Source organism: Pseudomonas sp. GW821-FHT09A09 (assembly GCF_059418405.1).
The window spans coordinates 135,990-189,636 of sequence record NZ_JBWKPU010000003.1 but is presented as its reverse complement, the minus strand read 5'-3'; the positions used below and the strand labels follow the sequence as shown (position 1 = coordinate 189,636).

Below are 53,647 nucleotides of genomic sequence, written 5' to 3'. Positions count from 1 at the left end.
TTTTTGGCATCTGTTCTCATTTGGTGTACCAAAATATTAGGGTATATTGTGATGAACAAATGGTGGCATATGGCCAGGGAGTCGGTTTCGTGAGTGATGAAATGGTAGATTTGAATGCAGGTAGTTCGCGTTATGCCAATATAAAGGGTTTAAAAGGGGAGAGTCTGGCTAACTGGCTGCAGCAAGAAATTAAATATTGGTCCGACCTTCTCAGTATAAGTACTAGAAATAACAATAGGCTTTCCCCGTTTTTGCTGGATGCAATTAATACTTATATTAATGATCTCACGCAAATTATTCCCGACAAAGGAAAAACGTTATTTCCGAGTACGAAGGTTTATGATGAGGTTGTTTCTGCTAATAGTATTGCTAGGCTTCCGATGCATGACGATAAGCAGGCGGAAGAGTTTCGGCTTTCATTTCTTGCCGGAATGGCATTGCCTGTAGTGTTTGCATACCGTTCAGTTTCGGATCTTATGGATGACGGATTCTTACGAGGTTATAATAAAGGTGTGAGTGCCAATTTTGATAAATTCTCAAAGGAAATTGAAAGTTCCATTGAGGAAGTTAAAGATGCTGCGGAAGAATCTTCTGGTGAGATAAAAGTTCAAGTAGATGCGGCGTCCGGAAGAATTTCAAGTTTGGTTAAAGCTGCTACTTCTGCAATCGCGCTTTCAGAGCCGGTAAAGTTTTGGGAGCAAAGGCGGGACATACATAAGGAGAATGCGAAGAGGTACAGTAAATATGCTGCCATTTCCGCAGCTGTATTTGCTGTTGTATTGTTCCTTTCAGTGCTTTATGGTTATGCTGCAGGTATAACGCACACAGTTTTTGGTTATGAGTTTACGCTGCCGAAAACATTTGCTGGAGTTGCAGTTATATTATTGGTTTCTACCGGTGGTATTTGGGCTACACGTATTTTTGTAAAGCTGATGATGGTGAACTTGACTTCTGAAGCTGAGTCGCTTGAACGATCTACAATGATTAAAACTTTTGTTGCCATGCAAGCGGTAGACTCTTCGATTTCTCATGAGAGTCAAATGCTATTTTATACGACTTTATTTAGGCCTTCGAATAATACGATTAATGAAGAGTCGACCGCTCCTGAATATGGGAAGATATTAGATGCTGTCCTGAAAAGTAGAAGTGGTGATAAAACATCCGGCTAGTATTAGGCTTTCGCCAAACCAAAGAGGGAACGACATGCGGATTTTGATAGCGGCTGCAGCGGTGGCGATGCTGGCGGGGTGTGTATCCCCGGGGGATCTTGAGGCGAAGGACCCGAGCATCACCGCTAGTTCTGCCAAAGACCCGAAAAAGTATGCTCTCTGCGTATTTCCCAGATGGCAGGACGCGCGCAGCGACGTGACGATGTCAGAGACTGAGTACGGATATCGCCTTGTTGCAGCAAGCAACAACATGACAGATGAGCTGCTGAGTATCCGAAAGATTTCAAGCGGTAGTTCGGTGAAGCTGTTTCAGCGACTGGCCTGGGGTCCAGGATGGGGCAGAAGTGACATGGAGAAGGCAGTCCGGAACTGCCTATAAATAAACACAAGCCGCCTCCGGGCGGTTTTTTTACGCTTGGAGTAAATATGGCCGCGCTGACAATTGAATACCAACCGCTCACTACCGTCCTCCTCTACGGCCAGCTACGGCAGTTCGGAAGGTCATTCCGGCTGTCTGTGCGCTCACCAGCAGAAGCGATTAAGGCTCTCTGTGTTCAGCTTCCAGACTTTGAACGGTTTATCTCAAACGCCAAGTCTCGAGGGGTTGAGTTCGCTGTTTTCCGGGGAAAAAACGCCCTTGGTGAGAAGGAGGTAGGGTTTTCAGGTTCTGGAGACATTCGTATCGCTCCAATTATCACCGGCAGCAAGCGAGCCGGGCTTATTCAGACCATCATAGGTGCGGTTTTGATTGCCGTGTCCTTCATTCCTGGGTTTCAGGTGCTTGCCGCCCCCGGCATTGCTCTTGCGGCTGGTGGCGTAATACAGATGTTGAGTCCTCAAGCCACGGGCCTGAAGACCAGCGCGGCGCCCGAGAACACCCCCGGCTACGCCTTCGGCAGCGCCAAGAACACAACGGCCTCCGGCAATCCTGTTTCACTGTGTGCAGGTCGGCGACGCTGGGGTGGTGCGATCATCAGCGCCGCCATTTACGCCGAAGACCAGATGTAGCCAACACCCGAAAAACTGAAGCCGCCCAAGAGGCGGTTTTTTTATGCCTGGAGAAAAGCATGGGCGCAGCACGCAAGATCGATGTTTATGGTGCCAAGGGCGGTTCCGAGAAGCCTAAAACCCCAACCGAGGCACCAGACAGCCTGCGTTCCGTCGCCATTGCGAAAATGCTCATTGCGGTGGGTGAGGGTGAGTTTGACGGTGCCCCCACCGCCAAAGACATCTTTCTCGACAACACACCGCTGCAAGACCCGCAGGGAAACATGAACTTCCCGAACGTGAAATGGGAGTGGCGCAGCGGGGCTGTGGATCAGTCCTATATTCAGGGCATCCCATCGGTCGAGAACGAAACTACCATCAGCACCGAGCTCCGCAGCGGAACCCCGTGGGTTCGAGCAATCACCAATACCCAGCTCTCAGCTGTACGAGTGCGCTTTGCCTGGCCTGCGCTCCAATCGGTGGACGCCGGCGGCAACATCAACGGTTACTCGATCGGCTATAAGGTCGAGTTGGCAACGGATGGGGGAACTTACCAGGAGGTTTTGAACGAGGCAGTATCCGGCAAGACCACCAGCCTGTACGAGCGAACCCGCCGCATCAATCTGCCTCGCGCGACAACCGGGTGGCTGCTGCGCATCACTCGACTGACTGCAAACCAGAACAACAACAAAATCTCGGACATCATGCAGATTGCCGGCTTCACCGAGGTGATCGACGCGAAGATTCGATACCCGAACACCGCGCTGCTTTACATCGAGTTTTCCGCCGAGCAGTTCCGCAGCATCCCTGCAGTAACGATCGAATGTGATGGGCGGAAATGGCAGGTGCCGAGCAACTACGACACCAGGTCGCGAACCTATACGGGCGTCTGGGACGGAACATTCAAAGAGGCCTGGACTGACAACCCTGTTTGGCACACTTACGGCATCACCACCAACGACCGTTTCGGCCTTGGCCGTCGCATCAAGCCGTGGATGGTGGACAAGTGGGAGTTGTACCGCATCTCGCAGTACTGCGACCAACTGGTGCCGGACGGGAAGGGTGGCCAGGAGCCGCGATTCATTTGCAACCTGAACCTGCAGAGCAAGGCCGACGCCTGGTCGCTGCTGCGTGATATCTCGGCGATCTATCGGGGCATGACTTACTGGGCCCAGGGCCAGGTATTCACCCTGGCGGATATGCCGCGCGCTACCGACTTCGACTTTGCCTACACCCGGGCGAATGTCATCGATGGAAAGTTCACCTACTCGAGCGCATCGGAGCGCACCCGCTACACGCGGGCGCTGATCAGCTACGACAACCCGCTGAACAACTTCGACACAGACGTCACTGCTGTGACCGATGCAAAGCTCCAGCGGCGCTACGGCGATAACCCGCTGGAGATCAGTGCCATCGGCTGCACCCGTGAATCCGAGGCCCAGCGCCGCGGCAAATGGGCTTTGCTCACCAACTCCAAGGATCGGGCCGTCACCTTCAAGGTTGGCCTGGACGGGCGCATTCCGCTGCCAGGCTACGTGATCCCAATCGCGGATGAACTGCTGGCAGGCCGGCCGGTGGGCGGGCGTATCTCTGCGGTGAACGGCAAGGTTATCACGCTGGATCGCGACACCCAGGCCAAACCCGGCGACCGACTGATCCTCAACCTGCCAGACGGCAAGTGCGAGGGTCGCACCGTGCAGTTGGTGAGTGGGCGGCAGGTGACCGTGACTATTGCCTACTCCGTGACGCCAGAGCGCGAACTGGTGTGGGCGCTGGATGCCGATGACCTTGCTATCCCGTTGTACCGCGTGGTCAGCGTGGCCCGCCCGGAGCCCGGCGTGTTCGAGATATCGGCGGTTCAGTACGACCCAAGCAAGTTCGATCACATCGACACCGGCGCCCGGCTGGAGGAGCGGCCAATCAGTGTTGTGCCGATCACCGTAGTTCCCGCTCCGGCGAGCGTCGACATCACGTCGAACTACTCCGTGGCCCAGGGTCTGGCGATCAGTACCATGAACATCTCGTGGCCTGCTGTGGCTGGAGCTGTCGCATATGACGTGGAGTGGCGAAAGGACAGCGGCAACTGGATCAAGCTGCAACGCACCGGTTCGACGAGCGTGGACGTCACCGGCATCTACTCGGGAGCCTATTTGGCCCGGGTGCGTTCGGTAAGTGCCTTCGAGATTTCTTCGATCTGGAAGAGCTCCAACCTGACCAATCTGGAAGGGAAGGTCGGGTTGCCGCCGGCGGTGGCGTTCCTGTCCACCACCAGCGAACTGTTCGGTATCGGCGTTCGGTGGGGTTTCCCGGCCGGTGCCGAGGACACCCAGCGCACCGAGCTTTGGTATGGCCAGGCCAATGATCTGTCTGTGGCCACCAAGCTGGCGGATCTAGCGTACCCCCAGGCGAATTACAGCATGCAGGCACTCAAGGCTGGCGCGCAGTTCTTCTTCTGGGCTCGCCTCGTTGATCGCACCGGCAACGTGGGCCCGTTCTATCCTGTCGGCAACGGCGTGATGGGCATGGCCAGCGCAGATGCTGCTCCGGTGCTGGACCTGATTGCCGGGCAGATTGGGCGCACGGAGCTTGGCCAGGACATCAACGACGAGATCGACAAGATCCCAGGGCTGCAGGCGCAGATCGATGCACTTGATGGGCTGTCAGCGTACGACCCTGAATCGGTCTATCTCGAAGGTGACCTGGTGGTAGTCGGCAAGCGTATCTACCAGGCCACGCAGTTGGTGCCGGTGAACACCTCGCCGCCGAACGCCGATTACTGGGTGGACGTGGGTCAGGTACTGGTCACCGCGAACGGGTTGGCGCGCCAGGTCGAGATCAACACCACCAGCATCACCGAGCTGGATGGTGTGGTGACAGCCCAGGCGTCGAGCCTTCAGGCCCTGCAGTCGGCGTACCGAGACGACAACGGCGAGGGCGACTTGGCTGACGCACTCCAGGGCTACAACGCGTCGGCGAGTTTTGCGCAGGAAGTGAAGACGCGCGCCTCGCAGAACGCGGCCATGGTGCAGCGCCAGACCGAACTCACCGCCGAGGTTGGCGAAGTCAGCGGCTCGGTAAGTGATTTGGAAAGCGTTGTGGTCACCGATCGGGAAGCAACCGCTCAGGCCATTCAGCAGATCGGCGTGAAGATCGACGACAACTCGGCGGACATTCAAACCGTAAGTCGGGCGCAGGCGGACACTGACGGCAAGCTCTCCACGATGTACTCCGTGAAAATGCAGGTCAACAAGGACGGGCAGTTGGTCACCGCAGGCATAGGGCTCGGCATCGAAGAGAACGAGGAGGGGATCATTCAAAGCCAGTTCCTGGTGAGCGCTGATCGCTTCTCTGTGGTGAGCACGCTTGCCGGTGGCCAGGTGTTCACGCCATTCACGGTGGACAACGGGCAGGTCTTTATGCGCTCGGCATTCATCCAAGACGGCAGCATCACCATGCTGAAGATAGGGCAGGCCTTGCAGTCCGACGACTACGTCACCGGGGTGAAGGGATGGCGCCTGGATAAAGCTGGGAATCTGGAATTCAACGGACCCGCCCCGGGCGGCGGGCGCCTGACGATGACCAATCGTGCGATCAAGGTCTACGACGAAAACAACGTCAAGCGGGTTCAGCTCGGAGATCTGACAGCATGAGTTTCGGGATGAGGATTTGGGGGCCGACAGGGAAGTTGGAACTGGATGAAAACTCATTCACGGTCAGGATTGTTTACTCTGCTGTGGTGGCATTTATCACTGGCGGCAACCGGTACATCAACATTTCAATTCCTGGTATATCACCCGCAACCCACTCGGCAGTTTGTATTCCAATCGGTGTCTACCCTCAAGACCCCAATGCTCAAAACAACTATGCAATCCAGTATGAGCCCGATGTTTACGTCGGTGGTGTGACTGTTTGGTTTGGCAATCGGGCCGCGCCGTTCAATGCCATTAACGGACTTGGGCCGCAGCGTCTTTTAGTTATGAAGGATAGGTAGATGACATATGGTTTGGAATTTACCAATAACAACGATGTGGTAACTCTTGATTCAGAATTTTCCCGGCTTGTTGTTCTGCAGTCGGGTCGGTACTCGGGAGGAGCCGCTTTTTCTCCTCCTATCACTACCCAAGAGCCGCCTCTCGTTTTTGTTCGTCCTGACGGCACCACAACGCTCCAATACACCACTATCAGTGGTGGGCCAGGCAATTGGACAGGCTTCTCGTTTGTGTCGTCGGGTGCGGGAAACTATTTCTGCGCCGCTTTCAAATCGAGAGAGCTGGCAACTTACGGGTTGAGGCTGTGGAATGGTGCGGGTGGCCTTCTGTTTGATAGCGGCACGCCATGCGCACAATTCACTAGGACTGTCAGAAGCTGGACTTATCTAGGGTCTAGTAGTACTGGCCAGGGAACTGTTTTGTCGAGCTGGACCGCTTACTCACCGCTTGATACTGGCGACTACGTGATGATCAATAATATCGGAATGGACGTTGGTGGTAATTCAACTCGCGGCGCAAAGCTATATGTAGTTTGGAACTACGGCAATAATAGGCTGGAGCCTTATATTATCGGCGTGAACAACTCAACAAGCTTTTTTATTCCTATCGTATTTGCAAAGCCTATTTTTTAGGAGGGACTATGACTTGGTACAACACGGGAACGGTTACTGTCACTCCAGGCAGCAACGCTGTTATCGGCGTAGGGACCGCATTTATCCGAAACGCACGAGTGGGTGATGGTTTTCGTGGGCCTGACGGCGGTTGGTACGAGATCAGCAACATTGCGAGCGATACGGCGCTTTCCATCTTGCCGCCTTACGGTGCTCCTTCGGCGTATGCGGTTGCACCGCTTCAGGGGTACGTGAAAGATTCGGCCGACGCGTTGCGCGAGGCTACCAGGACTATTGCTGGCGGCATTGCCGATATGCAAGATCAGGTGGCTGCTGCCACTGAAGCAGCCGAGTCAGCCGGGCATTCGAAGGCGACGGCCACCGAGCAGGCGAGTATTGCAACTGACGCCGCCGCTCTCTCCACGGACAACAAGAACGCATCTCAGCAGGCCGCAGAGAAGAGCCTGAGCTCGGCCGGCGCTTCGGATGCTGCTGCAGTTCGATCAGAAACAGCTCGGGATTCGAGCATCCAATCCGAGCAGGCTGCCGCAGCTTCAGCAGCAGCAGCGGCTGAGTCTGCTGAGCAGGCGGAAGCAGTCACGGTGGGCAAAGCTGCCAGCGGTGATAACAACGACATCACTTCGCTGCGAGCGCTTACTGCTGATGGTTTTGACAGAGTCAGGCAAGGACTGACGCCGCTCGTAGGCGCAACGGCAAGCGCTGCCGGCGTGAAAGGTCTTGTTCCTGCCCCATCGATTGCTGACCGCCTGAAAGTTTTGAGTGGTGCAGGTACTTGGGTTGCACTGCCAACAGGGGCCGCTTGGGGTGCAATTACGGGTACGCTTTCTGCACAGACTGACTTGCAGGCAGCGCTGGATACGAAGCTAGACGCCACCCTCTTGGGTTTCGCGTACGTCTACCCAAACGGCGGTTCGGAAAGCGCTCCAGCTAATGTGTCTCTCGGTGTGCGATACACCAACCCCAATCCGTTTCCGGGGCACCCTGTTATTTGCGAAGCGCAAGTTCTTGTTGCTGGTAATTGGGAGCGTCCTGGGTGGGTTCATGCCGGAGGGACTGGGGCGGCACTTACTTACGGGGTGTCGTCTAATCATAGAGTTTTGGCCGCGTCAGAAGAAATCAGTACGCAGGTGGCTAACACTGCCGTCATGGTACACGCGGGGTACACGGGAGGTACTTACCCTACAGGTTCGGCAAACGTGACCACACCCACACCATGCAGGGTCCGAGTATGGAGGGTAAAGGGATGAATATTTATGGCCGTATAGGTACGTACGAGATGGTAGTAGATCAGGCGGACTCAGGCTGTCCCGATGGTTTTATTGAGATGGAGGGGTCGCGCCCCGAGGGCGAGGATACTCTCGACTATACTGCGCAACTGAACGGCACTTGGGCAATTACCCAGGACACTCTTGACGATAAGCAATCAGTGATCGAAAACGAATGGAGAGCTACTGAACTGGCTGTCATCTCTAGGCAACTTGAAGCAATCGAAGAAGACGAAGCAGGAGAAACCCCTGCTGACCTTCTGCCAGGTACGCGTAAACAGTGGCTAGGTCATCGTGGGCGAGTTACAGCTTGGGTGGCAACTAACCCAGACTTCCCCGACAGCAGCAAGCGTCCAATCAAACCCAGTTGACACATAGCCACACACAGACACCCGCGATGAGCGGGTATTTTTTTGCCTGGAGAAAAGAAATGGCACGAATTTCCGAATCGCTTGCGGGCGGCCGTAACGCGCTGGCGTTCCTCGACATGATCGCTTGGGGCGAGGGCACCAGCACCTCTCCGGCCACGGTCTTGGATGGTTACGATGTGATCGTGACCGGCATTGACCGAAAGCCAGAGGTGTTTAAGGATTTCACTGATCACCCTTTTGCTAAAGGTCGCGCGTCGAAGGTCATAAACAGCAAAGGGCTCACATCCAACGCTTCCGGCCGGTATCAGCAGATGCTGAAAGACTGGCCGCACTACAAGGCACTGCTCAAGCTGCCGGACTTCAGCCCGATCAGCCAGGACGTGCTGGCTCTGCAGCATATCCGTGAGTGCCGGGCTTTGCCTGATGTGCTCGCAGGGCGGATCGAAACGGCTATCGCGAAGTGCCGGAACATCTGGGCCAGTCTGCCGGGTGCGGGGTACGGCCAGCGCGAGCACCGCCTGGACGATCTTCTGCGGCAATACCGACTGGCGGGCGGGGTGATGTCGTGACGCCGGGCCAGATCCTGGCCGCCATCCTGCTGGCGATGGTGATCGCAGCAGGTGGCACCTGGCAGGTTCAGGATTGGCGGATGGGCAAGCAGCTCGCCGAGCAGGCCGGCCTGCGCAAAGATGACCTTGCAGCAATCAGCAGTGCCGCAGCAGCCCAAGCCCGCATTGAGCAGGACAAGCGCCTGGCCACAGAGCAGAAGCTTGCCGTCCAGGACCAACAACATACCAAGGAGTTATCCGATGCCCAACGCAGCCAGGCTCTTCTGCTCGATCGCCTTGCCACTGCTGATGTGCGCCTGTCAGTCCTCCTTGCCGAGGATCCAGCCAGTGGTTGCGACGTGCCTTCCGCCGCCGGCGCCGGCGGCTTGGTTCATGCAGCCCGTAGAGCCCAACTTGACCCCGCGCATGCTCAACGAATTATCGCCATCACCGATGCCGGCGACCAAGGATTGATCGCGCTTCGGGCGTGTCAGGCATACGTCAGGGCTATTGCGCGCTGATGGGCTGAATCAGCTCTGGGCCTTTGTTGCGCACGTTGCCCACGGCGGTGTCGACCTTGAACCATTCGAAGGCCTCAGCCGACTCGCCCTGGTGCAGCACCATCTGCTCGGCGCGCTCCTTGGTCGTGGCCGGGTCAAGCCATTCCCTGGACAGGTCCGGCGTAAGCACCACGGGGCGACGGTCGTGAATGTCCACCATCCCGCCGGCGCTATCTGCGGTGATAATCACGAACCCGTCATGCTCACCCGGGCCTTCATCACTGTCTGGCAGTTGGCCAATGGCAGCGCACAGTACGGGCGCGCCGTTCCGTCTGCGGATCAGGTAGGGCTGTTTCTTCGGGCCGCCTTCGTCGACCCACTCAAACCAGTTGTCCAGGGGCGTGATCGCTCGGTGCGGCCAGATCGCCCGGAAGAACGGGCCGTGGGCGACCTTCTCGACGCGTGCGTTGATCGGTGCTGCTCTGTCCTTGGCCCAATGTGGTCGCCATCCCCAGCGCACCAGATCGGCGTGCAGCAGATCGCCGTTTAGGTGGAGCAGGGCGACTTGGGTTGTCGGTGCCACGTTATAGCGCTCAAGGGGATGATCACCCACGGAGTTTTCCAAGGCATTTGGCATGCTCAGCGCCGCAACGAAATCATGGATGCCCCGATACTGTGAAAGTCTTCCGCACATAATCCTTCCCTCTAAGCGTCATTTGAGCCTAGCTGGCACTGGGGGGTTGAGCATTACGAATCTCGCTCAGGAGCCGCTGGTTCTCTCTGAACAGGTGGTCGCGCTGCTCGGCGACTAGTTGAAGGCTGTAGTTCTTGGCGCCCAAATCCGAAGTAGCCAGGTTGAGCCTGGTCACTTCGGACAGCGCTTTCTTGAGTTCAGCCTCCGCAGACGCTTTGCCGGTGGACAGTTCGTCGCTGAGCTGCACCAGGCCGGCAACGTTGGCGCGTGCTTTCTTGAGCATCGCCAGGGCCTGGGTTAGCTCATCCTCGAGCAGGGCGCACTGGTGCTTGTACATTTCTAAGGGCGTCGGGCATCCGAGCCACTCGCAGGTGTCTTGATCGATGGGCATGGTGTAGAAACTCGAATGCTGTATGTGCATACAGTAATCGAGGTTTGGGCGTGACGCGATTTGAGGCGACGAGCAGCACGCTTTCCGATGATTAGTCGGGCGACATCAGCACTGCGAGTGCGAGCTTTATGAACTCTTCATTTTCATCGATGGCGGACAGGGCACCCCGGACGTTTTCAGCTACATCAGCGGAGCCGCGCTGCTCAACCCAGTTGGAAATCTCCATGATGGATGCTTCCAGGGCCAATTGGTTTTCGTAGAGCTTGGAGAGTAGGGAGGGGAGCAGGTCTGAGTTGGGCATCGGCGTTCCTCTGGTTGAGTGAACAGCTTAGCAGTCGGCGAAACAGGGATATTTGAATTGAGTCGGCAGAACGCCTTAGACAGGAATTGCGGAACAGATCTAGAAATTGCGGAACACAAAAGATAAGGGCCTGCATGAAGTTCATCATGCAAGCCCTTGATATCTATGGTGCCCGAAGCCGGAATCGAACCGGCACGCCCTTACGAGCGGGGGATTTTAAGTCCCATGCGTCTACCAGTTTCGCCATTCGGGCGGTAGCGCGGTGAAGCAGGGTTGGGAATATATAGACCCAGACGCTTCGACGCAAGGTCGGAGGGCGCCTTTCTTGCACAAATGCCCGGCTGAAAAACCTCGATAGATCAGTGATCTACGGATAACTCTTGGCGCAATGCCGAGGATTCTTACAGCACGGGAACAAGATTCCAAAATTCCAGTCATAGCGATATGCCATCCCGGCAGTTTGGAAAGGAATCAGTTGATGCTCAGTGTTCGCAAGCCTTCTCGGATGATTGCTGCAAGCGTAATGGGGTTGTTGCTCACCAGTGGAATGGCCGTGGCGCAGGCAGGGAGCGCCGTGCAGTGGGGGGATTACAGTTCATCCCGTGGCGACAAGATCACGGCCAGTACTCTGGAGGCTGGAAACAAGTACGTGCTGAGTACGACTGGGTTCTCGGTCGGTGATATCGAGCAGCTGCAGGAAGGGCAAAAGCGTGACAGTGAGGAGCTTCAGCGCTTGAAGAGCAAGCTGGAAGAACAGGCTAAATATTTTGAGGAGTTCAAGCGCAAGGACGGCTCAAGTTCCAGTGCCAGCGACAGCCAATTGTCCGACTTGAAGCGCACCGTGGCCGACCAGAAAAGCACCATCGACAAGCTCAAAAGCGAAGTGGATGACCTCAAGCGCAATTCAAGTTCCAGCTCCAATTCCAGCAACAGCGAACTGTCCCGGATCAAGAGCGATGTCAGTGACCAAAAACGCAGCATCGACGATCAGAAACGCAGCCTGGACGACCTCAAGCGCAGCCTGGATACCTTGAGCAGCAAGGTGAAGTAACCCGCCTCACAGACTGGCGCCTGCAAACTGCAGGCGCCTTGTCTGAGCCCGTTATACGAACGGCTGGCCGCTGAAACCCCGTGGCAAACGCTGCAACCCGGGCAGGTCGGTCAGGCGTTGCGTCCAGGCACTGCGCCAGTCACTGGCGGTGTGGGTCTTGGCTTTGCGCGCGGCGCGGCGAGCGGCATTGCGCTGGGTGCGGCGCGCTTCTTTGTAGGCATCGGTGTTGCGGCAGGTACGGCATTTGACACGGTTCAGCTCGGTGCTGGACGTGAGGTTGGTGCCGTGATGGCCGCAGGCCAAATGCCCGGCGACCTTGAAGTGAGTGACCATGTAAGCGTCTCCTTCTTATGGGGGTACGCACAGCCCGACGAGGCGGGTGTACGTGAGCAGGGCGGGGGCAATCTCTCCCGGCACCTTACAGTTACGACCCTGCGCGGCGTGCAGCGTTCGGTTTTGTTATCACCGGGGTTCACGCTACCCTGTGTCGTCAATAATCATAAAAAGGAATGGATGATGAGCGTCGAACACCAGCCGTTGGAAGGCAGTTGCCGCTGCAACCGGGTGCGTTTCAGCGTGAGTTTGCCACCGGTGATCACCATGGCCTGCCACTGCACCGGCTGCCAGAAGATGACCTCCAGCGCGTTCTCCCTCAGTGCGCTGATTCCCGCCAGTGGTTTTACCGTGACCCAAGGCTGCCCGGTGATGGGCGGGCTGCACGGCGTGGACCGCCACTATTGCTGCCCGCACTGCATGAGCTGGCTGTTTACCCGCCCCCATGGCATCGATGAATTCGTCAATGTGCGCGCGACTCTGCTGGACAACGCCGGGGCCTACGTACCCTTCATGGAAACCTGGACCAGCGAAAAACTGCCCTGGGCCTCCACACCCGCCGTCGAAAGTTTTGCGCAATTGCCCCAGGCACACGACTTCCCGCGCTTGATGCAGGCCTACGCCGAATTCAAGGCGAGCTGATTTCAGTCGATCAGCGCCAGCAGGTCGGTATCGCCGACGTCCACGCCCGCCTGGGTCAGCAACGTGGTTGCCTGGCCCCGGTGGTGGGTCTGGTGATTGAAAAAATGCACCAGCAGGCTGAAGAACGGTTTGTCCGCCGCCACGCCACGCATGTTGTGGTAGTGCAGGCGGTGATCCAGGTCGGCTTCACGCAGCGTGCGAGCCCAGTCGATGATGAGTTCATCCAGCCAGGTTCGACGGGCGCGAAGTTCGCGGAGATTGGCGAAGGCGAGTTGCTTCAGGTTTGTCGGCATGGCCAGGTCGTTCAAGGGGGCCAGCGCGGTGAAGCCTGCCGGGTGTTGGGCAAAGCGCTTGAGCCATACGGTGTCGCCCAGGGTGAGGTGATTCAGCGTGCCGAGGATCGAGCCGAAAAATGCCTGCCGGTCCATCGCCAGCTCAGCGTCCGTCAACGTGGCGGCCGCGTCATAGACCTTGCGGTTCATCCACTGGTTGTAGCGGGCCATCAATGCGATGTGTTCGATACGGTTCACCTGCGTTCTCCCTCAGCGGCGCAATGGCGCCATCATAAGGCGTGCCCGCCCGGCGGTCATGGTATTCGCGCAACGGCGGGCTATGGTTGTTGGACGCCTACACTGCGCCCTGGGAGGGTGAAACCATGAACACCAGCGATCTTCTCGAACAACTGCTGCGCGCCGGGCAGCAAGGCGGCGGTGCCTCGGGCGGCGGCCTGGGCGGCTTGCTCGGCGGCTTGTTGAAGGGCGCTGGCACCGGCACTGCGTCAGCCGGTGGTGGTGGCCTGGGTGGATTACTCGGCGGCCTCGGCGGCTTGTTGGGCGGTGCACCTTCGGGCAACGCTGCGCCCAGTCGTTCCGGCGGGATGAATTATGCCGCACTGGCCTCCCTCGGCATGGCGGCTTTCCAGGCCTATCAAGCGTGGCAGCGCCAGCAGGCCACAGCACCACAGCAAGCCTTCCAGACCGTCGACCAGTTGGACGGGCCGCAGGCCGAAGCCCATAGCCATGCGGTATTGCGCGCATTAATCGCGGCGGCCAAGGCGGATGGCCGCATCGATGAGCAAGAACAGCAGATGATCGGCACAGAGATCGGTCGGCATACCGATGACCCGCAATTGCAACAATGGCTCGACGCCGAAGTCGCCAAGCCACTGGATGCTGCCGATTTTGCCGAATACGCCCATGACCCGGCGCTCGCCTCAGAGGTTTACCTGGCCAGCGTGATGCTGGTGGACGACCAGCAGGACGCCGAGCGCAATTACCTCGACGACCTGGCCGCGCAGTTGCAGATCGACCCTCAGCTGCAATTGCACCTGGAGCAACAAGCCAAGGCTTAGAAGCGCACTGTGGCGCCCGTTGTCAGCCACTGGGCCCTGTCAGCGATCAGGCTGCGCCCGACCACCACGTCCACGTCGACGAACTCACCCAAGTGAAAGCGTGGCCCGGCCTGCCAGGCCTGGTCACCGCCTTGCTGGCCGTAACGCTCGGCAATCAGGCTCAGCGCGGGCGCTACCTGGTATTCAAAACCGGTGCCCCAGGTCAGACGGTGTTTCTGATCGCCGTCGTTGTAGGCGTGGGTCCACCCGGCGTTGAGGTTCAGGCGCAAGGCTTCTGCGGGTTGCCACGTCAACGGAATGTTGAAGTCGGCTCCGTCGAAGCTGTGCTGGCGGTCCAGCGCAAAGTGCGCCCCGGCTGACAGGGCCAGCTCAAGCCCCAGGTCTTTCTGTGCGTATACCTGAGCTTTGACTTGCGGGTTCACCTGGGTCTCGCCGCTGCTCGCCGTGTCTGCCCGGGAGAGCGCTGCGGTCCATTGCACCGTGGGCATGCCCGTAAAGGTGCAGGCCGGTGACAGGGTTTGGCTGTGGGTGCTGCCGTCATGCCGGTTGGCGGTGAACCACGCGTCGACATTGCATTGTCCCGGGTCGTTGATGGCGCCGTCGTCGACCACGTAGGAACCGCCTGCTGCATAGGCTTTTGAAAACACCGCAATGAGCAGGATGAAGCCCAGGGTCACGCCGATAAAGATCAAGTTGCGTTGCAGCGCGCGCCGTTTGGCCGGTGGCAACAGCAACAGGGTGTGGCGAGCGCCGCGATAGTGACGCGCACGGTATTTGGCGAACCCGTCCTGACGGTTCGGTGTGTGTTTTTTGTGCATGATGCACCTCGCTTGAATTCAGCTTTCTACGGTCAGCACCGAAATGCCGCTGGCTTTGGCCTGGCAGACCAGTTCCGACGTGTCGTCACCACCGGGGAGGGCGATGATCACGTCGGGGCGGCTGTCGGTCAGCATGAAATGGTTGCGTTGGCGTTCTGCCTGTTTGCCGTGGCGTTGCCAATTGGGCGGGTAACGCACCACGTCGATGCCGATTTCCCGCGCCCATTCTTCAATGTCGCTGCCCAGGAATTGGTTGCCGCCGTGGATCAAAACCTGCACGGGGCGCAGGCGGTGGTAGGCGTCCAGCACTTGGCGGGACTTTTTGGTGTCGGCGTAATGACGACCTGCACAGATCAAGACGCGCATAAAAAATTTCCTTACATGGCATACGCTGCCTTTGTGTAGGAGCCGGCTTGCCGGCGATGGGGCCCTTGATGTCGCCGTTGTTCAACAGGACGCCATCGCCGGCAAGCCGGCTCCTACAAGGGATCGCAGCGCGAACTCAGTACCACTGCTTGAAGCGGCGGATGTAGATCGTCTTCATCAGTTGGGCCACGCAGCAGTAGCTGAGCAGGGTGCCCACCAACCATGGGAAGTACGCCAGCGGCAGCGGCTGCAGGCCTACCAGGGTGCCCAGCGGCGAGAACGGCACGTAGATCCCCAGTGCGATCACGATGCACGTCATCATCAACACCGGCCAGGCGGCTGTGCTCTGGAAGAACGGGATCTTGCGGGTACGCAACATGTGCACCACCAGGGTTTGCGAAAGCAGCCCTTCGATGAACCAGCCGGACTGGAACAGGGTCTGCATTTCCACGCTGTTGGCGGAGAACACGTACCACATCAGCGCAAAGGTGGTGATGTCGAAGATCGACGAGGTCGGCCCGATCCAGATCATGAAACGCCCGATGTTCTTGGCGTCCCACTTGCGTGGCTTGGCCAGGTATTCCTTGTCCATCTTGTCCCACGGCAGGGCCAGCTGGGAGATGTCATACATCAGGTTTTGCAGCAGCAGGTGGATCGACAGCATCGGCAAAAACGGAATGAACGCACTGGCCACCAGCACCGAAAACACGTTGCCGAAGTTGGAGCTGGCGGTCATGTTCAGGTACTTCATGATGTTGCCGAAGGTTTCGCGGCCCTTGAGCACGCCTTCTTCCAGCACCATCAGGCTCTTTTCCAGCAGGATGATGTCGGCCGACTCCTTGGCGATGTCCGTGCCGCTGTCCACCGAAATGCCCACGTCAGCATCCCGTAGCGCCGGCGCATCGTTGATCCCGTCACCGAGGAAGCCGACGGTGTGACCGTTGGCTTGCAGGGCCTTGAGCACGCGAGATTTTTGCAGCGGTGTCAGCTTGGCGAACACCGTGCGTTCTTCCACGCGACGCAACAGGGTGGCGTCGTCCATCGCTTCAATTTCCACGCCCAGCAGCGGCTGGCCTGGCTCGAGGCCGACCTGGCGGCAGATCTTGCTGGTGACCACGGCGTTGTCGCCGGTCAACACTTTTACGGCGACGCCGATTTGTTGCAGCGCGGCAATCGCCGGACCTGCGGTTTCCTTTGGCGGATCCAGGAAGGTCAGGAACCCCTGGATCACCAGGTTGCGCTCGTCGGCCGTGGTGTACTGCTGACGGGCCAGGGATTTAGGGATATTACGGGTGGCCACCACTAGCACGCGGAAACCGTCCTCGTTGTAGTCGTTGGCCAGAGCCAGCAACTCGTCACGACGGCGATCATCCAGCGGCACGGCTTCACCGGCTTCCATCATATGCGTGGAAATGCTCAGCATCTCTTCCACGGCACCCTTGCACACCAGCAATTGGTCGCCGGCGGCGTCCTTCACCACAATCGACAGGCGACGGCGCACGAAGTCGAACGGCAATTCATCGACCTTGCTGTAGGCAAACGGCACCTGGAACTTGGGGTTCTGTTCCGAGAACTGCACCACCGCCTGGTCCATCAGGTTTTTCATGCCGCTCTGGTGATAGCTGTTGAGCCACGCCAGGGACAGCACGCTGTCATCCCGTTGGCCATGGGCATTGACGTGGTGTTCCAGGATGATTTTGTCTTGGGTCAGGGTGCCGGTCTTGTCGGTGCACAGCACGTCCATGGAACCGAAGTTCTGGATCGCGTTGAGGCGCTTGACCACCACCTTGCGCTTGGCCATGGCCGTAGCGCCCTTGGCCAGGTTGGCGCTGACGATCATTGGTAGCATTTCCGGCGTGAGGCCGACGGCAACTGCCAGGGCAAACAGGAACGCATCGCCCCAGTCGCCTTTGGAGAAGCCGTTGAGCAGGAACACGATCGGCACCATCACCAGCATGAAGCGGATCAACAACCAGCTAACGCTGTTCACCCCGCGATCAAAGGCGGTTTGCACCCGTGAGCCCACAATCGCCTTGGCCAGGGAGCCGAAGTAAGTGCGCGGGCCGGTGGCCACGACCACGGCCTTGGCGCGGCCGCTGACCACGTTGGTGCCCATGAAGCAGATGTTTGGCAGGTCGAGCAGGTTGCCCTGGTCGGCCGCCATCGTTGAGGCAGATTTTTGCGTCACATCACCGAGGGTGTCGTACTTCTCCACCGGCAAGGCTTCACCGGTGAGCACCGCCTGGCTGATAAACAGGTCGCGGGATTCGATCAGGCGGATGTCGGCGGGGATCATGTCGCCGGCCGACAGCTGCACGATGTCACCGGCCACCAGGTCGCGCATCGGCACTTCCCGCAGGGTCGGTGCGGAGCCAACTTGTTCACGGCGCAGGACGGTGGCGGTGGTGCGCACCATGGCTTTGAGGGCTTCGGCGGATTTGGCCGAACGGTGTTCCTGCCAGAAGCGTAGCAGGCTGCTGAGCAGGACCATGGTCATGATGATCACGACTTTGGTAGGGTCAGCCTCTTCGCCGGCCTGCATCGGCAGCCAGCAATCGGTGACAAAGCTGATACCGCCCAGGGTCAGCAACACATAGATGAACGGGTTGTTCAGCGCCTGCAGGAACTGGACGATGGCGTGTGGCGGCTTGTCATGGGCCACCTCGTTGTAGCCTTCGCGTTGCAGGCGCGCAGCGGCGTCCAGTTCGGTCAGGCCATCCTGGGTGGCCCGCACGTTGGCGAGGGTGGCCGACAGGCCGTTCTGGGCTTCGCGGGCAGCACGCATCGACAGTTTGGTGCTGTCGTCGGTGCCATTTTTCTTGTGCAGAGGCGTGTTTTTTACGGCGCTCATTGTCTGTACTCCTGTCGCCAATTCTCGACAAAACATACCCGGTACTTACCTGAATACAGGCGAGCGAAAGCATGCCGAGCCGCGGACTTCGCGATCGGTTTAAATAAGAGTTTCGATAACTTCTACAGGGCCCGCTTAGTGCGCGTTAGTTATTGTCCGCGCAGCGGGCTACTACTGGATGTGTTCATAAAGAACTCCAGGTTATAGATAAGAAAGTTGCTGTTTCCAGCCGGTTTAAGCCGCGCGAGTGCTCAGGTACAGATCGAACATCAGGCGGGCGTAGGCCAGTCTGGAAACGGTCGGTCTCTGCGGGTCTTGAGGGTCGGCGTGATCCCAGTGCTGCAGCAGTTGGCCGCTCGCAGGGCAGACACGCCAGTGCGCCAGCGGGGGAGCCGGGCGCACTTGGGGGGAGGGTGCAGCAAAGGTCGAGCGGGTAGGGGAAAAGCCTACGGGCTCGCGGCACAGCTTGGCGCGCAGGGCAGCGGCCAGCGTACGAATATCAGGCAAAACAAGTAATTGAAAGGTCATAACACACCTCGGGACCGGACGAGCGACCGGCGAGGCAGTTACGGTGGAGCATCGAGCTCTAGCGCAGCTTACCGGACCTGGAAGGCGAGTCCTGTCATATTCTGGGTTTGGCGCCCGAAGCCCGCAGAGGCGGTGCTCGGACAGCGACTAGATACTGTGTCCATTGGCTTCTTTTGTGAGGTTTAAAAAAGGCCCCAGTTGCGGGCACGGGCAATCTACTCAGACCGTTACAAAATGTCAACGCATGATTAACTAAATTAACCCGTGTTCAGAGTTCATTCAGACAAAGCGCACGGATAAGTTGCATGCCCGATAGCGTTATATACCCAGCGCGGCCAATATCGCCAAGTACAGTAATACCAACCCGCAGGCGCCATAACTAATGCGTTGCCACAGCGGCGACGCCGTATTGCGCAATACATTCACCAATCCGGCAATCAAAAAACACGACAGCACCGACGCCAGCATGAAACCGGCAAAAAACATCAGCGTCTGCCCATGGCTGGGCGTGGCGCCGACAATGCCGGTCAACGCACTGCCAAGCGCGCCCCAGTACACAATGTTCTTAGGGTTGGCGAGGGAGATAGCGGCACCCACCGCCAGCGCATTCTGCCCTGAGCGGGCGGGTGCGCTGTCGGTGGCGGGCAGGTGCCAGGCGTCGATCAGGCTGCGCAACCCCAGCCAGGCCAGGTAAAGCGCGCACACCACGGTCAGTGGCACGCGCACCGCATCATGCTGGATCAGCAGCGCGATGCCGGTCAGGCCGATCACCGCCCACACGGCGTCGCCCACCAGCGAGCCGATCTGCACCAGCAATGCCGGGGTAAACCCGTGGAGCAAGCCACGGCGCAGCGTCTCTGCCAGCACCGCGCCGGGTGAGAGGCAAAACACAAAACCAAAGACCAACGCGTAGAAAAAGATCGTCAACATGCCTGCTTTCCTTCAAGAGATGGCGGGCAGTGTGAAGAGGGCGCGGGCGGCTGTATTGGACCAGATTGCACGGTTCAACGTTTGAGCACGGTTTGATAGCGCCCAGGCGTGATGCCGTAGGCGGCGCGAAAATGCCGGTTGAGGTGGCTCTGGTCGGCAAAGCCCAAATCATGGGCCACGTCGCTCGCGGCGGCGCCGTTGCGCAGCAGGCCTTTGGCGCGCCGGGTGCGCAGTTGCATGGCCCATTGCCGTGGGCTCAAGCCGGTTTCTTTCTGGAAGGCGCGCAGCAGATGGAATTTGGATAGCCCGAGTTCATCGCCCAAGTGGTCCAGGGGCAGCGATTGATGCAACTGCTCGGCGAGCAACTCCTGGGCGCGGCTGATCAGGTTCCTACCGGTCGCCGTGCTGCCAGGTACACGCACACCGCTGACCGCAACCACTTCACCCAACAGCAGCACCAAGGCTTCTTCATTCAGTTCACGAACCAGTGGGTCGTGGCTCAATGCGCCTTGCACCGCTGCCGCCAGGCGTTGCGCCAGTTGCGGTTGGAAGCACAGCGAGCGATCGAATTCCAGGTGGACCAGGCCAAGGTCTGTCGCCAGCTGATCCGCCATGGCGTACAGGCTGACAAATTGCCAAGGTGCGCCCTCAGCCGCGCCACCGCCTTGAATCTGCCCCGGGTTATACAAGGTGATGGTGCCCGGGCCGGCCTCAAACTCACGACGGTCGAGCCAGACTTTTTCCTCGCCGACCAGATTCACGCCGATCACGCACTCATCGTGGCTGTGCCGCGCAAAGGACAGGCCAGTGCAGGTGGTGCTGGTGACTTCGTAGTTGCCCAGCCAGGCGTGTTGCATGGCGCTCATCGTGTCGGCTCGAGGCAGAATGAGCGCCGAGCATAACTAAATACTCAGGCGCAACGCGAGCGCAGCGAGGGTGATCAGCAACACGGGCAACGTCAGCACAATCCCGACTTTAAAGTAGTAGCCCCAGGTAATGTTGATGCCTTTGCGCGCCAGGATATGCAGCCACAGCAGGGTGGCCAGGCTGCCGATCGGCGTGATCTTTGGGCCCAGGTCGCTGCCGATGACGTTGGCGTAGATCATGGCGTCCTTCACCACGCCTACCGCATGGCTGGCTTCGATGGACAGCGCGCCGATCAATACCGTCGGCAGGTTGTTCATCACCGAGGACAGCAACGCCGTCAGCACCCCGGTACCCAACGCGGCACCCCACACGCCATAACCGGCGAAGCTGTCGAGCCAGGTGGCCAGGTAAGTCGTCAGGCCGGCATTACGCAGGCCATAGACCACCAGGTACATGCCCAGGGAAAAGATCACGATCTGCCAAGGCGCTTCCTTGAGGACCTTGCGCGTGGAAATCTTATGGCCCTTGGCGGCGATCACCAACAGCAGCACCGCACAGGCGGCCGAAATGGCGCTGATGGGAATACCCAAGGGTTCCAACGCAAAACAGCCGACCAGCAGGATGCCCAGCACCCACCAGCCGGCGCGAAACGTGGCGCGGTCATGGATCGCATTGGCGGGATCGTCCAGGTCCGCCGGGTCGTAGGTGGCGGGGATATCACGGCGGAAGAACCACAGCAGCACTGCCAGGGTGGCGGCGACACTGACGACGTTCACCGGCACCATCACGGCGGCGTATTCGTTGAAACCGATCTTGAAGTAGTCGGCCGAGACGATATTCACCAGGTTCGACACCACCAAAGGCAGGCTGGCGGTGTCGGCGATAAACCCTGCGCCCATGACGAACGCCAGGGTGGCCGCTGGCGAAAAGCGCAAGGCCAACAGCATCGACATCACGATGGGCGTGAGGATCAGCGCCGCTCCGTCATTGGCAAACAGCGCCGACACCAGCGCACCCAGCAGCACCATGTAGGCAAACAGCTGCCGACCGCGCCCACGCCCCCAGCGCGCCACGTGCAGGGCGGCCCAGGCAAAAAAGCCGGCTTCGTCGAGCAAAAGGCTGATGACGATCAGCGCGACAAACGTACCGGTGGCATTCCAGATGATGTGCCACACCACCGGGATGTCTGCCAGGCTGATCACCCCACAGGCCAAGGCCAGGATGGCGCCCATCGTCGCGCTCCAGCCGACGCCCAACCCCTTGGGCTGCCAAATGACCAACACGATGGTGAGTAGAAAGATGCCAACGGCTACGAGCATTGAGTGTCCCCGGGAAGGATGAAATCGCGTAAGGATTGACCTATGGCATGGCTTTTTAATTCAGCGACAAGTGCCTGAAATTAAAATGAAACACTACTGTCCTAAAGTGCCCGACCATTGGTGATAAAGGAAGTAACCGCGTGACCCGTGCCACTCGCAACCTGCGCAAGACCCTCGATTCCGTCGCGGAAAATAACGAAACCGCGGCGTTTGACCTGATGCGCGCCGTTGAGAAACTCGGCGATGAAGTGCTGCGCCAGCGCCTGCTCAATACCATTCACCGTCTTAACCAGGACGCCTACGAACTGCGCGAAGCCCGCGATTCGGTGGAACAGGTGTCGGTCAAGCTCGCCTGAGCACGATCGTTCAAGACAAGCCTTTTTTCCACTGGCATGCTTGTCGACTGTTTGTCGATGAGCCGTTTCCATGCCTACTGCCGTCCCTTTCAACGCCTTCGCTCGCGGCGCCATCGCCGTCATTCCGTTATCCCTTGCCTGCGCACCGTGGGGGCTGCTGGCCGGCTCCATGGCGATCGATGCGCAATTCAGCCCGCTGGAAGCACAAGGGCTCTCCGCCATCGTGTTTGCCGGCGCCGCACAATTGGTGGCGATCGGCATGGTCAAGGGTGGCGCCAGCCTGATTTCCATCGTGCTGACCACATTGCTGCTGACCTCCCAGCATTTGCTCTACGGCATGCACATGCGCCCCACATTATCGGCACTCAACACCCGCTGGCGCATGAGCCTGGGCTTCTTGCTGACCGATGAATTCTTTGCACTGGTCAACCACTATGACCGCGAAACCTTTAACCGCTGGTATGCGCTGGGCGTGGGCCTGACCTTCTATATCGCCTGGAACCTCTTCACCCTGGCCGGCATTGTGCTCGGCAAAAGCATCCCAGGGCTTGATCAACTGGGGCTGGAGTTCTCGATTGCTGCGACGTTCATTGCCTTGATCACGCCGGTGGTGCGTGACGTGCCGACGGTGGTGTGCGTGGCCGTGTCCTTGCTGTTCTCGGTGTGGCTGAGTTACCTGCACTGGGAATCGGCGGTGGTGGTGTCCGGGGTATTGGGGATGAGCGCAGGGTATGCCTGCAAGCGGCTGGGAGTCGGGCAGCAATGATCTACGTCATGATCGTGGCCATGGGCCTGGTGGTATTTTTCAACCGTTACCTGTTTATCGAACCGCGCCTGCCGGTGCGCCTCAACCGTGGCGCGCGGGAGTTTCTCGGGTTCGCCGTGCCTGGCATGCTGACGGCGATTTGCGGGCCAATCATTTTCCTGGCTGACCACAAGCTCAATCTGAGCCCGGCCAATCCTTACCTGCTGGCAGGCATCAGTGCCGTCGCGCTGATGTTCTGGACGCGTAGCGTATTGATCACCGTGTTGCTGAGCATGGCGTTGTTCTATCTGTTTCGCTGGTGGCTCTGAACCGCCGGCGAAAAAAAGCCCGCGGGAGAGCGGGCAGAAGGGAGACTTCTTAAAAATGAGCCTGCCGACTATAGGCGGGCCCTTGTCCTTTCACAGTGAAACTAAATTCATCCAGCTGTCAGCGAAGCAGCCCCCACGGGAGCTTAATGGTAGAGTCGCGTTTTTTTTCCAAGGAAGCGATGGCATGCACAAGCTGGTGATTGGCGCGTTGGTGGTGGCAGCACTGTCCGGTTGCGCGGGCTCGAAGATGAAAGACGCGCGCGCTGGCACGCCCTACAAGACCCTGGCGTCGGACAAGGCTCCTCTGGTGGTTGCCCAATGTGTGCAGTTCGGTTGGCAGGATGAAACCGTATTCGGCGTCGACGCCGGCGGGTTCAAGGAGCCGATCGAGGCGGGTGGTTTTACCGTCTACACCACCGGTGGCGATTACTTCGTCGACGTGCGCAGCGCCGGTGCCGGCTCCACGGTCAATTACTTTGCAGCCGAGACCAGCATGGTCGCCCAACGGCGCTTGGCGGCCCTCGCGACCTGCCTGTAATCCTTTGCCTTAGTCATATTCGGAAAAACCCGGCGGGACAGCCGCCGGACATTGGCCTATCATTCTCCCGCTCGCTCGACGTGATGGCTCTTTACCAGTACACGGACGTCGAGGCCGAAACGTCGGGCGGGCCTCTTCCTCATTCCCTCTGTTCCAAGCACCAGCCTTCGGCGTGCCACCCCAACACGTGGGTCGGCTTGATCGCCTGCATGAACGCTTCATCGTGGGAAACCACCAGCATTGCCCCGCAAAATCCCTGCAACGCCTGTTCAAAAGCCCGCACCGATTCCAGGTCCAGGTGGTTGGTCGGCTCATCAAGCAACAACAACTGCGCAGGCACCTCGCGCCATAGGGCAATGGCCATTGCGGCCTTCAGGCGCTCGCCGCCGCTCAATTGGCCACACGGTTGGGTCACACGTGTGGCATCCAGTTGCAGCAAGGCCAGGCGCGTGCGCAATTGAGCTTCAGCCAACGGCGTGTCGAGCAGGTTGAGCTGCTCAAGGACACTGCGTTGATCGTCCAGTAGCGCCAGGTGCTGATCGATATACGCATTCGATACGTGCACCGCAAACTCGCCGCTGATGGCTTGCCAATGGCCTGCGAGCAGCTTGAGCAAGGTGGATTTGCCGCAGCCGTTCGGCCCCTGGATAGCCACGCGCACAGGCCCTGACAGGTTGAGCGTGACGTAGCTCGCGGGTGCCCGCGGATCGAGCCAGGGTAATTGGGCATTTTCCACGGTCAGCACGCTACGGCCGTTGGGCAGTGCCGAGCCGGGCAGGGCCAACAGCGTAGGCGTTTCATCGATCACCCGTTCATAGGCCTGGCGCACCTGGGCATCGAGCTGGTTTTTTTGGGCGTGATGGGCACTGCGCACGGTGCTGACAATTTCCGTGGCGGCACCTTTCCAGCGAGCCTTGGTAAACCGGTCGACGTTGGCGGTTTCTGCGTGTTTGCGCGAACGCGCGGCATTGCGTTGCAGGCTGTCGTGGTCTTTTTGCAGGCGCCGCCGTTCGCGACTTCGCTCCAGGCGGGCATGCTCGAGGGCCGCGACAGCCGCGTGTTGTTCGGTATCGCGCTGCAGGCGATAGGCATCGTAGTTGCCGCCAAACACCCGGGCGCCGAGGGGCGACAGTTCGATGATGCGCTGCATCGTGTTCAGCAATTGTCGGTCATGGCTGACCACCACCAGCCCACCACGCCAATCCTCCAGCACCTGGAGCAACCAGGCGCGGCCGGTGCTGTCGAGGTGGTTGGTGGGTTCATCGAGAATCAACAGTTCGGGTGCGGCCATTAGCGCACCGATCACCGCGACCCTGGCGAGTTGGCCGCCGCTGAGTTGGTCAGCCGGCGTATCCGCGCATAACTGAGACAAACCCGCCGCATCCAGCGCCGAGTGCAGGCGCTCGGCGAGATCCCAGCGCTCGTCGATCAGTTCCAGGTCGACAGCCTGCGCTTGACCCTGTGCCATGCGCTCAAGGGCCGCCAGTGTCGTGGCGGTCCCAGTGATGTCCGCGATGCTTTCCCCGGGTTGAACGGCCAGCGTCTGGGCCACGTAAGCCACCGTCGCCGCCCCCTCTACCGTGCCAGAAGAAGGGGCCAGCTGGCGGGCGAGCAACTGGGCCAGGATACTTTTACCCAGGCCATTACGGCCAACAATGCCGGTGGGTGTGCGATCAATGGACAGGTCAAGGTCTTCCAGCAAGGTCTCGCCATTGGCGAACTGGAAGCACACGTGGTGCAGGGAAACGAGAGCGGGCAGCCGTTTGACGTGAGTCATCAGCACCTCCAAAAAAATGTCTAACAGGCCAACAAGCGCGCCGTGCGGCTTGTTGCATATACATTTTGGAAGGCTTAGTTGTTCACGTTTGCGGTCGTCCCGTAAGTCAGAAGGGAGGCAAAGGCTAGCGCACCTGGGCAGCCTTCGGCAAGTCAGCGGCCAGTTGCTCGAGAAACATCGCCAAGGCGACTTCCTCGGCTTTCAGGCCCTTGCGCACCCGAGGCTTGGGCAGTTTGGACAGCTCGCCCAGACTGAAATGCTCCAGCACGGCCGGGTGGATATAGCACTTGCGGCACACCGCCGGCGTATTCCCCAGTTGCTTGGCAACCGCCTTGACCATGGCCACCACGTGCCGCTTGGCATCCGATTCTGGTTGCCACTCCAGCTCACGCAACACGGCCAGGGCGAGCGCCGTACCGGCCCAGGTGCGGTAGTCCTTGGCGGTAAAGTCTGCGCCGGTGAGCGTGTGAAGGTAGGCGTTGACGTCGTGGGAACTGACGGTATGGCGCTCGCCCTGTTCATCCAGGTATTGAAAGAGGTTCTGCCCCGGCAGCTCCAGACAGCGTTTGACCACGGTGGCCAAGCGGCGGTCTTTGACGCTGACCTGGTGTTCAACGCCGCTCTTGCCGCGAAACTGGAACAGGATCTCGCTGCCCTGGATGTCCACATGGCGGTTGCGCAGGGTGGTCAGCCCGTAGGATTTGTTGTCGCGGGCGTATTGGGTATTGCCGACGCGGATCAGCGTGGCGTCGAGCAGCATCACCACCGTGGCCAGGACTTTCTCACGGGTGAAACCAGGCTCGGCGATCTGTGCTTCCAATTGCTTGCGCAGCTTGGGCAGGGCTTCTCCGAACGCCTGCAAGCGCGAGTACTTGTCGGTGTCGCGTACTTCACGCCAGCGCGCGTGGTAGCGGTACTGTTTGCGGCCTCGGGCATCACGGCCGGTGGCTTGCAAGTGGCCGCGCGGGTCGGCGCAGATCCACACATCGGTATAGGCCGGCGGCACCGCCAGCGCATTGAGGCGCTGGATTTCGTCCGCGTCAGTAATACGCGTGCCTTTGGCATCGAAGTACTGGAACTTGCCGCGCAACGTTTTGCGATGGATACCCGGCTGGGTATCGTCAACGTAATGCAGGTCGCGGGGCAGGTCGGCAAGCAATGCAGAGTCGGGCATGGTGCAACTTCCTTGGCAACGAATCAGACCGGTATGTCTGATGGACCGCACGCGCGTGCGGTCGTGCCAAAAGCTTTGCTAGGCCAGTACCGCCACCGCCTTGATCTGTGCCCATAGCACCTGACCGGGGTGCAGCTGCAACTGGTCGCGGGAGAAGCGCGTGATGCGCGCCAGCAACGGCGTGCCACCAGCCTCCAGGCGCACCAGCACGTGGGCGTTGTTGTCGGCCGTGATGTCTTGAGTGACTGTCACTGGCAAGCGATTGAGGATGCTGCTGTGCTCTTCGGCCTGCAGGCTGAGGCTCACATCCCGCGCCTGGACCTTGACCCGCAGTTGCTTGCCCAACGCCAACGGCGCATGGGCCACGCGCATCTGCAAGGCGCTGTCGGGCAGTTGCAGGGTGAGCAGTTGATAGTCCGCGTCGTAGGCGCTGACGGTGCCGTTGACCACCACACCGGCGTCGTCGCCCAGGGCCATGGGCAGGTCGAGCCGCGCCAGGGTTTCGCCGATCGGCCCGCTGGCCAGGGCCTTGCCGTCGCTCAGCAACACGATGTGGTCGGCCAGCCGCGCCACTTCGTCCTGGGCATGGCTGACGTACAGCACCGGGATGTCCAGCTCATCGTGCAGGCGTTCAAGGTACGGCAGGATCTCGCCCTTGCGCTTGCTGTCCAGCGCCGCCAGTGGTTCATCCATCAACAGCAGTTTCGGACTGGTGAGCAAGGCGCGGGCAATGCCGATGCGCTGTCGCTCACCACCGGACAAGTGCTGCGGGTGACGATCCAGCAGGTGACCGATCCCCAGCAATTCGGTGGCCTGGGCCATGTCCACCCGGCGTTGCTCGGGTTTGATGCGCTTGAGGCCGAATTCCAGGTTGGCGCGCACCGATAAATGAGGAAACAGGCTTGCCTCCTGGAACACATAACCCAGGGCGCGCTTGTGCGGTGGCACGAACAGGCCGCTGCGGCTGTCTTGCCAGATTTCGTCATTGATCTGGATAAAGCCGTCTTCGGCGCGCTCCAGCCCGGCGATACAGCGCAGGCAAGTGGTCTTGCCGGAGCCTGAGTGCCCGTATAACGCGGTCACACCCCGGCCGGGCAGGTGCAGGTCCACGCTCAGGGCGAAGCCCGCGTAGTTTAAGTTGAGGCGTACATCGATCATCGCAGTCAGCTCCAGCCCATCTTGGATTTACGGCTGGAGTACAACGCCAGCAACACAAGGAACGCGAACACCACCATGGAGCCGGCGAGCCAGTGGGCCTGGGCATATTCCATGGCCTCGACATGGTCGTAGATCTGCACCGAGACCACGCGGGTCTTGTCGGGAATGTTGCCGCCGATCATCAACACCACGCCAAACTCACCGACGGTGTGGGCAAAGCCGAGAATCGACGCGGTGATGAACCCAGGGCGGGCCAGGGGCAAAATCACCGTGAAAAACGTGTCCCACGGGTTGGCACGCAACGTGGCGGCCACTTCCAGGGGGCGCGTGCCGATGGCGGAGAAGGCGTTTTGCAACGGCTGCACCACAAACGGCATGGAATAGATCACCGAGCCAATCACCAGCCCGGCGAAGCTGAAGGTCAGGGTGCCCAGGCCCAGCCATTGGGTGAACTGGCCGAAGTAGCCATTGGGGCCCATGGTCAACAGCAGGTAGAAGCCGATCACCGTGGGTGGCAGCACCAACGGCAAGGCCACGACCGCCCCGATGGGGCCGCGCCACCAGGAGCGGGTGCGCGACAGCCACAGGGCAATCGGAGTGCCGATGACCAGCAAGATCACGGTGGTCAGTGACGCCAGTTTGATGGTCAACCAGATAGCGGAAAAATCGGCACTCGACAGGGGCATTTACAGCTCGTAACCGTAGGATTTGATAACCGCGGCAGCTTTTGGCCCCTTGAGGTATTCAACCAGTGCCTTGGCAGCGGCGCTGTCTTTGCCTTTGTTGAGGATTACCGCGTCTTGTTTGATCGGGTCGTGCATCGAAGCCGGCACGATCCAGGCCGAGCCGCTGGTGACTTTGCCGTCTTTATAGATCTGCGACAAGGCCACGAAGCCCAACTCGGCATTGCCGGTGGAGACAAACTGATAGGCCTGGGTGATGTTCTGGCCCTCGACGATCTTGTCCTTGACCTTGTCGGTCAGGCCTTCTTTGGCCAGTACTTGGGTGGCGGCCAGGCCGTAAGGCGCGGCTTTCGGGTTGGCGATGGAGAGGTGCTTGAATTCGTTCTTCTTCAGCACGTCGCCTTTGGCATCCACGTAGCCTTCTTTGGCCGACCACAGCGCCAAGGTGCCCACGGCGTAGGTGAAGCGCGAGCCTTTGACGGTGTCGCCTTCGGTTTCGAGTTTTTGCGGGGTAGTGTCGTCGGCGCTCAGGAACACTTCGAACGGTGCGCCGTTCTTGATCTGGGTGTAGAACTGACCGGTGGCGCCGTAGGCGGCGACCAGCTTGTGGCCGGTGTCTTTCTCGAAGTCGGCGGCGATGGCCTGGATCGGTGCGGTGAAGTTGGCGGCCACGGCCACCTGTACTTCATCGGCCTGGGCCGAACCGAATGCGAAGGCGGCAATCAGGGTGGCCAGGGCCGTGGGGGCCAGGCGTGAGGCGCGGATCATCATGAAGCAGCTCCTTGGGGTTGTACGGCTTGTTATAGGTAGAAGGCTTAACCGCTATGTATGGGAATATATAGCGGTTGGCCATTGCCGGTACAGTGCAAAGTTGCCCCAAGTGTCAGATCTATTTGAGCTTGGCCAACGCCTGCTCGGCCAATTGACGTGTGAGGTCATACGTGGAGATATCCTTACCCAGGCGCAGCGCCTGGCCCGACCACAGGTTGCTGAAACCCGCTTCATCTTTGGCTTTGAGTGGAATCAGCGCACCACCGGACGTGGGGAAGGCCGGCGCTGCCGGGTTGATCGCGCCCAGCTCACGCATCACCCGGTTGACGATGCCCCGTGCCGGGCGGCCGGTGAACAGGTTGGTCAGCGCGGTTTCGCTGGCCTGGGCATGGCGCAGCGCGTAGTGATGAGACGCGGTGACATTGGCCTCCGGGGTAAACAGGTACGCGGTGCCGATCTGCACCGCCGAGGCGCCCAGGGCGAAGGCCGCGACGATACCGCGGGCGTCACCGATACCGCCTGCGGCAATCACCGGTACGGCGACGGCGTCGACAATTTGCGGTAACAGGGCGAACAGACCGATCTGGGTATTGAGGTCGTCACTCAGGAACAGGCCGCGATGGCCGCCAGCTTCAATGCCCATGGCGATGATTGCATCGCAGCCATGTTGCTCCAGCCAGATCGCTTCTTCCACCGTGGTCGCTGACGACAGCACCTTGGCGCCGGTGGCTTTTACCCGGTCCAGCAAGGCTTTTTCCGGCAGGCCGAAGTGAAAGCTGACGACCTCGGGGCGGAATTCTTCCACTACCTGGCAAGCAGCCTCGTTGAATGGCGCGCGGTTGGACACCGGGGTTGGCGCTTCAAAATCGGCGCCCAATTCGCGGTAGTAGGGTTCCAGCAATGCCTTCCAGCGACGGTCACGGGCCTCGTCGGGCGCCGGTGGCTGGTGACAGAAGAAATTCACGTTGATGGGCCGCGTGCTGGCCTGGCGGATGGTAGTTAACCCCTCGCGCAGCTGCTCGATGCTCAAGGCTGCGGCGGGCAGTGAACCCAGTGCGCCGGCGTTGTTCGCAGCGATCACCATGGCGGTGGTCGTGCCCACGGCCATGGGGGCCTGGATGATGGGCAGGTCGATGCCCAGCAGGTCAAGAATGCGCGTGTCTGGCCAGGTGCTCATGGGGTGCGTCTCCAGCGTGAGTAAGACTTTTCGCTGTTTTAACAGGGCCCCTGGCACCCGGCCAGTCTGTTTTATTCACTGGACGAAGGCGGTGTTTCGTGCCGTGCCATCAGTCGATGGCCTGCCCCAGTACGGCGTGAATGCGCTGGGCAATGTGGGCCGCATGGGTTTCCAGGGCGAAGTGGCCAGTGTCCAGTAACTCGACCACGGCGTTGGCGTTGTCACCCGCGTAGGCGTGGGCGCCCGGTGGAATGAAGAAGGGGTCGTTCTGGCCCCAGATCACCAGCGTTGGCACCTGGGTGGCCTTGAAGAACGCCTGGAACGCCGGGTACAGCGTGAGGTTGTTGCGATAGTCGAGGAACAGGTCGAGCTGGATCTCATCGTTGCCCGGGCGCTGCATCAACAGCACGTCCAGCATGTACGACTCCGGCGCGACCAGCTCAGGCTGGGTGACACCGTGCAGGTACTGATAGCGCGTGCCTTCCAGGCTGATCACCGCATGGCGGATCACTTCGCGATTGGCCTGGGTCGGCTCGGCCCAGTATTGGCGGATCGGTGCCCAGGCATCCCCCAGGCCTTCGAGGTAGGCGTTGCCGTTTTGCGAGACCAGCGCACTGACCCGCTGCGGGTGCGCCACGGCCAATCGCAGCCCGACCGGAGCACCGTAGTCAAAGACGTACAGGGCGTAGCGGCTCAATTCAAGCGCATCGACAAAATGCCCGACGGTCACGGCCAGGTTGTCGAAGCTGTAGTGGTAGTCACGCTCGGCAGGCACCTCGGTGAAGCCAAAGCCTGGCAAATCCGGCGCGATCACCCGGTAGCGGTTGGCGAGCAGGGGGATCAGGTCGCGGTACATGTGGGACGAACTGGGAAAACCGTGCAGCAGCAACATGACCGGGGCCGCTGGGTCACCGGCTTCACGGTAGAACATGCGCACGCCATCGACATCGACGTGTTGGTAGCGAATCACAGGGGCTTGGATAGACATGATGAGGGCACCTTTGTAACTTGATAAAGTGTGTTTACGGGTTAGCTATTTTTAAAGCTGCGCTCAAACGTGTAACCTGTCAACGTAATTATTCAGGTTAGCTTTTCGTCACTTGTAACTACCCATCCTGCTGGTTAGCGGTTACTATCGCGTGATGTTCAAGAGGATCCCCCATGGCAATCACCGTCCCCCCAGCCGTCCCTGACGAGCCCTATGTCCTGGCCGATGACCCGGTGCTGGACATGCTCAACACCCTGGCCAACATCGACGGCGTGCCGTGGGATTTCTGGCAAACCGATGCCGATGTGGAGCGTTGGCTGGTGCGCTTGCGATGGGTCGAGGAGGGCAGTGTTCCCGAGTTTGAAGCCGGCACCTTGCTGAACGCGGCGCGGCAACTGCGTGAAGTGATTCGTGAGTTGGTAAAGCTGCGCAAGGACGACCAGCCCGGCAACCCGGCCGCCCTCAACAGTTTTCTGCGCAAGGCGGTCAGCCATCCGCAACTGGTGTGGCCGGCGTCGGGGGCACCTCAGTTGGAACGCCAGCGCAAACAGCAGACGGCCGAACAATTTCTGTCGCCGATCGCCGAGGCAGCCGCTAATTTATTGGTGGCGGGCGATTTCACCCTGATTCGCCGCTGTGAACACCCGGAATGCATCCTGTGGTTTTATGACCGGACCAAGGCCCACAAACGCCGCTGGTGCAGCATGGCGTTGTGTGGCAATCGGCATAAGGTCGCCGAATTCCGCAAACGAAAACTCAAGCTTTAAAAGGAGAAGGCTTTGCACGTCACCAAGGAACAACTGAAGGCAGCATTCACCGTGTCGGGTCTGAAGGTTCGCACACGTAACGCCGATGAATCGCAGCCAGCGAGCGCAAAAATCGGCCCGATGTGGCAGCGGTTTTACAGTGAAGGGTTGTACGAGGCGATCCCCGGCAAACAACCGGGCTCACCGGTCTACGGGGTTTATAGCGGCTATGAATCCGATGCCAGTGGCTTGTTTGATGTGACCGCAGGTGTTGCGACGGGCGCGCCCTCCCTGGGTTTTGAAAGCCTCGTTATTGAGCCGGGGAACTACCTGGTATTTGAAGCACGCGGGCCGATGCCTCAGGCGATCATCAACGCCTGGCAGCAGATCTGGACGTACTTCGAGCAACCTGACGTGCCGGCTCGTGCGTTTGTCACGGACTTTGAGGCTTATCAGGGCCCGGACCTGGCGTTCATCCATATCGGCATTCGCTAGGCTTCGGACGGGCTTTCCCGTTCCAGCAGCTGCCGCTTGCGCTCCACGCCCCAGCGGTAGCCAGACAGGTCACCATTACTGCGCACCACGCGGTGGCACGGAATGGCGACCGCCAGGCTGTTCGCGCCACAGGCCTGGGCCACGGCTCGAAAGGACTTGGGCGCGCCGATTTGCTGGGCGATTTGCGCGTAACTGGCGGTGCTGCCCACCGGAATGGTGCGCAGCGCTTGCCATACCCGTTCTTGAAAGGCTGTACCGCGCAGGTCCAGGGGCAAGTCCAGCCCCAGCGCGGGCGCTTCGATAAAGCCAACGACCTGGGCGATCACTTGTTCAAAGTGTGGGTCAGCCCCCACCAGCTCGGCCTTGGGGAATTGGTCCTGCAGGTCGCGCACCAGTTTGTCGGGGTCGTCCCCCAGCAGGATCGCGCACACGCCGCGCATGCTCTGAGCTACCAGAATCGCGCCCAGTGAGCATTGGCCTACGGCAAACAGGATTTGATTGTTGGTGCCGCCAGCCCGGTAATCGCTGGGTTTCATGCCGAGCAGTTGGTCGGCAGACTCATAAAAACGGCTATTGGAATTGAAACCTGCGTCATACAAGGCGTCGGTGACCGAATGCGGGCCCTTGAGGCTGTTGCGCACTTTGCGCGAGCGATGAGCGCTGGCGTAGCCCTTGGGCGTCAGGCCGGTCACGGCCTTGAATACGCGGTGGAAGTGAAAGGGGCTCAGGCCGGCCTGTTTGGACAGGGTTTCCAAGTCAGGGGGCGTTTCGGCTTGCTCGATCAGCCGGCAAGCGTCAGCGACCAGCCGGGCATGGTGCAGGGCAACTTGAGTCTGGTCGCCGGCGGCCCGTTTACTCGGGCGATAACCTGCTGCTTCGGCTTGTTCGCCGGTGTCGAAGAACTCAATGTTTTCCGGGCGTGGCAGGCGGGAAGAGCTGCTGGGGCGGCAATACACACCGGTGGTTTTTACGCCGTAGACAAACTGCGTATCGGCCTTGGGGTCGCGGGCCACGATGGCGGCCCAGCGGGGATCTTGTTCGTTGCTCATGGCCAGCACTCTTGACGGTTCATGGGCAGGTTAGCGGGGCTGACCGTTCCTGGCACTCTGAACCTTGCGGTCAAATCAGCCCGCGGTGCGAAATGTCAGGTTGATGCGCTGGGGGCCCATGACGGGATGCGTGCCGTCCTTGATCGGCATCACGCCGTGGAAACGCAGGCGGTCGACGCCACCCCAAACCACCACATCGCCATGGAACAGCGAGATTTTCTGCGTCTTATCGCTGCGTTCATGACCACCGAACAGGAAGATCGCCGGCAAGCCAAGGGACACGGACACCACCGGGGCATCGTAGCGGCGCTCGTTCTTGTCTTGATGCAACGACATCTTGGCGCCCGGCACATACCGGTTGATCAGGCAGGCATCAGGGGAGAAATCGTTGAACCCGGCCTCGGCGGCCGCCTGCACGGCCAGTTGGCGCAACGCTTCCGGCAAGGCGGGCCAGGGTTGCTGGTTGCGTGGGTCAAGCGGGCTGTAACGGTAGCCGCTGGCGTCCGTCGTCCAGCCCAGTTCGCCGCAACTGCTTAGCGCCGCCGACATGGTAAAGCCACCGGGTGTGGTCATTTTACGAAAGGGTGACTGGGCCAGGATGCGACGAAGTTCAGGCAGAAGGCGATCGATCCAGGGCAGGGCGTGGCCTCTGAGCACGTAGGACTCTGCGCCAATCTGTTCGCGCCCTGCGGGTTGTTGCAGGGCTTCTTCAGCAAACAGATCGGCTGTAGGGCCGGGCATGGCTTACAGCGCCTTGCTCACGTTGATGTCGGTAATTTCATCGGTGGTGTCGTGAATTTTAGCCAGGGCTTGCTTGGCTTCTTCTACGCTGTTGCTCTGCAGTTGCGCGAATTCGAAGCGACGTTCGCCGTTGAGTTTGTATTTGATGACGTATTTGGTCGTGGTGTTCACAGCGGTTTCCTGTCGAATATGCGGATCAGCTCAGCTTGGAGCTAGTGCGACGAACGATGCGGATCTTGTGGGACAACGCAGGTTTGCGGGTGACACTGATGGCGCGGCGTGTGACCACGTCCAGGGTAATGTTCCAAAAACCGGTGCTGGGTGCGGTGATCTTGGCCGGGAACTTGTCGAAGGCGCCGCCGTGGTAGGTGTGACGACCACCGTTTTTGAAGCTGCGAAAATTCGCATCGCTCATCAGACGGATATTACAGGTCTGCGAGCATTCGATGACGACAATGTCTCCCTCGTTGAGGTGCTCACGCTGGTGGATGAATTTCATGAGGGTGTCTCCAGAAGGGCTTTTTCTGAAAAATCAGAATGATACGTAGGTTAAGATAGAGTTTATCAGCCCCAGCGCGTTTATTATCGGGCCGTCGTCGACGACTTCGACAATTTAAAACAGTTATTTACCGAGTTATCAGGGATAAATCCTACTTTGGCGGGAGAAAATTACCATCCCCGCTGTCGTAGGGTCTTTATCGGAGGTTTTTGTATGAAGTGGAGTGTGTTGGTTCTGGCCTTGGCAATAGGTGGGTGTGCTTCGGTTGCAGATATCAAGCAGACCCCGCCGACGTTGTCGGTCATTTCCGGGAAGAAACCACAGGAATATGCCGCCTGTGTCGTGCGTAAGTTGTCGACGACTCGCCGGCCTCCACAGATCGAGCCCCACAAGGATGGTGTGCAGGTAATTGTGCCGCAGAAGTATTCGGCTGACCCTTCGGCGATCTTCGAGATTGAAGAACGCTCCAGCGGCAGTAGCATCAAGCTCTATGAGAGCATGGCCAACGTGCCTATCCGCCCAGGTGACGTGAAAAAAGCCGGTGAGGATTGCATTTCCGGCTGATTCCCCGCGTTTCACCCATGCGCCAACATCCGATAAAGAAGCCCGGCCCCGCTGTTGTGGGGCCGGGCTTTTTAATGCATGAGGTTTGACGGTTATCGTCAGCGGATCATTACCCTACCACTTGTAGGCGTATGCGCTTAAGGCCTAAGCATATAACTATAAGAATGGAGTCGTGATGATTCGTTTGAGCGAGTTCTGCTGGGAGGTGCGCTGCTGTTGCTTGGCCGAGTATGTGCGCAAGCAGTTGGCAGATTTCAGCAGCGGGGAGCGCATCAATCCGGTGATGCAGCCGCTGGCCAAAGTCCTGACCGAGGCGGAAATTTCTGCACTCAGCCTAACATTGGCGGCGATGCCTGCGCCCGTATCCGCAACCGTGCACCGTAGCGAAATGCCGAGTACTGCTGCGCAAAAGCTTGCTTTGCAAGGGGCGTGGGAGCGGCAAGTTCCTGCGTGTGTCAGTTGTCACGGGCCTGCAGGTGCCGGTGTGGGAAGTGCATTCCCGCCGCTGGCAGGTCAGCCGGCCGCCTATCTGAGCGCACAATTGGTCGCCGGGCAGGCAGGCACGCGGCGCAATGACCCCAATGACCTGATGGGGCACATCGCCAAGGCGCTGACCCCGGAAGAAGTGCAGGGGGGCGCGCAGTATTTCGCGTCGCTGCACCAGGAGGTCAAGCCATGAAGGCCTTCAGGTTTGCACCCGTATTCGCCTTGCTGATTTCACTGCCGACGCATGCGGCAACGGTCGCCATGGAAGACCAGTCGCAGTCGCAGTTGCACCCAACCGCATCGCCTGTCTCTGCTACGTTCCAGCCGCCCCAAGAAAGTGAATTGCCTGACAACGCCTACGGCAAGCTCGTTAGGCAGGGTTACGCCTTGTTTGTGGACACCAAGCGGTTGGCACCGCAATTTGTCGGCAACGGCCTCAACTGCAGCAACTGCCACCTGGACCAGGGCCGGCTGGCCAATTCGGCACCGCTGTGGGGCGCTTATCCGATGTACCCGGCCTATCGAAAAAAGAACGACAAGGTCAATACCTTTGCCGATCGTCTGCAAGGCTGTTTCCAGTTCAGCATGAACGGTGGCACACCGCCTGCGGCAGATAGCCCCGAAATTACCGCGCTGTCGGTATACGCCTATTGGTTGGCCAGCAAGGCGCCCTTGGGTGTCGAGCTGCCGGGACGAGGTTACCCGGACGTGGCGCCGCCCGCCAAAGGCTAAAGCCTGGCCCGGGGCGCCGAGGTGTACAAAGACCAGTGTGCGGTGTGCCATGGCGGCGAAGGGCAGGGACAAAAGGGTGGCGACAGCTACGTCATGCCACCGTTGTGGGGTAAAGACTCCTACAATTGGGGCGCAGGCATGCACCGTTTCAATACGGAGGCGTCCTTCATCAAGCACAACATGCCGCTGGGCAAGGGTGGCAGCCTGAGTGATGAGCAGGCCTGGGACGTGGCGGCCTACCTCAACAGCCACGAGCGGCCGCAAGACCCACGGTTGATAGAGGGCTCGGTCGAGAAAACCCGTGTGAAGTTTCACGCCAATGACGGCGTCAATCTGTACGGGCAAACCGTTGAAGGCGTGCTGATCGGGCAGGGCATCCGTTAAACTGTCGGGTAATGCATACAAAAATGCCGCGCAACCTTAAGGTTTGCGCGGCATTTGTCTTTAAATCGGGAAAACCTAATGAAACGTGAACACGTCAGGGCGCGCCATGCCGACGGCCAGATCTCAGCCACCCATGTCATCCAGAACCCGGCTGACCTGGGTGAATGGATCGTGTTTTTCAAGAAGAGCGGCGGGCGTAGTTACTTCTTGGTGGACGAGCAGGACGAGGTAGAATCATTTGCGCGCCTGGATGAGCTGATCGAAACCCTGCGCGGGCTCGGCATCAAGTTCGCCGAAATCCACCTGTAGCCTATGGCTTACTTGCAAACCACCACCACGCTGCGGCTTTTGTAGTTGCCCACGTCCTTGCCCAGGGTCTTGTCGTCCTCTTTGAGCGATGGCGTGCCTTCAGTGCCGACGATGCGGTAACCGGTGCCGGCGCAGGAAGCATCTGCCTTTTCATAGCAACTGGCCCAGGAATTGGCTTCGCCGGAACAGTCGATGGTCAGGCCTTGTTCGCCGTTCTTCAGGTACGTATCGGAGGTGGTGGTGCAGCCGGTCATCAGGACCAGTGCTGCAGTCAGCGTCAGTATCTTGTTCATGGTGGGGTCGTCGTCGAGGTATTGGAGGGGCGCTGACACTGTCGTGGGGCGGTCGTGCGAGATTATAGCCATCTGCCACATACGCAGTCTCCAGAATAAACGCCTTCGACTGCGTAGCTTCGGCCGTTGATGGGCGTTACGGCACGCCCATCACCAGTACACCACTGCCGCTGACGGCGCCGGCAGCGGGTAGCGACCCATTGCGTCGAACCAGGGTGAACATCACATCATCCCCACCCACGCTGTTGGTGATCTGTGTCCGGAATGAGCCGTTGACCTGAACCGCAGCCCCCGAACGGACCATAGCGGTACCCACGTTCGGGTTCGTCATACTCAGCAGACGTGTGTCGAATGACGAAGGTGTTCCTTTGTAGGTGATGGTGATCGGTGTCGTGATTCCCCCATCGGGGCACGAGTAAGTGAGCCTGCGGTTGCTGCGGATGGGGCTCGTCAGCGGGTCGGTGCCTATCTGTCGCTGCTGGACGGTGCCGAAGTCCACCGTGATCGGGTTGTTGTTATTGATCGTGCAGGTTGACGGCGAAACAGTAAAGTTGTTAGCCGACGTGTAAGTGACAGTGAGTTGCGGTCTCGAAGCGTCCCAGTTGTTCGAGCTGGTGAGACGTAACAGGCCGAGATTATCCCCGACACGGACATTGATAGGGTTCGACGGACTGTTACGCATCAGAATATAGGGGGTGATATTGATAGGATAAACGCCACCGTTGTTGGGCATGGTTGCGACCAGGATGCCGCTCAGGACCGGGGTGTTGTAGAAGGTCCCATTGATTCGCAGCCCGGTCCTTTCAAAGGAAAACTTGGGGCCGGGAGTCCACGGAGTGCCTGAACTATTGCCTGTTGCCCAATAGTCCTGACCCCACGCCGGACCCTGGCCAGGTGAGTATCGACATTCCAGCCTTGCGCCTTCGAGCATGATCCTGGTTTTGTCTGGGGTCAGCGTGACCGTAACGGGAACTTGCAGGTTGGGATTTCCCGTCTGCCATGCGCCACCATTCACCCTGCAGTCAACGGCCTGTGCAGTCGGAGCCAAACCAAGCAGCGTAAGAAGCATGCTTTTTTTATATAGTCGTTTCATTTTATTTCTCGTTGCTCCTCTCCCCGGAAGGCTAAATCCGCCCGGCGAGAGGTGAGGTTTGTCTGGGGCTGTTACGGATAGTCCAGCGTAAACGTTGACGTCACCGTATATCTGCCGTGCCCGATGGTTTGGTCCCGGATCGCATCCGGTTCGCCCTGCACATAGGCTTTGAGCTCAATCACATTGCTGCCGGTACTCAACACCTGTTTGTCGCTGACGGTGTTGACGGGTAAAGGTTTATTGCCCGGGGTTTCTATACCAAGGCCAATCCCCGTGGCGCCGCTGCCACCATCGAGTGCGAACAAGCCTGGCAACTTAGTGTTTTCCGTACCGCTGAGCAGGAGGGTGACCGAGTCGCCAATCGTGGTGTCGCAGTTCTCCAGATGCACCCTGAACCCCTTACCCTGGGTGCGCGTATTGAGGTAGAGGTGCTTGCTGGTGACGTCCCAGAGTTCCAGCGTGATCGCATCGTCACCCGGGCGAATCGTGCAAGCCTCTTCCACCAGGTTGCCCTTGAAGCTCAGGTTGTCTGCCGCAGACCCCTTGTCCGGCAAGCCGAAGGTCATCAATAACGCGAGCCAGGCACACGACCACTTTTTATGATCCATTTCAAATCGCATAGACGTGGTTCCTACTGGTATTCAGCCAACAGCGTGGCCACCGCTGCAAACCGCGCAGGGGGCAGCGTTGCACCGGGTTGTTTGACGGGCACGACTTCCAGTGTCGGCGGTGTCGAGAGGACGATGTTCATGGGCGTATTGAGTGAAAACGGCAGGTTGTTCTGAAAGACCCGGATACCCAGCGCCGGCACATTGGTCTGTGCCGCGGCGCCATCAAATGCCGTGGGTGTGCCGTTGACGCTCAACTTAAGGGCCCAAGGCAGGGTGGCCGGCCCACAGCTGATAGTGTAGGGGACCGATTTGCGGTACTTCACACCGTCGACGCGCTTTACGGCCACATCGCCAAAGTCCACTTCAATCGTGTTGCCTGCATCAATGGTGCAAGGCGGCGGCTCGTTCAAGGTTCCGCTGAACGTCAGGTTGGCCGATGCACCACTGCACAGGCCGATGGAGCACAAGGCGAGCAATGCTCGCTGTTGCCAGCATCTCATTGATCAATCCTCTTCATTGATAATCGACCAGCAGAGTGGCGGTCGCATCAAATGCCCCCCCGGTCAGTTTGCTGCCCGCACGTTTGACCGGCACCGCCTGCACGACTGGGATGTTTGGGTAGGTAAAGTTAACCACCCTGTTCAGCGGCCAGGCAGCACCATTGACGAACAGCTTTACGCCAAGATCGGCTTTGCGAGTCATGAGCACGGCACTGTCAAACGCCGCTCCCGTTCCCTTGAGCTCCAGAGTCAATGCATTGCTGAAGGGGGAATTGCAGGTGACGGTGTAAGGCACATCTCGACGGTAATTGACGCCGTCCACTCGCGACGTCAGCAGGTCATTGCCAAACGGCACATTGAGCGTGGTGCCGCTGTTGATGACACAGGGCGGAGGCGCAATGATGACCGCGCGAATGGTCAGGCTGGTCTCGGCCTGCACACCCTGGCAAACAGCCCAAAGCAGGCTGCCTCCTATCAGAACGGCCCGGGGGCCAGTTGAGTTCGCCATCGTTGTGCCCTTACTCATAGTTGAGCCTGAAATCCACCACGGCCCGAAATGCCCCACTGGTCAGCTGGGCGGAGGTGCGTGTGGGCTGGACCTTCCACGTCTGGGTATTACTGCCCAGAGGAAGGAACAGAGGTTCGCCCCTTGAGCCCAGCTGTACATCGCGCCCCAAGGCATCGGTCAATTGCAGGCCCATTCCGCTGATGCCTTGTACTTTGACTAACCGGGGGTCATCGGCATCAGCCGGCGCATAAAACGCTACCGACACCACCGGCTGGAATGCGCTCCACACCAGGTTTCCCATGCGTTCACTGCGGATGCCGCCGGCTTTGCGTTGGCAATCGGCAAAACGTAACTGGAACGCGATCGGGTTGGCCTGGTCGCCAGGGCGCTGCAATTGGCTGGTCGAAAAGGCCCCCAGATCGATGGCTTGATGCAGTGATGTCATTTCCAGGCTGCAAGGGGTTTCGTGCATGGACCCACTGATGTTCAGCATCCCGCTCATACCCTCGACATCATCCTCCTGAGCCTGTGCTCCCCCCATAGAGGTCAGCAGCAGAGCGCCCAGGACCTTCATGCTATGCAACTTCATGACGTTCTCCGGTGCCAGGCACTACTCATTAAGTGATGGTGCTTGCGCGTTGACCTTGCAGGTGTTGCCACTGCAGGTGAAAGCCATCAGTGGGCGTCCGCCGTAATCGTTCACATAGGCCAAATGCGGGGTTGCACCGAGCGCTTTGGCGCTGGGCCCCAGGGCCAGCGAGCCTTTCGGGGGGATCATCAGCGGTTCAAAATCGGGCAAGGTTTTGCCGTCCTTGGCGCTGCGCGCATCGACCAGGGTGACGTAGTAGGGCGTCGGGTTGTTCACCTGGTAGCGCTCGCCTTCGCGAGTGAGGGTCAGCTTTTCCTGCCACGGGTTGGACAAGTCTTGCTGGGTCGGCGCAATGGCTTGCGGCCGATAGAACAACTTGATTCGGGTCTGCAGCGCGATTTGCAGGGTGTTGGGTTTGTCACTGCGTGGAGGGATTTCCCGCAAATTGAAGTAGTAGACCGTCTCTCGATCCTGCGGCAATGTCTTGGCGGCCGGTAAGGCTTGTACTTTCAGCTGGCTTTGTTTTCCCGGCTCCAACCGTTGGACCGGTGGCAACACGATCAAGGGGGACGTGATTTTTTTACCCGCTTCATCCTCAATCCACCCCTGGGCCAAATACGGCAATTGGGTGTTGTTGTTGGTGATATTCACGCTGGTAGCGTCTTTGCCACCATCAAAGATCACGCGGGTTCGGTCCAGGCCCACCGCAGCGTTGGCGTTGTGGCTCAAACCCAGCGCCAATAAGGTGAGGGCCTGACAGGTGAAACGTGTGTTGAGGTTCATGAGGATGTGTTCTCCGTTTTGGCACGCTTGCCGGTCAACGTCGCGGGCTCAGGTAAGGATTGATCAGCGGCCACCATCCGGCAGCCCAGTTGCAGGGCATCGCTCAAACCGTCAGCGGGCAACACGTCGGGGAGGTTGAGGATGCAGCGTTCGGTGCCCCCCCAACTGACGACCATTTGTCCGCCGGCCTGAATGCCACTCAGGTACACGCTGCCGCCATCGTTCACGATGCCGGTGTCCTGTTGTTTTACGTTTTTCACGGTGGCGCCAAAGGGCGGTGAACTGCCATCGGGCAGGCGAAGAACGGCCATGGCTTTTTCACCGGCGATCACCGGCAGGGACCGGTAACCGATAGCACCTTCGGTGAGCGTCAGCTGTGTGACGGATTGAGTGGCTTCGACATTGCTCGGCAAGTTCTCCAGGTCGACGCTGGCGGCCGTGCGCAAATAGCTGGCTACGTCGACGATCACGGCTTTGCCGAAGGCGTTACTGCGGGTCGGCGTGCCGTAACCGCGCACGGGCACACCGGGTACACCGCCGGTGTCAACCATCAGGCGGGTTCCGCCAGTACTGTTGGTGCGATGCAGTGCTGCGCCATGCGGCGTGAGCGTGCCACCGCCGCGAGCCGATACGCTGAGTGTTGAGTAACCGCCTTCCTGCTTGCTTGCGGCCAGGTCAACGTCAGCCAAATTGCCGATATGATTCAAGTAACCACTGGCGGACTTGTCGCTGGCGCTGATCTGGTAACTGTTGCGTTCATCCAGGCGATCGTTGTAGCGCGTGCCGAGGCTGTTCTTGCCTGAAACGCGGTTGGCGTCCATCGACAGTGTGCCGGTGGGCCCAAACGGCAGGCTGACCGTCAACGAGACACCGTTGTCCTTGTAGTTGTAGTCCTGGGTGCGATGAAGATTCAGGGACACGTTCAGGTTTTTGACGGTACCTACATCGAAGTAGCGAGATGCCGACAGGTTCCAACGCTGGGTGGCCGAGCGCCCCCAGTAGGTTTGTTTGTTGTAGCTGGCGTACACCGTGGCCCCTAAGTCACGAAACTGCTTGTTCACCGTCGCGGTATACAACGCCTTGCTATCACCGATTGGTCTCCAGCTTTTCAGAAGGTCGCCGTTGGCGTCGCGCCCGGCGAGTTCGCCATTCATGCCGTAATGACGAGCGTCCAGGTATTCGCTCATGCTCAGGTAGTTCTTCTCGGAAAACCGATACCCGGCAAAGGTGACTTGGCTGTCGTACTCTTCGAAATGCTTGGAATATTGAAGGCGGTACGATTTGCCCGAGAGCGACTCACCCCATACTTGTGCACGAGATTGAGTGACATCCAGCGAGAGCGCACCGAAGGCCAACAAGTCGCGGCCAACCCCGGCAGACAGCGCGCCGTAGTTGTTATCCGTGATACCGCCGCCATACAGCGACCAGCCGTTACTGACACCCCACGAAAATTCACCCGTGCCGAAAAAGTCACCCTCGGCGCCGTACTGCAGATTGGACGGACGCCCCGTCGCGACTTTGTAGCGAATATGCCCTGGACGCGTGAGGTATGGCACCCCAGCCGTATCGAACTGGAACGTCTGTACTGAACCATCCTGCTCTTCCACCCGCACATCCAGGCGGCCGGTCACGGCATCATTGAGGTCTTGAATGCGAAAAGGACCTGCTGCGACCAACGTTTCATACAGCACGCGGCCTTGTTGGCTGACGATGACCTTGGCATTGGTCTTGGCCACGCCCACTACCTCAGGGGCATAGCCACGCAAGTTGGGCGGCAACTGGCTTTCATCCGAATTGAGCGCGGCACCGGTGAAGCGGAAGCTGTCGAACAGATCCGAATACAGGTAGTTTTCACCCACGATCAGCCGGGCCTGCAATTGCGGGATGGCTCGATAAGCGTAGTAACGGCTCCACTCCAGCCGCTGACGGCGCTGGGCCGAGTCGGCTCGGTCAGGGTCGACACGGCCTTGCCAGTCAGCCCGCAAACGCCACGCACCGGCATTGGCCCCCACCGTTCCGTTACCACTGAAGTTGGTACGGGTCCCATCATTCTTCTGGTAGCCGGTTTGCGCCGTCATGTTGTAGTCAATCAGCAGGCCAGACACCCCTTCGTCCCAGCGAGAAGGGGGGTCCCAATTAATGGCGCTGTATTCAAGATAAGCGTGGGGCAAATTAATATTGAGTGTGGAAGTTGCCAGATCACCACTGACTTCCGCTCCGGTCAGCTCCTGAATATCCAGGCACTCACCCTGTTTCCACCAGTTGAGTTTTTTAATGCTTGAAGATTTCAAACCTAATTGCTCAACTATGTTTTGCGATAAGCAAGCCTGGCTCCCTTTAGGATCATCGTCGGGTGGGTAAAACGCGACGGACTGTTCTGTTATAGGTTGGTTGTTAATCTGTACGGTCATTGAATACGTGCCCGGCAGAATGAACCCGCTGCGTGCAAATTGGGACAAGTCAATGTTGGAACGATCACTGAGATCAAGAACGTCAGTATTAAATTCGATATCCCCAGCGCCCAGTGCAGTCCCTGTCATGGTTATCAAGCCGCCAAATACTAAACTTGGGCGTAATGTATTTTTTATCTTCGATGCATTCAGCATAAAAGCAACCCATCAATGTTCAAAAGTATTCCAACCTGAATCGCACCGCGGCACTGTGCGCACCGGGCAATAACTGCAACCCATTGCCGACCAGGCGAAGCGTGTAGTTCAGTGTCATGTCACCCTCATTCAAGGGGTGTGGGGCCATGCGCTCGCCCGGGACACTTTCCTGGCCTGTGGAATCCCAAATATGAAACGCCACGCCTTGGGACAAACCTGTGGCAGCGAAGGAACGACCGCCCCGGTCGGGGGTGCCATCAAACGTCACCCGCAGATGTTCCCAGTCGGGCAGCGTTGCGCCCGGGCGATTCGGGTCGGGGCGTGTCAATGAACAATTGACCAGGCGCAGTTGAAAGGGGTGTGGCGCGCCCAGCGTATTTCGCAACAGCCGGCCGATGGGTTCGGGAGGCATTTCGATTGTCTGATCGACGCTGGACAGCTCCAGCCCGCAGGCGGAATCAATGATCTCTCCGCCCAACGTCACAATCCCGTCGCCTTGACCCTGGGCAAGTACGTGACCGATGGACATCATCAGTGAGCTGGTAATAGCGAGGTTTTTGAATGTTTTCACCGTTATCTCCCGCCAGTTCCCCCCGCCACTGTGGTGGCGGGGGGGATACTCACTGATAAGCCAGGGTGAAATTGGTGACTGCGGTGAAATCCCCGGGGACGACGTCGCCCGTGGCCGCACCCTGCACATAGGCACCGAACTCCAAGGTGTTTTCACCGGCGACAATGGCCTGCGGGCGAGTCGGTGTACCCAGGTCGATAGGCGCGCCACCATGGGTCATCATGATGCCAATGTTGCCTGCGCCCCCGACGGTGCCGATCGCACCAGGAACCACGGTCGATGGGGCTGCCGTGAAGGTGGTCGTTACCGTGTTGTCGGTAAGGCCAGTCAGGTCGCAACCTTCAAGTTCAATGCGTACAGGCCGGGCGCTGGATTTGCCTCCGGCTTGCAGTTGATGCTTTGCGATGGCCCCCAAGTTAACTGATTGATCTACGGATTCAGGCTTGATAGAACAGGCGCCAGAGTGAACCGAGCCGTAAAACGTAACGGTTCCATCCGCTGCTTGAACGGCAGGCATCGATCCCATCAACAGCCCGAGAGACAACAGCGCAGTTTTCATTTCAGTTTTCATTTGCAAAGACCCATCTATAAGTGAAAGTCATCAGTCAATCCCGTCACAGTTGCGTGCAGGACTTTCCAGGCATACTGCAAGGGTCGATACCCTTGCGACGCTGGTGTTAATGCTTCGGGCCAGTCCTCGACTTGAACGTGGGAATGGTTGAGTTTTCCAACTAGTTGTATTGCCTGATCGGAATTTTTCCGAAGCCAGGCAATTGTCTGGGCTGCACTTTAAAAAGTAAGTCGCCGGATTCTCTTAGTTGCGTAGCCTGGATGTATCGGAATGTGTAGGTGGATTATGGCAGTTTGCCAAAACTCGAGGTTTGACTGTAGGATATTAACTACGCGGCGATTGTGGGGTGCGGTTTATATGTTTTGTTAGTTGTAAGAATGGGATGACAGTTTTGTGAATGCAATAGTGGCTTATGCATTCATACCAACTAACGTGCGGTGCTGGGGGGGGAGGTTGAACGCAGCGATAAACGAATGCGCACAAAAAAGCCCCGATCAACGGGGCTTTCTATGCGCGACCTTTAAGCTTACTTACCCTTGGGCCGTTTGCTCGACGCGTGGCCTGCTTCATCCACGAACACTTCAGCGACCGCAATCGCCTGGCTTTCGGTCGCGAAAGCACCGGCAACGCTGTCGCCGTGGAAGTTGATCAGGTGCCAGCCGTCTGCTCGCTTCGTGATCAAGTAGCCGTTTACGCCTTTTGGTTCGGACATCTATCAATCTCGTGGTCTGGTTCAAGCGGGCCATGATAGCGCCAAATGCCATGGGAAAGCGTAAGTTGTTGCAGGTCAGTGCTGCGCACCCAAAAGCATGCTAAAACGGTTGCAGCCCTTTAGATACAGGGGTAAAGGATGATTTTGCCGTGGTGCAAGTGAAGCTCTTCGTAGGATCTGCGGAACTTACGCCGACATTTTTTCTCTATGATGACATCGCAACGCCAGCAGGACCCATTGTAAGGTGACTGCGGCCTGATTAGACTGCGCCGAATTCCGTACGCACAGCCCTTTAGTAAGGACTTATATGATCAAGAAATGCTTGTTCCCAGCAGCCGGTTACGGCACTCGCTTCTTGCCAGCGACCAAAGCCATGCCCAAAGAGATGCTGCCGGTGGTGAACAAGCCACTGATTCAGTACGGCGTCGAAGAGGCACTGGATGCCGGCCTGAACGAAATCTCCATCGTGACCGGCCGTGGTAAGCGCGCGCTGGAAGACCACTTCGACATCAGCTACGAGCTGGAAAACCAGATCAAGGGCACCGACAAGGAAAAATACCTGGTCGGCATCCGTCGTCTGCTGGACGAGTGTTCGTTCTCCTACACCCGCCAGACCCAGATGAAAGGCCTGGGCCACGCAATCCTGACTGGCCGTCCGCTGATCGGTGACGAACCATTCGCCGTGGTATTGGCGGATGACCTGTGCGTCAACCTGGACGGTAAAGGCGTGCTGGAGCAGATGGTTGATCTGTACAAGAAGTACCGCTGCACCATCGTTGCGGTCCAGGAAGTAGACCCTTCGGAAACCAATAAATACGGTGTGATCGCGGGCGACGAAATCGGCGATGGCCTGATCCGCGTACGTGACATGGTTGAGAAACCAGCCCCGGAAGATGCCCCGTCGAACCTGGCGATCATTGGTCGCTACATCCTGACCCCGGACATCTTCAAGCTGATCGAAGAAACCGAGCCAGGCAAGGGTGGTGAAATCCAGATCACCGACGCCCTGTTGAAGCAAGCCAAAGACGGTTGCGTGATTGCCTACAAGTTCAAAGGCAAGCGTTTCGACTGCGGTGGCGCTGAAGGCTACATCGAAGCGACCAACTTCTGCTTCGAGCATTTCTACAAGACCGGCAAGGCCTACTGAGTTCAGTCAGCCCCGCCAAGTAAAAAGCCACCTTCGGGTGGCTTTTTCGTTTTTCAGCCCCACGTAAGTCGGTATGCTGATGTCCTGCCGAGGAGAGTGAAATGGCCTACGATTTTGACCTGTATGTAATTGGCGCCGGTTCCGGCGGTGTTCGTGCTGCACGCTTTGCTGCGGGCTTTGGTGCCAAGGTGGCGGTAGCCGAAAGCCGCTATCTGGGCGGCACGTGTGTAAACGTCGGTTGCGTACCGAAAAAACTGTTGGTGTACGGCGCACATTTCGCCGAAGACTTCGAGCAGGCCAGCGGGTTTGGCTGGTCGCTGGGGGAGGCAAACTTTGATTGGGCGACCCTGATCGCCAACAAGGATCGCGAAATCAACCGCCTCAATGGCATCTACCGCAACCTGCTGGTCAATAGCGGCGTGACCTTGCATGAAGGCCATGCGCGCCTGGTCGACCCGCACCAGGTGGAAATCAATGGCGAGCGTTTCACCGCCAGGCACATCTTGATTGCCACTGGTGGCTGGCCACAGATCCCGGAGATCCCGGGGCGCGAGCACGCCATCGGCTCCAACGAAGCGTTCTTCCTGAAAGAGCTGCCAAAGCGCGTGTTGGTGGTGGGTGGCGGCTACATCGCCGTCGAGTTCGCCGGCATTTTCCACGGGCTGGGCGCGCAGACCTCGCTGCTGTATCGCGGCGATCTGTTCCTGCGTGGCTTTGATGGCTCGGTGCGCACGCACCTGAAGGAAGAGTTGACCAAGCGTGGCCTGGACCTGCAATTCAACGCAGACATCGAGCGCATCGACAAACAAGCGGACGGCAGCCTCAAGGCCACCCTCAAGGACGGTCGTGTACTGGAAGCCGATTGCGTGTTCTATGCCACCGGCCGCCGCCCGATGCTGGATAACCTGGGGCTGGAAAACACTGGCGTCAAATTGGACAAGCGCGGCTTCGTTGAAGTGGATGACCTGTACCAGACCGCCGAGTCGTCGATCCTGGCCATCGGTGATGTGATCGGTCGCGTACAGTTGACGCCGGTTGCCCTGGCCGAAGGCATGGCCGTGGCGCGTCGCCTGTTCAAGCCTGAGCAGTACCGCCCGGTGGATTACGCCATGATCCCGACGGCGGTGTTCAGCTTGCCGAACATCGGCACGGTGGGCTTGACCGAAGAAGAGGCGAAGAAGAACGGCCATAACGTGCAGGTCTTCGAAAGTCGCTTCCGGCCAATGAAGCTGACCCTGACCGACTGCCAGGAAAAAACCTTGATGAAGCTGGTGGTAGACGCTGACACCGACAAGGTGCTGGGTTGCCACATGGTCGGCCCCGACGCCGGCGAGATAGTGCAGGGCCTGGCGATCGCGCTCAAGGCGGGCGCGACCAAGCGGCATTTCGATGAAACCATCGGCGTGCACCCGACGGCGGCGGAAGAGTTCGTCACTATGCGCACGCCTGTGGCCGGCTGATCAGGCTGGCGGTGTCTGCTCTGGCACCGTTGCAACGACGGCCGCCAGACGCAGCGCCTCGATACTGGCCTGGGCCTTGATCAGGTCCAGTTCCAGCGTTTTATTGGCCTGCTGGTGAGTTGCCAGCGCCTCTTGGCGCGACTGACTTTCCAGCACGGCAACGCGTAAGCGCTCCTGGAGCAGGGTGCGTTCGCTGTCGATCTGGCTGACCTGTTCGCTCAATTTGAGCTGCTGGGCCTGGTCTTTTCGGGTTTGCTCTTGCAGCGCAGCCAATTCTTTCGCGGTGACCCGGTGCTCGATCAGCAGTCGCTCGTTGTCGCGGTGCAACTGTGTGATTTCGTCCTGGCGCACCAACGCGCTCTGCTGGGTCTGGCGCAGTTCTGCCTGGACCTGCTGCAACTGCCCCTCATGGCGGCGCTGCTCCTGCTCACGTTGATCCTTGATGGCGTTGCGGTAGTGCTCGAGCGCGTCCCGGGCGTGCAGGTGCTTTTCTTCCAGTGAGCGAATCTGCTCGTCCTTGTCGTTGATCCGCAACTCATAGTCGCTGCAGGCCTGGCTCAGCCCGGCATTGCGAGTCTGTTCGGTTTGCAGGCTGGTGCTGGTGGTTTGCAGGGCGGCGCTTTCTTCGGCCAGGGCGGCGGCTTGAATATCAAATTGCTGCTTGAGCTGGCCGTGGGCTGCTTCCAGCGTTTCCAGCTGGGCGAGCAGGGCGGCTTTGTGTTGCTCGAATTGTGCGAGGGCCAGGTCGATAGGCTCCTGGGCCTTTTCTTTCAGGCGTTGGGCCAGCCGCGCCACCAGTTCGCCAAGCTCGTCGTCGATGGGCGCCTCGGTGATGGTCAGGCGGGTTTCGCTCTCGTCCAGTTCCTTCAGGTACCGATGAATCGTGGTTTTCGAGCCCGTGTTACCCATCTCGATGCGTACCGCGTCGATGCTGGGGTTCTCGCCACGGGCCAGGATGGCCAGGCGTGCCGTTTGAACTACTGCTTTGTTTATGCCGCCGCGCGCCATGGGGTCTCCGTCGATTTGATATTGTGGTACGTGGTATGTATTTACGTACTATATCATCAATAAAAATCTATTAAAAATCATGATTTAACAGATGGGATATTGGCGTATTATCCCGTGTCAGGCGTGCTTTTGCGCGCGCAGTGCCCAATGGCAGTACGAATAGGCCCTTCATGAGCGATCTGGATCGTTACCTAAGCGCGGCCACCCGCGACAACACCCGCCGCAGCTATCGCGCCGCCATCGAACATTTCGAAGTGAGCTGGGGCGGGTTCCTGCCGGCCACCAGCGACAGCGTGGCGCGTTACCTGGTGGCGCATGCTGGGGTGTTGGCGGTCAACACCTTGAAGTTGCGGCTGTCAGCACTGGCGCAGTGGCACACCAGCCAGGGTTTCCCGGACCCGACCAAGGCCCCGGTGGTGCGCAAGGTGCTCAAGGGGATTCGCGCGGTGCACCCGGCGCGGGAAAAACAGGCCGAGCCTTTGCAGCTCAGGCATCTGGAGCAGGTGGTTGCATCTTTAGAGGCTGAAGCGAAGGTGGCGAGTGATGCCCAGGACATGCCTGGCTTGCTTCGCGCCAAGCGCGACATGGCGCTGATTTTGCTGGGGTTCTGGCGCGGCTTTCGCAGCGACGAGCTCTGTCGCCTGGAAATCCAACACGTTCAAGCAGTGCCGGGAGCTGGCATCAGCCTGTACCTGCCGCGCAGCAAGAGCGACCGTGAGAACCTTGGCAAGACTTATCAAACGCCGGCCCTGTTGCGGCTTTGCCCGGTGCAGGCCTACAGCGAGTGGCTCAGCGCCTCGGCACTGGTGCGCGGCCCGGTGTTCCGGGCGATTGATCGCTGGGGCAACCTGGGCGAGGAGGGGTTGCATCCCAACAGTGTCATCCCACTGTTACGCCAGGCCCTGGAGCGAGCGGGTATTGCTGCGGATCAATACACCAGCCACTCACTGCGTCGGGGCTTCGCCACCTGGGCCCATCGCAGCGGCTGGGATCTGAAGTCGCTGATGAGTTACGTCGGCTGGAACGACATGAAATCCGCCATGCGCTATGTTGAAGCGACGCCCTTTCTTGGCATGACGCTGGCTACCCAGCCGTTGATTTGAGATTTCTTCTATTAATACAGTTACCTGATAGGGAAAACCAATCGTCAGCATCAGGTTTGCCAATGAGCCATCGGTCGAGAGAGTGGGTAGGATTCACTTCATCAACTTCTTAACCCCTGACGGAGAGTCAACGATGCCTATCATCAACAGCCAAGTAAAACCGTTCAAAGCGACTGCATACAAAAACGGCAACTTCGTAGATGTGTCCGACGCTGACCTGAAAGGCAAGTGGTCCGTTGTGTTCTTCTACCCAGCCGACTTCACCTTCGTTTGCCCAACCGAGCTGGAAGACCTGGCTGACAACTACGCCGAATTCCAGAAACTGGGCGTCGAAATCTACAGCGTTTCCACCGACACCCACTTCGCTCACGCTGCCTGGCACAACACTTCGCCAGCCATCGGCAAAATCCAGTACACCATGATCGGCGACCCAACCCTGACCATCTCTCGCAACTTCGACGTGCTGATCGAAGAAGCTGGCCTGGCAGACCGCGGTACTTTCGTGATCAACCCAGAAGGTCAGATCAAGATCGTTGAGCTGAACGACGGTGGTGTTGGCCGTGACGCTTCCGAACTGCTGCGCAAAATCAAAGCGGCCCAGTACGTCGCTGCCCACCCAGGCGAAGTGTGCCCAGCCAAGTGGAAAGAAGGCGAGGCCACTCTGGCTCCGTCCCTGGACCTGGTCGGCAAGATCTAAGTCTGTGAAGTCGCAAGGGCGGTACGCCGCACTTAAGTAAGCTGCATCCGCCCCCAAAACGCCCGGGCGAGATTCGCTCGGGCGTTTTTTTGTCTGCAATAAACCGAATTAATAGGAAATCGCCCGTATGTTGGACGCCAATCTTAAAGCTCAGTTGAAGTCATACCTGGAACGGGTCACCCAGCCGATCGAGATCGTCGCCTCCCTTGATGACGGCGCGAAATCCCAGGAAATGCTTGCCCTTTTGCAGGACGTTGTCAGCCTCACCACGCTGATTACCCTGAAAACCGATGGCAATGATGCGCGCAAGCCGTCGTTCTCCATCAACCGCCCGGGTGCCGAGATCAGCCTGCGTTTTGCCGGCATCCCTATGGGCCATGAATTCACTTCGTTGGTGCTGGCCCTGCTGCAAGTCGGTGGCCACCCGTCGAAGGCCAGTGTTGAAGTGATTGAACAGATCCGTGCCCTCAAGGGTGAGTTCAACTTCGAGACTTACTTCTCGCTGTCCTGCCAGAACTGCCCGGACGTGGTCCAGGCGCTGAACCTGATGGCCGTGCTCAACCCGAACATCCGCCACGTCGCCATCGACGGTGCGCTGTTCCAGGCTGAAGTCGACGAACGCCAGATCATGGCGGTACCGAGCGTGTACCTCAATGGCGTGAACTTCGGCCAGGGCCGCATGGGCCTGGAAGAAATCCTCGCCAAACTGGACACCAGCGGTATCGAAAAAGCTGCCGAGAAAATCAGCGCCAAAGACGCCTTTGATGTACTCGTCGTCGGCGGTGGCCCAGCCGGTTCTTCCGCAGCCATCTACGCTGCCCGTAAAGGCATCCGTACCGGCGTCGCCGCTGAGCGCTTTGGCGGTCAGGTGCTGGACACCATGTCCATCGAGAACTTCATCTCGGTACAGGAAACCGAAGGCCCTAAATTGGCCAGCGCCCTGGAAGCCCACGTGCGTCAGTACGACGTGGACATCATGAATCTGCAGCGTGCCAGCGCCTTGATGCCGGCGAAAAATGCAGGTGACTTGCACGAAATCCGTTTTGAAAGCGGTGCGACCCTCAAGTCCAAGACCGTAATCCTGGCCACCGGTGCCCGCTGGCGTGAAATGGGTGTGCCGGGCGAGCAAGAATACAAAGCCAAAGGCGTGTGTTTCTGCCCGCACTGCGATGGCCCATTGTTCAAAGGTAAGCGCGTGGCGGTGATCGGCGGCGGTAACTCCGGCGTTGAAGCCGCCATCGACCTGGCCGGTATCGTCAGCCACGTGACCTTGCTGGAATTCGACAGCAAGCTGCGCGCCGATGCGGTGCTGCAGCGCAAGCTGTACAGCCTGCCGAACGTGGACGTGATCACCAGCGCCCTGACCAGTGAAGTCAAAGGTGACGGTCAAAAAGTCACGGGCTTGGCCTACAAGGATCGCGACAGCGGTGAGTTCAAGACCATCGACCTGGAAGGGATCTTTGTGCAGATCGGCCTGTTGCCCAACACCGACTGGCTCAAAGGCACCGTGGAACTGACGCCTCGTGGCGAGATCATCGTGGACGCACGCGGCGAGACTTCACTGCCTGGCGTATTCGCTGCCGGTGACGTGACGACCGTGCCGTACAAGCAGATCGTGATTGCAGTAGGCGAGGGCGCGAAGGCTTCCCTCAGTGCCTTCGATCACCTGATCCGCACGTCTGCCCCGGCCTGATTCAGCCACAAACAAAAAAGCCCCGTGAGCAATCACGGGGCTTTTTGCTGTCCGTAGGAGCCGGCTTGGGGGGGGGGGGGGGGGGGGGGGGGGGGGGG

At 58.9% G+C, this 53,647-nt stretch carries 61 protein-coding genes, 1 tRNA gene and 1 pseudogene; 27 read left to right on the top strand and 36 right to left on the bottom strand.

Annotated features, from left to right (window positions below; genetic code table 11):
• The first annotated feature begins 89 nt into the window (after positions 1–89).
• From AC07OV_RS03810 to AC07OV_RS03770, 9 genes are all read left to right on the top strand, one after another.
• Positions 90–1,169 (top strand): DUF6161 domain-containing protein, encoded by a 1,080-nt coding sequence (locus tag AC07OV_RS03810; RefSeq protein ID WP_495091584.1) that lies wholly within the window; start codon positions 90–92, stop codon positions 1,167–1,169.
• A 426-nt stretch (positions 1,170–1,595) separates the two neighbouring features.
• On the top strand, positions 1,596–2,177 hold the full coding sequence (locus AC07OV_RS03805; protein WP_495091583.1) for a tail assembly protein: 582 nt from the start codon (positions 1,596–1,598) through the stop codon (positions 2,175–2,177).
• Between the two features lie 59 nt (positions 2,178–2,236).
• Positions 2,237–5,806 carry a TipJ family phage tail tip protein gene (locus AC07OV_RS03800; protein ID WP_495091582.1) on the top strand — a complete coding sequence of 1,190 codons (3,570 nt, stop codon included), beginning with the start codon at positions 2,237–2,239 and terminating at the stop codon, positions 5,804–5,806.
• On the top strand, positions 5,803–6,147 hold the full coding sequence (locus AC07OV_RS03795) for a hypothetical protein (protein WP_495091581.1): 345 nt from the start codon (positions 5,803–5,805) through the stop codon (positions 6,145–6,147). Before AC07OV_RS03800 ends, AC07OV_RS03795 begins: the two co-directional genes overlap by 4 nt.
• Positions 6,148–6,777, top strand: coding sequence for a hypothetical protein (locus AC07OV_RS03790; RefSeq protein ID WP_495091580.1), 630 nt, complete (start codon positions 6,148–6,150; stop codon positions 6,775–6,777).
• A gap of 8 nt (positions 6,778–6,785) precedes the next feature.
• Positions 6,786–8,024: a hypothetical protein gene (locus tag AC07OV_RS03785; RefSeq protein WP_495091579.1), complete on the top strand. Its 1,239-nt coding sequence runs from the start codon at positions 6,786–6,788 to the stop codon at positions 8,022–8,024.
• Entirely contained in the window at positions 8,021–8,413 is a 393-nt protein-coding gene (locus tag AC07OV_RS03780; protein WP_495091578.1) for a hypothetical protein, read from the top strand. The genes AC07OV_RS03785 and AC07OV_RS03780 overlap by 4 nt, the downstream gene beginning before the upstream one ends.
• Before the next feature lie 59 nt (positions 8,414–8,472).
• Positions 8,473–8,982 (top strand): glycoside hydrolase family 24 protein, encoded by a 510-nt coding sequence (locus AC07OV_RS03775; RefSeq protein ID WP_495091577.1) that lies wholly within the window; start codon positions 8,473–8,475, stop codon positions 8,980–8,982.
• A complete protein-coding gene (locus tag AC07OV_RS03770; RefSeq protein ID WP_495091576.1) occupies positions 8,979–9,482 on the top strand; it encodes a lysis system spanin subunit in 504 nt (167 codons plus the stop codon). Before AC07OV_RS03775 ends, AC07OV_RS03770 begins: the two co-directional genes overlap by 4 nt.
• Here the strand turns inward: AC07OV_RS03770 and AC07OV_RS03765 are convergent.
• The 4 genes from AC07OV_RS03765 to AC07OV_RS03750 all read right to left on the bottom strand — a co-directional run bounded on the left by AC07OV_RS03765 (position 9,469) and on the right by AC07OV_RS03750 (position 11,100).
• Positions 9,469–10,155: an SOS response-associated peptidase family protein gene (locus tag AC07OV_RS03765; protein ID WP_495091575.1), complete on the bottom strand. Its 687-nt coding sequence runs from the start codon at positions 10,153–10,155 to the stop codon at positions 9,469–9,471. The two genes, AC07OV_RS03770 and AC07OV_RS03765, sit on opposite strands and share 14 nt — an antisense overlap.
• A gap of 28 nt (positions 10,156–10,183) precedes the next feature.
• Positions 10,184–10,576 carry a hypothetical protein gene (locus tag AC07OV_RS03760; protein WP_495091574.1) on the bottom strand — a complete coding sequence of 131 codons (393 nt, stop codon included), beginning with the start codon at positions 10,574–10,576 and terminating at the stop codon, positions 10,184–10,186.
• Between the two features lie 61 nt (positions 10,577–10,637).
• A complete protein-coding gene (locus AC07OV_RS03755) occupies positions 10,638–10,847 on the bottom strand; it encodes a hypothetical protein (protein WP_495091573.1) in 210 nt (69 codons plus the stop codon).
• A 166-nt stretch (positions 10,848–11,013) separates the two neighbouring features.
• A tRNA-Leu gene (locus AC07OV_RS03750) sits at positions 11,014–11,100 on the bottom strand.
• A gap of 225 nt (positions 11,101–11,325) precedes the next feature.
• Here AC07OV_RS03750 and AC07OV_RS03745 point away from each other — a divergent pair.
• Complete coding sequence (locus AC07OV_RS03745) at positions 11,326–11,898, top strand: hypothetical protein (RefSeq protein ID WP_495091572.1); 573 nt, start codon at positions 11,326–11,328, stop codon at positions 11,896–11,898.
• A gap of 51 nt (positions 11,899–11,949) precedes the next feature.
• Here AC07OV_RS03745 and AC07OV_RS03740 read toward each other — a convergent pair whose 3' ends face one another.
• Positions 11,950–12,231, bottom strand: coding sequence for a hypothetical protein (locus AC07OV_RS03740; RefSeq protein ID WP_176995997.1), 282 nt, complete (start codon positions 12,229–12,231; stop codon positions 11,950–11,952).
• Positions 12,232–12,414: 183 nt separating this feature from the next.
• Here AC07OV_RS03740 and AC07OV_RS03735 point away from each other — a divergent pair, with 183 nt between their 5' ends.
• Entirely contained in the window at positions 12,415–12,873 is a 459-nt protein-coding gene (locus tag AC07OV_RS03735) for a GFA family protein (RefSeq protein ID WP_495091571.1), read from the top strand.
• 2 nt (positions 12,874–12,875) lie between these two features.
• Here AC07OV_RS03735 and AC07OV_RS03730 read toward each other — a convergent pair whose 3' ends face one another.
• Positions 12,876–13,403: a DinB family protein gene (locus tag AC07OV_RS03730; protein ID WP_494995865.1), complete on the bottom strand. Its 528-nt coding sequence runs from the start codon at positions 13,401–13,403 to the stop codon at positions 12,876–12,878.
• A 125-nt stretch (positions 13,404–13,528) separates the two neighbouring features.
• On the opposite strand from AC07OV_RS03730, the gene AC07OV_RS03725 reads away from it, so the two are divergent.
• Positions 13,529–14,224: a tellurite resistance TerB family protein gene (locus tag AC07OV_RS03725; RefSeq protein WP_495091570.1), complete on the top strand. Its 696-nt coding sequence runs from the start codon at positions 13,529–13,531 to the stop codon at positions 14,222–14,224.
• Here AC07OV_RS03725 and AC07OV_RS03720 read toward each other — a convergent pair.
• From AC07OV_RS03720 to AC07OV_RS03690, 7 genes are all read right to left on the bottom strand, one after another.
• Positions 14,221–15,042, bottom strand: a complete 822-nt coding sequence (locus tag AC07OV_RS03720; protein WP_495091569.1) for a PA4824 family protein — start codon at positions 15,040–15,042, stop codon at positions 14,221–14,223. The two genes, AC07OV_RS03725 and AC07OV_RS03720, sit on opposite strands and share 4 nt — an antisense overlap.
• Before the next feature lie 18 nt (positions 15,043–15,060).
• On the bottom strand, positions 15,061–15,408 hold the full coding sequence (locus tag AC07OV_RS03715) for a DUF2493 domain-containing protein (RefSeq protein WP_176996002.1): 348 nt from the start codon (positions 15,406–15,408) through the stop codon (positions 15,061–15,063).
• Between the two features lie 136 nt (positions 15,409–15,544).
• Entirely contained in the window at positions 15,545–18,259 is a 2,715-nt protein-coding gene (mgtA, locus tag AC07OV_RS03710; protein WP_495091568.1) for a magnesium-translocating P-type ATPase, read from the bottom strand.
• A gap of 234 nt (positions 18,260–18,493) precedes the next feature.
• Positions 18,494–18,787 (bottom strand): hypothetical protein, encoded by a 294-nt coding sequence (locus AC07OV_RS03705; RefSeq protein WP_494995860.1) that lies wholly within the window; start codon positions 18,785–18,787, stop codon positions 18,494–18,496.
• 318 nt (positions 18,788–19,105) lie between these two features.
• Positions 19,106–19,717: a LysE family transporter gene (locus AC07OV_RS03700; RefSeq protein ID WP_495091567.1), complete on the bottom strand. Its 612-nt coding sequence runs from the start codon at positions 19,715–19,717 to the stop codon at positions 19,106–19,108.
• Positions 19,718–19,791: 74 nt separating this feature from the next.
• Positions 19,792–20,583, bottom strand: coding sequence for an AraC family transcriptional regulator (locus tag AC07OV_RS03695; RefSeq protein ID WP_495091566.1), 792 nt, complete (start codon positions 20,581–20,583; stop codon positions 19,792–19,794).
• Between the two features lie 36 nt (positions 20,584–20,619).
• Positions 20,620–21,903, bottom strand: a complete 1,284-nt coding sequence (locus AC07OV_RS03690; protein WP_494995858.1) for an arsenic transporter — start codon at positions 21,901–21,903, stop codon at positions 20,620–20,622.
• A 140-nt stretch (positions 21,904–22,043) separates the two neighbouring features.
• Between AC07OV_RS03690 and AC07OV_RS03685 the strand changes: the two genes are divergently transcribed.
• The 4 genes from AC07OV_RS03685 to AC07OV_RS03670 all read left to right on the top strand — a co-directional run bounded on the left by AC07OV_RS03685 (position 22,044) and on the right by AC07OV_RS03670 (position 23,871).
• Positions 22,044–22,259 (top strand): hypothetical protein, encoded by a 216-nt coding sequence (locus tag AC07OV_RS03685; RefSeq protein WP_003191339.1) that lies wholly within the window; start codon positions 22,044–22,046, stop codon positions 22,257–22,259.
• A gap of 70 nt (positions 22,260–22,329) precedes the next feature.
• Positions 22,330–23,025, top strand: a complete 696-nt coding sequence (locus tag AC07OV_RS03680) for an AzlC family ABC transporter permease (protein ID WP_176996007.1) — start codon at positions 22,330–22,332, stop codon at positions 23,023–23,025.
• Entirely contained in the window at positions 23,022–23,333 is a 312-nt protein-coding gene (locus AC07OV_RS03675; RefSeq protein WP_494995857.1) for an AzlD domain-containing protein, read from the top strand. Before AC07OV_RS03680 ends, AC07OV_RS03675 begins: the two co-directional genes overlap by 4 nt.
• Positions 23,334–23,517: 184 nt before the next feature.
• Positions 23,518–23,871 (top strand): hypothetical protein, encoded by a 354-nt coding sequence (locus tag AC07OV_RS03670; RefSeq protein ID WP_176996009.1) that lies wholly within the window; start codon positions 23,518–23,520, stop codon positions 23,869–23,871.
• Between the two features lie 139 nt (positions 23,872–24,010).
• Here the strand turns inward: AC07OV_RS03670 and AC07OV_RS03665 are convergent, their stop codons facing one another.
• From AC07OV_RS03665 to AC07OV_RS03635, 7 genes are all read right to left on the bottom strand, one after another.
• A complete protein-coding gene (locus tag AC07OV_RS03665; protein ID WP_495091565.1) occupies positions 24,011–25,648 on the bottom strand; it encodes an ABC-F family ATP-binding cassette domain-containing protein in 1,638 nt (545 codons plus the stop codon).
• 124 nt (positions 25,649–25,772) lie between these two features.
• Positions 25,773–26,822, bottom strand: coding sequence for a DNA topoisomerase IB (locus AC07OV_RS03660; RefSeq protein WP_495091564.1), 1,050 nt, complete (start codon positions 26,820–26,822; stop codon positions 25,773–25,775).
• Positions 26,823–26,900: 78 nt separating this feature from the next.
• On the bottom strand, positions 26,901–27,980 hold the full coding sequence (gene modC, locus AC07OV_RS03655) for a molybdenum ABC transporter ATP-binding protein (RefSeq protein WP_494995854.1): 1,080 nt from the start codon (positions 27,978–27,980) through the stop codon (positions 26,901–26,903).
• A 5-nt stretch (positions 27,981–27,985) separates the two neighbouring features.
• Complete coding sequence (gene modB, locus AC07OV_RS03650) at positions 27,986–28,666, bottom strand: molybdate ABC transporter permease subunit (protein WP_120448673.1); 681 nt, start codon at positions 28,664–28,666, stop codon at positions 27,986–27,988.
• Complete coding sequence (gene modA, locus AC07OV_RS03645) at positions 28,667–29,434, bottom strand: molybdate ABC transporter substrate-binding protein (RefSeq protein ID WP_494995853.1); 768 nt, start codon at positions 29,432–29,434, stop codon at positions 28,667–28,669.
• 118 nt (positions 29,435–29,552) lie between these two features.
• Positions 29,553–30,611 carry an NAD(P)H-dependent flavin oxidoreductase gene (locus tag AC07OV_RS03640; RefSeq protein ID WP_495091563.1) on the bottom strand — a complete coding sequence of 353 codons (1,059 nt, stop codon included), beginning with the start codon at positions 30,609–30,611 and terminating at the stop codon, positions 29,553–29,555.
• A 109-nt stretch (positions 30,612–30,720) separates the two neighbouring features.
• Positions 30,721–31,599: an alpha/beta fold hydrolase gene (locus AC07OV_RS03635; RefSeq protein WP_495091562.1), complete on the bottom strand. Its 879-nt coding sequence runs from the start codon at positions 31,597–31,599 to the stop codon at positions 30,721–30,723.
• 173 nt (positions 31,600–31,772) lie between these two features.
• Here AC07OV_RS03635 and AC07OV_RS03630 point away from each other — a divergent pair, with 173 nt between their 5' ends.
• Positions 31,773–32,366 carry a CGNR zinc finger domain-containing protein gene (locus AC07OV_RS03630; protein WP_495091561.1) on the top strand — a complete coding sequence of 198 codons (594 nt, stop codon included), beginning with the start codon at positions 31,773–31,775 and terminating at the stop codon, positions 32,364–32,366.
• Between the two features lie 12 nt (positions 32,367–32,378).
• A complete protein-coding gene (locus AC07OV_RS03625) occupies positions 32,379–32,840 on the top strand; it encodes a GyrI-like domain-containing protein (RefSeq protein ID WP_495091560.1) in 462 nt (153 codons plus the stop codon).
• Here AC07OV_RS03625 and ada read toward each other — a convergent pair.
• The 4 genes from ada to AC07OV_RS03605 all read right to left on the bottom strand — a co-directional run bounded on the left by ada (position 32,837) and on the right by AC07OV_RS03605 (position 35,129).
• The gene (gene ada, locus AC07OV_RS03620; protein ID WP_494995848.1) at positions 32,837–33,889 is read right to left on the bottom strand and encodes a bifunctional DNA-binding transcriptional regulator/O6-methylguanine-DNA methyltransferase Ada; all 1,053 of its coding nucleotides are present in this window, start codon (positions 33,887–33,889) and stop codon (positions 32,837–32,839) included. The genes AC07OV_RS03625 and ada overlap by 4 nt on opposite strands.
• A gap of 75 nt (positions 33,890–33,964) precedes the next feature.
• Positions 33,965–34,630 carry a DNA oxidative demethylase AlkB gene (gene alkB / locus AC07OV_RS03615; RefSeq protein ID WP_495091559.1) on the bottom strand — a complete coding sequence of 222 codons (666 nt, stop codon included), beginning with the start codon at positions 34,628–34,630 and terminating at the stop codon, positions 33,965–33,967.
• A 3-nt stretch (positions 34,631–34,633) separates the two neighbouring features.
• On the bottom strand, positions 34,634–34,801 hold the full coding sequence (locus AC07OV_RS03610; protein ID WP_176996020.1) for a hypothetical protein: 168 nt from the start codon (positions 34,799–34,801) through the stop codon (positions 34,634–34,636).
• A gap of 25 nt (positions 34,802–34,826) precedes the next feature.
• Entirely contained in the window at positions 34,827–35,129 is a 303-nt protein-coding gene (locus tag AC07OV_RS03605) for a DUF1883 domain-containing protein (RefSeq protein ID WP_003191319.1), read from the bottom strand.
• A gap of 213 nt (positions 35,130–35,342) precedes the next feature.
• Here AC07OV_RS03605 and AC07OV_RS03600 point away from each other — a divergent pair, with 213 nt between their 5' ends.
• From AC07OV_RS03600 to AC07OV_RS03585, 4 genes and pseudogenes are all read left to right on the top strand, one after another.
• Positions 35,343–35,693: a hypothetical protein gene (locus tag AC07OV_RS03600; RefSeq protein ID WP_176996021.1), complete on the top strand. Its 351-nt coding sequence runs from the start codon at positions 35,343–35,345 to the stop codon at positions 35,691–35,693.
• Positions 35,694–35,868: 175 nt separating this feature from the next.
• Positions 35,869–36,372 carry a c-type cytochrome gene (locus tag AC07OV_RS03595; protein WP_494995846.1) on the top strand — a complete coding sequence of 168 codons (504 nt, stop codon included), beginning with the start codon at positions 35,869–35,871 and terminating at the stop codon, positions 36,370–36,372.
• Positions 36,369–37,295, top strand: a pseudogene (locus tag AC07OV_RS03590) (c-type cytochrome). The gene AC07OV_RS03595 and the pseudogene AC07OV_RS03590 overlap by 4 nt, the downstream one beginning before the upstream one ends.
• Positions 37,296–37,373: 78 nt before the next feature.
• A complete protein-coding gene (locus AC07OV_RS03585) occupies positions 37,374–37,604 on the top strand; it encodes a hypothetical protein (RefSeq protein ID WP_178920748.1) in 231 nt (76 codons plus the stop codon).
• An 8-nt stretch (positions 37,605–37,612) separates the two neighbouring features.
• Here the strand turns inward: AC07OV_RS03585 and AC07OV_RS03580 are convergent, their stop codons facing one another.
• The 11 genes from AC07OV_RS03580 to AC07OV_RS03530 all read right to left on the bottom strand — a co-directional run bounded on the left by AC07OV_RS03580 (position 37,613) and on the right by AC07OV_RS03530 (position 46,441).
• The gene (locus tag AC07OV_RS03580; RefSeq protein WP_178920750.1) at positions 37,613–37,897 is read right to left on the bottom strand and encodes a hypothetical protein; all 285 of its coding nucleotides are present in this window, start codon (positions 37,895–37,897) and stop codon (positions 37,613–37,615) included.
• A gap of 136 nt (positions 37,898–38,033) precedes the next feature.
• Complete coding sequence (locus AC07OV_RS03575) at positions 38,034–38,990, bottom strand: fimbrial protein (RefSeq protein ID WP_178920752.1); 957 nt, start codon at positions 38,988–38,990, stop codon at positions 38,034–38,036.
• 71 nt (positions 38,991–39,061) lie between these two features.
• A complete protein-coding gene (locus AC07OV_RS03570) occupies positions 39,062–39,610 on the bottom strand; it encodes a fimbrial protein (protein ID WP_178920754.1) in 549 nt (182 codons plus the stop codon).
• Positions 39,611–39,621: 11 nt separating this feature from the next.
• Entirely contained in the window at positions 39,622–40,101 is a 480-nt protein-coding gene (locus AC07OV_RS03565; protein WP_495091558.1) for a fimbrial protein, read from the bottom strand.
• Positions 40,102–40,114: 13 nt separating this feature from the next.
• Positions 40,115–40,609, bottom strand: coding sequence for a fimbrial protein (locus tag AC07OV_RS03560; RefSeq protein ID WP_495091557.1), 495 nt, complete (start codon positions 40,607–40,609; stop codon positions 40,115–40,117).
• 10 nt (positions 40,610–40,619) lie between these two features.
• Positions 40,620–41,198, bottom strand: a complete 579-nt coding sequence (locus tag AC07OV_RS03555) for a fimbrial protein (RefSeq protein WP_176996030.1) — start codon at positions 41,196–41,198, stop codon at positions 40,620–40,622.
• Between the two features lie 21 nt (positions 41,199–41,219).
• Positions 41,220–41,981, bottom strand: coding sequence for a fimbria/pilus periplasmic chaperone (locus tag AC07OV_RS03550; protein ID WP_495091556.1), 762 nt, complete (start codon positions 41,979–41,981; stop codon positions 41,220–41,222).
• On the bottom strand, positions 41,978–44,587 hold the full coding sequence (locus AC07OV_RS03545; protein ID WP_494995841.1) for an outer membrane usher protein: 2,610 nt from the start codon (positions 44,585–44,587) through the stop codon (positions 41,978–41,980). Before AC07OV_RS03545 ends, AC07OV_RS03550 begins: the two co-directional genes overlap by 4 nt.
• A 19-nt stretch (positions 44,588–44,606) precedes the next feature.
• Entirely contained in the window at positions 44,607–45,158 is a 552-nt protein-coding gene (locus tag AC07OV_RS03540) for a fimbrial protein (protein ID WP_494995840.1), read from the bottom strand.
• A gap of 49 nt (positions 45,159–45,207) precedes the next feature.
• Positions 45,208–45,717 (bottom strand): fimbrial protein, encoded by a 510-nt coding sequence (locus AC07OV_RS03535; protein ID WP_494996015.1) that lies wholly within the window; start codon positions 45,715–45,717, stop codon positions 45,208–45,210.
• 538 nt (positions 45,718–46,255) lie between these two features.
• Positions 46,256–46,441: a hypothetical protein gene (locus AC07OV_RS03530; RefSeq protein WP_029294643.1), complete on the bottom strand. Its 186-nt coding sequence runs from the start codon at positions 46,439–46,441 to the stop codon at positions 46,256–46,258.
• Between the two features lie 307 nt (positions 46,442–46,748).
• Between AC07OV_RS03530 and galU the strand changes: the two genes are divergently transcribed.
• Together galU and gorA are read left to right on the top strand one after the other, a co-directional pair.
• Positions 46,749–47,588 (top strand): UTP--glucose-1-phosphate uridylyltransferase GalU, encoded by an 840-nt coding sequence (gene galU, locus AC07OV_RS03525; protein WP_071484119.1) that lies wholly within the window; start codon positions 46,749–46,751, stop codon positions 47,586–47,588.
• A 101-nt stretch (positions 47,589–47,689) separates the two neighbouring features.
• Positions 47,690–49,048: a glutathione-disulfide reductase gene (gene gorA, locus AC07OV_RS03520; protein ID WP_494995839.1), complete on the top strand. Its 1,359-nt coding sequence runs from the start codon at positions 47,690–47,692 to the stop codon at positions 49,046–49,048.
• Here the strand turns inward: gorA and AC07OV_RS03515 are convergent, their stop codons facing one another.
• A complete protein-coding gene (locus tag AC07OV_RS03515; RefSeq protein WP_495091555.1) occupies positions 49,049–50,056 on the bottom strand; it encodes a DNA-binding protein in 1,008 nt (335 codons plus the stop codon).
• A 170-nt stretch (positions 50,057–50,226) separates the two neighbouring features.
• Between AC07OV_RS03515 and AC07OV_RS03510 the strand changes: the two genes are divergently transcribed.
• From AC07OV_RS03510 to ahpF, 3 genes are all read left to right on the top strand, one after another.
• Positions 50,227–51,159 carry a site-specific integrase gene (locus AC07OV_RS03510; protein ID WP_495091554.1) on the top strand — a complete coding sequence of 311 codons (933 nt, stop codon included), beginning with the start codon at positions 50,227–50,229 and terminating at the stop codon, positions 51,157–51,159.
• A gap of 133 nt (positions 51,160–51,292) precedes the next feature.
• A complete protein-coding gene (gene ahpC / locus AC07OV_RS03505; RefSeq protein ID WP_010210361.1) occupies positions 51,293–51,856 on the top strand; it encodes an alkyl hydroperoxide reductase subunit C in 564 nt (187 codons plus the stop codon).
• A 127-nt stretch (positions 51,857–51,983) separates the two neighbouring features.
• Entirely contained in the window at positions 51,984–53,549 is a 1,566-nt protein-coding gene (ahpF, locus tag AC07OV_RS03500) for an alkyl hydroperoxide reductase subunit F (RefSeq protein WP_495091553.1), read from the top strand.
• The last annotated feature ends 98 nt before the right edge of the window (positions 53,550–53,647 follow it).

What these genes read in the sequence shown, in the direction of transcription:
- AC07OV_RS03805 (WP_495091583.1), top strand. Translation starts at nt 1,596, where the DNA reads ATGGCCGCGCTGACAATTGAATACCAACCGCTCACTACCGTCCTCCTC.
- AC07OV_RS03800 (WP_495091582.1), top strand. Translation starts at nt 2,237, where the DNA reads ATGGGCGCAGCACGCAAGATCGATGTTTATGGTGCCAAGGGCGGTTCC.
- AC07OV_RS03795 (WP_495091581.1), top strand. Translation starts at nt 5,803, where the DNA reads ATGAGTTTCGGGATGAGGATTTGGGGGCCGACAGGGAAGTTGGAACTG.
- AC07OV_RS03790 (WP_495091580.1), top strand. Translation starts at nt 6,148, where the DNA reads ATGACATATGGTTTGGAATTTACCAATAACAACGATGTGGTAACTCTT.
- AC07OV_RS03785 (WP_495091579.1), top strand. Translation starts at nt 6,786, where the DNA reads ATGACTTGGTACAACACGGGAACGGTTACTGTCACTCCAGGCAGCAAC.
- AC07OV_RS03780 (WP_495091578.1), top strand. Translation starts at nt 8,021, where the DNA reads ATGAATATTTATGGCCGTATAGGTACGTACGAGATGGTAGTAGATCAG.
- AC07OV_RS03775 (WP_495091577.1), top strand. Translation starts at nt 8,473, where the DNA reads ATGGCACGAATTTCCGAATCGCTTGCGGGCGGCCGTAACGCGCTGGCG.
- AC07OV_RS03765 (WP_495091575.1), bottom strand. Translation starts at nt 10,155, where the DNA reads ATGTGCGGAAGACTTTCACAGTATCGGGGCATCCATGATTTCGTTGCG.
- AC07OV_RS03760 (WP_495091574.1), bottom strand. Translation starts at nt 10,576, where the DNA reads ATGCACATACAGCATTCGAGTTTCTACACCATGCCCATCGATCAAGAC.
- AC07OV_RS03755 (WP_495091573.1), bottom strand. Translation starts at nt 10,847, where the DNA reads ATGCCCAACTCAGACCTGCTCCCCTCCCTACTCTCCAAGCTCTACGAA.
- AC07OV_RS03745 (WP_495091572.1), top strand. Translation starts at nt 11,326, where the DNA reads ATGCTCAGTGTTCGCAAGCCTTCTCGGATGATTGCTGCAAGCGTAATG.
- AC07OV_RS03740 (WP_176995997.1), bottom strand. Translation starts at nt 12,231, where the DNA reads ATGGTCACTCACTTCAAGGTCGCCGGGCATTTGGCCTGCGGCCATCAC.
- AC07OV_RS03735 (WP_495091571.1), top strand. Translation starts at nt 12,415, where the DNA reads ATGAGCGTCGAACACCAGCCGTTGGAAGGCAGTTGCCGCTGCAACCGG.
- AC07OV_RS03725 (WP_495091570.1), top strand. Translation starts at nt 13,529, where the DNA reads ATGAACACCAGCGATCTTCTCGAACAACTGCTGCGCGCCGGGCAGCAA.
- AC07OV_RS03720 (WP_495091569.1), bottom strand. Translation starts at nt 15,042, where the DNA reads ATGCACAAAAAACACACACCGAACCGTCAGGACGGGTTCGCCAAATAC.
- AC07OV_RS03715 (WP_176996002.1), bottom strand. Translation starts at nt 15,408, where the DNA reads ATGCGCGTCTTGATCTGTGCAGGTCGTCATTACGCCGACACCAAAAAG.
- mgtA (WP_495091568.1), bottom strand. Translation starts at nt 18,259, where the DNA reads ATGAGCGCCGTAAAAAACACGCCTCTGCACAAGAAAAATGGCACCGAC.
- AC07OV_RS03705 (WP_494995860.1), bottom strand. Translation starts at nt 18,787, where the DNA reads ATGACCTTTCAATTACTTGTTTTGCCTGATATTCGTACGCTGGCCGCT.
- AC07OV_RS03700 (WP_495091567.1), bottom strand. Translation starts at nt 19,717, where the DNA reads ATGTTGACGATCTTTTTCTACGCGTTGGTCTTTGGTTTTGTGTTTTGC.
- AC07OV_RS03695 (WP_495091566.1), bottom strand. Translation starts at nt 20,583, where the DNA reads ATGAGCGCCATGCAACACGCCTGGCTGGGCAACTACGAAGTCACCAGC.
- AC07OV_RS03690 (WP_494995858.1), bottom strand. Translation starts at nt 21,903, where the DNA reads ATGCTCGTAGCCGTTGGCATCTTTCTACTCACCATCGTGTTGGTCATT.
- AC07OV_RS03680 (WP_176996007.1), top strand. Translation starts at nt 22,330, where the DNA reads ATGCCTACTGCCGTCCCTTTCAACGCCTTCGCTCGCGGCGCCATCGCC.
- AC07OV_RS03675 (WP_494995857.1), top strand. Translation starts at nt 23,022, where the DNA reads ATGATCTACGTCATGATCGTGGCCATGGGCCTGGTGGTATTTTTCAAC.
- AC07OV_RS03670 (WP_176996009.1), top strand. Translation starts at nt 23,518, where the DNA reads ATGCACAAGCTGGTGATTGGCGCGTTGGTGGTGGCAGCACTGTCCGGT.
- AC07OV_RS03665 (WP_495091565.1), bottom strand. Translation starts at nt 25,648, where the DNA reads ATGACTCACGTCAAACGGCTGCCCGCTCTCGTTTCCCTGCACCACGTG.
- AC07OV_RS03660 (WP_495091564.1), bottom strand. Translation starts at nt 26,822, where the DNA reads ATGCCCGACTCTGCATTGCTTGCCGACCTGCCCCGCGACCTGCATTAC.
- modC (WP_494995854.1), bottom strand. Translation starts at nt 27,980, where the DNA reads ATGATCGATGTACGCCTCAACTTAAACTACGCGGGCTTCGCCCTGAGC.
- modB (WP_120448673.1), bottom strand. Translation starts at nt 28,666, where the DNA reads ATGCCCCTGTCGAGTGCCGATTTTTCCGCTATCTGGTTGACCATCAAA.
- modA (WP_494995853.1), bottom strand. Translation starts at nt 29,434, where the DNA reads ATGATGATCCGCGCCTCACGCCTGGCCCCCACGGCCCTGGCCACCCTG.
- AC07OV_RS03640 (WP_495091563.1), bottom strand. Translation starts at nt 30,611, where the DNA reads ATGAGCACCTGGCCAGACACGCGCATTCTTGACCTGCTGGGCATCGAC.
- AC07OV_RS03635 (WP_495091562.1), bottom strand. Translation starts at nt 31,599, where the DNA reads ATGTCTATCCAAGCCCCTGTGATTCGCTACCAACACGTCGATGTCGAT.
- AC07OV_RS03630 (WP_495091561.1), top strand. Translation starts at nt 31,773, where the DNA reads ATGGCAATCACCGTCCCCCCAGCCGTCCCTGACGAGCCCTATGTCCTG.
- ada (WP_494995848.1), bottom strand. Translation starts at nt 33,889, where the DNA reads ATGAGCAACGAACAAGATCCCCGCTGGGCCGCCATCGTGGCCCGCGAC.
- alkB (WP_495091559.1), bottom strand. Translation starts at nt 34,630, where the DNA reads ATGCCCGGCCCTACAGCCGATCTGTTTGCTGAAGAAGCCCTGCAACAA.
- AC07OV_RS03605 (WP_003191319.1), bottom strand. Translation starts at nt 35,129, where the DNA reads ATGAAATTCATCCACCAGCGTGAGCACCTCAACGAGGGAGACATTGTC.
- AC07OV_RS03600 (WP_176996021.1), top strand. Translation starts at nt 35,343, where the DNA reads ATGAAGTGGAGTGTGTTGGTTCTGGCCTTGGCAATAGGTGGGTGTGCT.
- AC07OV_RS03595 (WP_494995846.1), top strand. Translation starts at nt 35,869, where the DNA reads ATGATTCGTTTGAGCGAGTTCTGCTGGGAGGTGCGCTGCTGTTGCTTG.
- AC07OV_RS03585 (WP_178920748.1), top strand. Translation starts at nt 37,374, where the DNA reads ATGAAACGTGAACACGTCAGGGCGCGCCATGCCGACGGCCAGATCTCA.
- AC07OV_RS03580 (WP_178920750.1), bottom strand. Translation starts at nt 37,897, where the DNA reads ATGAACAAGATACTGACGCTGACTGCAGCACTGGTCCTGATGACCGGC.
- AC07OV_RS03575 (WP_178920752.1), bottom strand. Translation starts at nt 38,990, where the DNA reads ATGAAACGACTATATAAAAAAAGCATGCTTCTTACGCTGCTTGGTTTG.
- AC07OV_RS03570 (WP_178920754.1), bottom strand. Translation starts at nt 39,610, where the DNA reads ATGCGATTTGAAATGGATCATAAAAAGTGGTCGTGTGCCTGGCTCGCG.
- AC07OV_RS03565 (WP_495091558.1), bottom strand. Translation starts at nt 40,101, where the DNA reads ATGAGATGCTGGCAACAGCGAGCATTGCTCGCCTTGTGCTCCATCGGC.
- AC07OV_RS03560 (WP_495091557.1), bottom strand. Translation starts at nt 40,609, where the DNA reads ATGGCGAACTCAACTGGCCCCCGGGCCGTTCTGATAGGAGGCAGCCTG.
- AC07OV_RS03555 (WP_176996030.1), bottom strand. Translation starts at nt 41,198, where the DNA reads ATGAAGTTGCATAGCATGAAGGTCCTGGGCGCTCTGCTGCTGACCTCT.
- AC07OV_RS03550 (WP_495091556.1), bottom strand. Translation starts at nt 41,981, where the DNA reads ATGAACCTCAACACACGTTTCACCTGTCAGGCCCTCACCTTATTGGCG.
- AC07OV_RS03545 (WP_494995841.1), bottom strand. Translation starts at nt 44,587, where the DNA reads ATGCTGAATGCATCGAAGATAAAAAATACATTACGCCCAAGTTTAGTA.
- AC07OV_RS03535 (WP_494996015.1), bottom strand. Translation starts at nt 45,717, where the DNA reads ATGAAAACTGCGCTGTTGTCTCTCGGGCTGTTGATGGGATCGATGCCT.
- AC07OV_RS03530 (WP_029294643.1), bottom strand. Translation starts at nt 46,441, where the DNA reads ATGTCCGAACCAAAAGGCGTAAACGGCTACTTGATCACGAAGCGAGCA.
- galU (WP_071484119.1), top strand. Translation starts at nt 46,749, where the DNA reads ATGATCAAGAAATGCTTGTTCCCAGCAGCCGGTTACGGCACTCGCTTC.
- gorA (WP_494995839.1), top strand. Translation starts at nt 47,690, where the DNA reads ATGGCCTACGATTTTGACCTGTATGTAATTGGCGCCGGTTCCGGCGGT.
- AC07OV_RS03515 (WP_495091555.1), bottom strand. Translation starts at nt 50,056, where the DNA reads ATGGCGCGCGGCGGCATAAACAAAGCAGTAGTTCAAACGGCACGCCTG.
- AC07OV_RS03510 (WP_495091554.1), top strand. Translation starts at nt 50,227, where the DNA reads ATGAGCGATCTGGATCGTTACCTAAGCGCGGCCACCCGCGACAACACC.
- ahpC (WP_010210361.1), top strand. Translation starts at nt 51,293, where the DNA reads ATGCCTATCATCAACAGCCAAGTAAAACCGTTCAAAGCGACTGCATAC.
- ahpF (WP_495091553.1), top strand. Translation starts at nt 51,984, where the DNA reads ATGTTGGACGCCAATCTTAAAGCTCAGTTGAAGTCATACCTGGAACGG.